The organism is Colwellia sp. 6M3 (genome assembly GCF_014077595.1).
Lineage (GTDB): Bacteria > Pseudomonadota > Gammaproteobacteria > Enterobacterales > Alteromonadaceae > Cognaticolwellia.
Genome location: NZ_JACGWF010000023.1, coordinates 1 through 52803, shown reverse-complemented (window position 1 = coordinate 52803; position 52803 = coordinate 1). Strand labels below are relative to the sequence as shown.

At 37.3% G+C, this 52803-nt stretch carries 54 protein-coding genes; 20 read left to right on the top strand and 34 right to left on the bottom strand.

Annotated features, from left to right (window positions below; all coding sequences use genetic code 11):
- Positions 1-307 precede the first annotated feature (307 nt).
- The 10 genes from H4J50_RS07325 to H4J50_RS07280 form a co-directional block, all read right to left on the bottom strand.
- A complete protein-coding gene (locus tag H4J50_RS07325) occupies positions 308-529 on the bottom strand; it encodes a hypothetical protein (RefSeq protein WP_182255393.1) in 222 nt (73 codons plus the stop codon).
- Positions 530-607: 78 nt separating this feature from the next.
- A complete protein-coding gene (locus H4J50_RS07320; RefSeq protein ID WP_182255391.1) occupies positions 608-1117 on the bottom strand; it encodes an inovirus-type Gp2 protein in 510 nt (169 codons plus the stop codon).
- A 247-nt stretch (positions 1118-1364) separates the two neighbouring features.
- Positions 1365-1595 carry an AlpA family transcriptional regulator gene (locus H4J50_RS07315; protein ID WP_182255389.1) on the bottom strand — a complete coding sequence of 77 codons (231 nt, stop codon included), beginning with the start codon at positions 1593-1595 and terminating at the stop codon, positions 1365-1367.
- Between the two features lie 10 nt (positions 1596-1605).
- Positions 1606-1839 (bottom strand): AlpA family phage regulatory protein, encoded by a 234-nt coding sequence (locus tag H4J50_RS07310; protein WP_182255387.1) that lies wholly within the window; start codon positions 1837-1839, stop codon positions 1606-1608.
- Positions 1840-1982: 143 nt separating this feature from the next.
- Positions 1983-3113: a DUF6387 family protein gene (locus H4J50_RS07305; RefSeq protein ID WP_182255386.1), complete on the bottom strand. Its 1131-nt coding sequence runs from the start codon at positions 3111-3113 to the stop codon at positions 1983-1985.
- Positions 3114-3131: 18 nt separating this feature from the next.
- On the bottom strand, positions 3132-4349 hold the full coding sequence (locus H4J50_RS07300) for a site-specific integrase (protein WP_182255384.1): 1218 nt from the start codon (positions 4347-4349) through the stop codon (positions 3132-3134).
- 159 nt (positions 4350-4508) lie between these two features.
- The gene (locus H4J50_RS07295; protein WP_182255382.1) at positions 4509-5372 is read right to left on the bottom strand and encodes a YicC/YloC family endoribonuclease; all 864 of its coding nucleotides are present in this window, start codon (positions 5370-5372) and stop codon (positions 4509-4511) included.
- A gap of 122 nt (positions 5373-5494) precedes the next feature.
- Positions 5495-7219 (bottom strand): GMC family oxidoreductase, encoded by a 1725-nt coding sequence (locus H4J50_RS07290; RefSeq protein ID WP_182255380.1) that lies wholly within the window; start codon positions 7217-7219, stop codon positions 5495-5497.
- Positions 7216-7992, bottom strand: coding sequence for a gluconate 2-dehydrogenase subunit 3 family protein (locus H4J50_RS07285; RefSeq protein ID WP_182255378.1), 777 nt, complete (start codon positions 7990-7992; stop codon positions 7216-7218). Before H4J50_RS07285 ends, H4J50_RS07290 begins: the two co-directional genes overlap by 4 nt.
- A complete protein-coding gene (locus H4J50_RS07280; protein ID WP_182255376.1) occupies positions 7970-8518 on the bottom strand; it encodes a thioredoxin family protein in 549 nt (182 codons plus the stop codon). The genes H4J50_RS07285 and H4J50_RS07280 overlap by 23 nt, the downstream gene beginning before the upstream one ends.
- Before the next feature lie 167 nt (positions 8519-8685).
- Between H4J50_RS07280 and rph the strand changes: the two genes are divergently transcribed.
- Positions 8686-9399, top strand: a complete 714-nt coding sequence (rph, locus tag H4J50_RS07275) for a ribonuclease PH (RefSeq protein WP_108454601.1) — start codon at positions 8686-8688, stop codon at positions 9397-9399.
- 18 nt (positions 9400-9417) lie between these two features.
- Positions 9418-10059 (top strand): orotate phosphoribosyltransferase, encoded by a 642-nt coding sequence (gene pyrE, locus H4J50_RS07270; RefSeq protein ID WP_182255374.1) that lies wholly within the window; start codon positions 9418-9420, stop codon positions 10057-10059.
- A gap of 73 nt (positions 10060-10132) precedes the next feature.
- Here the strand turns inward: pyrE and H4J50_RS07265 are convergent, their stop codons facing one another.
- The 3 genes from H4J50_RS07265 to bioH all read right to left on the bottom strand — a co-directional run bounded on the left by H4J50_RS07265 (position 10133) and on the right by bioH (position 12280).
- Positions 10133-11116: a putative metalloprotease CJM1_0395 family protein gene (locus H4J50_RS07265; RefSeq protein ID WP_182255372.1), complete on the bottom strand. Its 984-nt coding sequence runs from the start codon at positions 11114-11116 to the stop codon at positions 10133-10135.
- A 5-nt stretch (positions 11117-11121) separates the two neighbouring features.
- Positions 11122-11421 carry a hypothetical protein gene (locus H4J50_RS07260; protein ID WP_108454595.1) on the bottom strand — a complete coding sequence of 100 codons (300 nt, stop codon included), beginning with the start codon at positions 11419-11421 and terminating at the stop codon, positions 11122-11124.
- 67 nt (positions 11422-11488) lie between these two features.
- Complete coding sequence (bioH, locus tag H4J50_RS07255) at positions 11489-12280, bottom strand: pimeloyl-ACP methyl ester esterase BioH (protein WP_182255370.1); 792 nt, start codon at positions 12278-12280, stop codon at positions 11489-11491.
- A 66-nt stretch (positions 12281-12346) separates the two neighbouring features.
- On the opposite strand from bioH, the gene H4J50_RS07250 reads away from it, so the two are divergent.
- The gene (locus H4J50_RS07250; protein ID WP_182255368.1) at positions 12347-13114 is read left to right on the top strand and encodes a ComF family protein; all 768 of its coding nucleotides are present in this window, start codon (positions 12347-12349) and stop codon (positions 13112-13114) included.
- 7 nt (positions 13115-13121) lie between these two features.
- Here the strand turns inward: H4J50_RS07250 and H4J50_RS07245 are convergent, their stop codons facing one another.
- Positions 13122-15674 carry a M14 family zinc carboxypeptidase gene (locus tag H4J50_RS07245; protein WP_182255366.1) on the bottom strand — a complete coding sequence of 851 codons (2553 nt, stop codon included), beginning with the start codon at positions 15672-15674 and terminating at the stop codon, positions 13122-13124.
- Positions 15675-15925: 251 nt separating this feature from the next.
- Here H4J50_RS07245 and nfuA point away from each other — a divergent pair, with 251 nt between their 5' ends.
- Positions 15926-16504, top strand: a complete 579-nt coding sequence (nfuA, locus tag H4J50_RS07240) for a Fe-S biogenesis protein NfuA (protein ID WP_108457693.1) — start codon at positions 15926-15928, stop codon at positions 16502-16504.
- Between the two features lie 22 nt (positions 16505-16526).
- Complete coding sequence (locus H4J50_RS07235; RefSeq protein ID WP_182255364.1) at positions 16527-16763, top strand: hypothetical protein; 237 nt, start codon at positions 16527-16529, stop codon at positions 16761-16763.
- 25 nt (positions 16764-16788) lie between these two features.
- On the opposite strand, the gene H4J50_RS07230 is transcribed toward H4J50_RS07235, so the two are convergent.
- Positions 16789-18120 carry an MATE family efflux transporter gene (locus H4J50_RS07230; RefSeq protein WP_259366191.1) on the bottom strand — a complete coding sequence of 444 codons (1332 nt, stop codon included), beginning with the start codon at positions 18118-18120 and terminating at the stop codon, positions 16789-16791.
- A 98-nt stretch (positions 18121-18218) separates the two neighbouring features.
- Between H4J50_RS07230 and H4J50_RS07225 the strand changes: the two genes are divergently transcribed.
- The gene (locus H4J50_RS07225; protein ID WP_182255362.1) at positions 18219-19268 is read left to right on the top strand and encodes a polysaccharide deacetylase family protein; all 1050 of its coding nucleotides are present in this window, start codon (positions 18219-18221) and stop codon (positions 19266-19268) included.
- Positions 19269-19386: 118 nt separating this feature from the next.
- On the opposite strand, the gene H4J50_RS07220 is transcribed toward H4J50_RS07225, so the two are convergent.
- From H4J50_RS07220 to H4J50_RS07200, 5 genes are all read right to left on the bottom strand, one after another.
- Positions 19387-20058, bottom strand: a complete 672-nt coding sequence (locus H4J50_RS07220; protein WP_182255360.1) for an SCO family protein — start codon at positions 20056-20058, stop codon at positions 19387-19389.
- On the bottom strand, positions 20058-20975 hold the full coding sequence (cyoE, locus tag H4J50_RS07215; protein ID WP_108454588.1) for a heme o synthase: 918 nt from the start codon (positions 20973-20975) through the stop codon (positions 20058-20060). Before cyoE ends, H4J50_RS07220 begins: the two co-directional genes overlap by 1 nt.
- 9 nt (positions 20976-20984) lie before the next feature.
- Positions 20985-21968, bottom strand: a complete 984-nt coding sequence (locus H4J50_RS07210; protein ID WP_182255401.1) for a heme A synthase — start codon at positions 21966-21968, stop codon at positions 20985-20987.
- Positions 21969-21993: 25 nt separating this feature from the next.
- Positions 21994-22554 (bottom strand): hypothetical protein, encoded by a 561-nt coding sequence (locus H4J50_RS07205; protein ID WP_108454587.1) that lies wholly within the window; start codon positions 22552-22554, stop codon positions 21994-21996.
- Between the two features lie 75 nt (positions 22555-22629).
- Complete coding sequence (locus H4J50_RS07200; protein WP_182255358.1) at positions 22630-23373, bottom strand: SURF1 family protein; 744 nt, start codon at positions 23371-23373, stop codon at positions 22630-22632.
- A 51-nt stretch (positions 23374-23424) separates the two neighbouring features.
- On the opposite strand from H4J50_RS07200, the gene H4J50_RS07195 reads away from it, so the two are divergent.
- Positions 23425-23634 (top strand): DUF2909 domain-containing protein, encoded by a 210-nt coding sequence (locus H4J50_RS07195; RefSeq protein WP_108454585.1) that lies wholly within the window; start codon positions 23425-23427, stop codon positions 23632-23634.
- 71 nt (positions 23635-23705) lie between these two features.
- Here H4J50_RS07195 and H4J50_RS07190 read toward each other — a convergent pair whose 3' ends face one another.
- From H4J50_RS07190 to lexA, 5 genes are all read right to left on the bottom strand, one after another.
- Positions 23706-24590, bottom strand: coding sequence for a cytochrome c oxidase subunit 3 (locus tag H4J50_RS07190; RefSeq protein WP_108454584.1), 885 nt, complete (start codon positions 24588-24590; stop codon positions 23706-23708).
- Between the two features lie 30 nt (positions 24591-24620).
- A complete protein-coding gene (locus H4J50_RS07185; protein ID WP_108454583.1) occupies positions 24621-25205 on the bottom strand; it encodes a cytochrome c oxidase assembly protein in 585 nt (194 codons plus the stop codon).
- Between the two features lie 11 nt (positions 25206-25216).
- Positions 25217-26821: a cytochrome c oxidase subunit I gene (gene ctaD / locus H4J50_RS07180; RefSeq protein ID WP_108454582.1), complete on the bottom strand. Its 1605-nt coding sequence runs from the start codon at positions 26819-26821 to the stop codon at positions 25217-25219.
- A 12-nt stretch (positions 26822-26833) separates the two neighbouring features.
- Positions 26834-28330, bottom strand: a complete 1497-nt coding sequence (coxB, locus tag H4J50_RS07175; RefSeq protein ID WP_182255399.1) for a cytochrome c oxidase subunit II — start codon at positions 28328-28330, stop codon at positions 26834-26836.
- Between the two features lie 590 nt (positions 28331-28920).
- Positions 28921-29535, bottom strand: coding sequence for a transcriptional repressor LexA (lexA, locus tag H4J50_RS07170; protein ID WP_182255356.1), 615 nt, complete (start codon positions 29533-29535; stop codon positions 28921-28923).
- Between the two features lie 269 nt (positions 29536-29804).
- On the opposite strand from lexA, the gene H4J50_RS07165 reads away from it, so the two are divergent.
- Entirely contained in the window at positions 29805-30170 is a 366-nt protein-coding gene (locus tag H4J50_RS07165) for a cupin domain-containing protein (RefSeq protein WP_182255355.1), read from the top strand.
- 290 nt (positions 30171-30460) lie between these two features.
- Entirely contained in the window at positions 30461-31360 is a 900-nt protein-coding gene (oxyR, locus tag H4J50_RS07160) for a DNA-binding transcriptional regulator OxyR (RefSeq protein ID WP_182255354.1), read from the top strand.
- A 147-nt stretch (positions 31361-31507) separates the two neighbouring features.
- Here oxyR and ahpF read toward each other — a convergent pair whose 3' ends face one another.
- The 3 genes from ahpF to H4J50_RS07145 form a co-directional block, all read right to left on the bottom strand.
- A complete protein-coding gene (ahpF, locus tag H4J50_RS07155) occupies positions 31508-33106 on the bottom strand; it encodes an alkyl hydroperoxide reductase subunit F (protein WP_182255353.1) in 1599 nt (532 codons plus the stop codon).
- 113 nt (positions 33107-33219) lie between these two features.
- Entirely contained in the window at positions 33220-33789 is a 570-nt protein-coding gene (ahpC, locus tag H4J50_RS07150) for an alkyl hydroperoxide reductase subunit C (RefSeq protein WP_182255352.1), read from the bottom strand.
- A gap of 673 nt (positions 33790-34462) precedes the next feature.
- Positions 34463-34879, bottom strand: a complete 417-nt coding sequence (locus tag H4J50_RS07145) for a hypothetical protein (RefSeq protein WP_108454577.1) — start codon at positions 34877-34879, stop codon at positions 34463-34465.
- 280 nt (positions 34880-35159) lie between these two features.
- On the opposite strand from H4J50_RS07145, the gene H4J50_RS07140 reads away from it, so the two are divergent.
- Both H4J50_RS07140 and H4J50_RS07135 read left to right on the top strand, forming a co-directional pair.
- Positions 35160-36011, top strand: coding sequence for a PepSY domain-containing protein (locus tag H4J50_RS07140; RefSeq protein ID WP_259366190.1), 852 nt, complete (start codon positions 35160-35162; stop codon positions 36009-36011).
- A complete protein-coding gene (locus tag H4J50_RS07135; RefSeq protein ID WP_220466123.1) occupies positions 36008-36724 on the top strand; it encodes a PepSY domain-containing protein in 717 nt (238 codons plus the stop codon). Before H4J50_RS07140 ends, H4J50_RS07135 begins: the two co-directional genes overlap by 4 nt.
- A gap of 93 nt (positions 36725-36817) precedes the next feature.
- Here H4J50_RS07135 and H4J50_RS07130 read toward each other — a convergent pair whose 3' ends face one another.
- From H4J50_RS07130 to H4J50_RS07120, 3 genes are read right to left on the bottom strand one after another with little or no spacing between them, the layout of a single operon-like run.
- On the bottom strand, positions 36818-37528 hold the full coding sequence (locus H4J50_RS07130) for a TonB family protein (RefSeq protein WP_182255351.1): 711 nt from the start codon (positions 37526-37528) through the stop codon (positions 36818-36820).
- Positions 37525-38091 carry a sigma-70 family RNA polymerase sigma factor gene (locus H4J50_RS07125; RefSeq protein ID WP_182255350.1) on the bottom strand — a complete coding sequence of 189 codons (567 nt, stop codon included), beginning with the start codon at positions 38089-38091 and terminating at the stop codon, positions 37525-37527. Before H4J50_RS07125 ends, H4J50_RS07130 begins: the two co-directional genes overlap by 4 nt.
- A gap of 9 nt (positions 38092-38100) precedes the next feature.
- Positions 38101-38709, bottom strand: a complete 609-nt coding sequence (locus H4J50_RS07120; RefSeq protein ID WP_182255349.1) for an energy transducer TonB — start codon at positions 38707-38709, stop codon at positions 38101-38103.
- A gap of 301 nt (positions 38710-39010) precedes the next feature.
- Here H4J50_RS07120 and H4J50_RS07115 point away from each other — a divergent pair, with 301 nt between their 5' ends.
- From H4J50_RS07115 to H4J50_RS07100, 4 genes are all read left to right on the top strand, one after another.
- Positions 39011-39910, top strand: a complete 900-nt coding sequence (locus tag H4J50_RS07115; RefSeq protein ID WP_182255347.1) for an endonuclease/exonuclease/phosphatase family protein — start codon at positions 39011-39013, stop codon at positions 39908-39910.
- A 114-nt stretch (positions 39911-40024) separates the two neighbouring features.
- Entirely contained in the window at positions 40025-40681 is a 657-nt protein-coding gene (locus tag H4J50_RS07110) for an alpha/beta fold hydrolase (RefSeq protein ID WP_310733257.1), read from the top strand.
- Between the two features lie 119 nt (positions 40682-40800).
- Positions 40801-42441 carry a methyl-accepting chemotaxis protein gene (locus H4J50_RS07105; RefSeq protein ID WP_182255345.1) on the top strand — a complete coding sequence of 547 codons (1641 nt, stop codon included), beginning with the start codon at positions 40801-40803 and terminating at the stop codon, positions 42439-42441.
- A gap of 278 nt (positions 42442-42719) precedes the next feature.
- The gene (locus tag H4J50_RS07100; protein ID WP_108454572.1) at positions 42720-43061 is read left to right on the top strand and encodes a hypothetical protein; all 342 of its coding nucleotides are present in this window, start codon (positions 42720-42722) and stop codon (positions 43059-43061) included.
- A 120-nt stretch (positions 43062-43181) separates the two neighbouring features.
- Here the strand turns inward: H4J50_RS07100 and H4J50_RS07095 are convergent, their stop codons facing one another.
- From H4J50_RS07095 to H4J50_RS07085, 3 genes are all read right to left on the bottom strand, one after another.
- Positions 43182-43709: a hypothetical protein gene (locus tag H4J50_RS07095; protein ID WP_182255343.1), complete on the bottom strand. Its 528-nt coding sequence runs from the start codon at positions 43707-43709 to the stop codon at positions 43182-43184.
- 150 nt (positions 43710-43859) lie between these two features.
- A complete protein-coding gene (locus tag H4J50_RS19850; protein ID WP_182255341.1) occupies positions 43860-44906 on the bottom strand; it encodes a CNNM domain-containing protein in 1047 nt (348 codons plus the stop codon).
- Between the two features lie 457 nt (positions 44907-45363).
- Positions 45364-46599, bottom strand: coding sequence for a TMEM143 family protein (locus H4J50_RS07085; protein ID WP_108454570.1), 1236 nt, complete (start codon positions 46597-46599; stop codon positions 45364-45366).
- Positions 46600-46881: 282 nt separating this feature from the next.
- On the opposite strand from H4J50_RS07085, the gene H4J50_RS07080 reads away from it, so the two are divergent.
- The 5 genes from H4J50_RS07080 to H4J50_RS07060 all read left to right on the top strand — a co-directional run.
- On the top strand, positions 46882-47601 hold the full coding sequence (locus H4J50_RS07080) for a cytochrome b/b6 domain-containing protein (protein WP_182255339.1): 720 nt from the start codon (positions 46882-46884) through the stop codon (positions 47599-47601).
- 328 nt (positions 47602-47929) lie between these two features.
- The gene (locus H4J50_RS07075) at positions 47930-49621 is read left to right on the top strand and encodes a DUF5666 domain-containing protein (RefSeq protein ID WP_182255337.1); all 1692 of its coding nucleotides are present in this window, start codon (positions 47930-47932) and stop codon (positions 49619-49621) included.
- A 506-nt stretch (positions 49622-50127) separates the two neighbouring features.
- Positions 50128-50892, top strand: a complete 765-nt coding sequence (locus tag H4J50_RS07070; protein ID WP_182255335.1) for a transporter substrate-binding domain-containing protein — start codon at positions 50128-50130, stop codon at positions 50890-50892.
- Between the two features lie 119 nt (positions 50893-51011).
- Complete coding sequence (locus tag H4J50_RS07065; RefSeq protein WP_182255333.1) at positions 51012-51944, top strand: bifunctional diguanylate cyclase/phosphodiesterase; 933 nt, start codon at positions 51012-51014, stop codon at positions 51942-51944.
- A gap of 674 nt (positions 51945-52618) precedes the next feature.
- On the top strand, positions 52619-52803 hold a 185-nt coding region (locus H4J50_RS07060; protein WP_182255331.1), incomplete at its 3' end, for a hypothetical protein.

Below are 52803 nucleotides of genomic sequence, written 5' to 3'. Positions count from 1 at the left end.
ATTATTGTTACTTCTTTGATTATTTCTTGATTGTGTATTTTTTGATTTAAATCGCAAATTTTATATGTAATTACATTGGTATTTTTAGCCTTGTTCAAACTTATTATTTTTTAATAGGTGCTGTTTACTGAATAAAAAATAAAATCAACCTATTGATTAATAAGGATTAAATAAAGTCACTCTAGAAGAGCATTACTTAAAAGTGCGAATTCGCACTTTATTAAACTGCGAAAACAGTGACTTTATAGCTATAAATTCGCAGTTTTATTAAAAAGTAAATAACCTATTGGCTACTGTCGCTAAAGGACTAAAGTGAAATTTTCTCTCTACCTTTAATTCCGTGCTTATATGTAAAAATTTGCAGCTCTCTAGTACTTAATTGACTAGCTAATAAAGCAATAGCTTCGATTGTAATTGAGCGATTTAAATATCTCTCCCATGGTTCAACCATCCGTTTTCCTAGCTTCTCTAGTAAGGCCTCGGTTTCATCCGATAAGGTGACAGTGTATTGCTTTTTAATTCGTGGCATTTTTGTTTTCCTATAATTGTATTTAAGTGTTAGTTGTTTGAATTATTAAGGAGCTGTTAAGCAGTTAATCTATTGACTCTATAAATCTTTTAACCTACTCGTTCCATAATCACTTACTCCACGTGGACGATTTCCTTTAGATTCATTTTTAGCTAAATAACTCAGACGATAAATCACCCTTTGCATTGATTTGCTATCGTCGCGTTTAATCATGTAACCATTGTTCTTTGGATAATAAGGGCTGAAGTGGTTCAATGAATCACAGACAGAATCTATAATTTTTCCAAAGCCAAATGATTTCCAAGTTTTATGCCCATTTAAAAAGAGCACATAATGATAATGTGAAGTCTCTGCTGATTCTGTTTGCTCTCTAACCCACACATAGCCAATATCACATTTGTATTTTTTACTTAACCTCCGGTTGAGCCTATCTCTAAATTTACTAATCATTTTGTTGTTATAAGTTTCAAGGCAGAAGCGTAAATCAAAGCGTATGGCAAATACCTTTGAGTACCGTCTTAACATTTGAAATAGTTGATCAAATATTTTGACCATTATTTTTTTATTTCTCCCTTCTTTAAATGACATCACTTGCCAAATATTCTCTTCATAGATAAAGGGCTCTGTGCGAAAAAAACAAGCCATAATATTAGTAATAACCTGCGTCAAAGTTCATTGATAAATACCAACGCCACTTATTTATAGTAGGACTTAGCTGATTTTTAATTAAATTTATAAGGTGTAAAATCGACATTATTGCTTCATCTTATTTCATGTTGTTTCATCTGAGGATATAAAAAAAGGTAAGCATGTTACCTTTTAAACATTGATGCGATTAAACTCTATTTAGCCAATCTTCGTAATCCCTTTGAGCCCAGCCGATAGTCCGGTTGTTATAAATAATCGGCTTAATAAAAGTTCCATTTCTTGACCAACGGTAAAGCGTTACTCGGCTGACATTGAGCAGCCTTATCATTTCATCAATTCGAATGATACGGTCTACTGGTTGTCTTTCAGAAACAACATTGCAATTGTGTTCTTTGGATTTATTTGATGTGAAAAGCATGAATAACTCCTTAAACAGTATGAAGTGATTCGACAAATTTAAGGAGTTCACTCAAGCGCCAGCCGACAGAATGAGAAGATAGCCTAACGCGTTTTGGAAATTGATTTTTTCTTTCGAGCTGGAAACACTGAGAGCGACTTATCGCGGTGATTTTTTCTCGCTCAGCTTCTTTGACTATTCGATCATAGATAGGTGCTAAACCGATAGTTTCACGTAACAGTATTGCTGGGTTTGGTTTGTTCATGCTGTATCCACTTAGGTTGGTTTGAGTTAGTTAAGTGAATAGTAGAGATGATATGCGGGTGTAAACATTGCCAAATCCAAATTCGATTTAGCAATGTTTTGATGATGCATTTTTTAGTAATGAGAGTGTACCAATACATATTATTACTTATATAATCCGATAATATTTTTTACTTTTTGATCTCTAAAGTCAGGATTGCTACGTAAATATATTTGGGAGATATTAATGTTTTGGTAATTTAAGTATTCAGTGAAATATTTTTTATGTAATTGATTTAAAAAATAGTATTCACTTTGGCTGCCGTTAAATAATATTTTATTAAATACAGGGAAAGAAAGCTTTTTAATAATGTTAATAGAATGTTCAAACTGAAAGCTCTCAGGTACATATAAACCACTCTCATACATTTCACGTAGTGGGTCATTATCTTTAACATGTTTATAAATGGTCCATATTCTTAAATCTAAATAAGGGATTATTTTTTGCCTAATAATATTTTTAAAATATAACTCGGCTTTTCCAGAGTTAACTCTACTAGGCTCCTTAATGTTAAAAACTTTTCTAGATTCTTTTAGTACATCAGAAAACATGCTAATTAGTTCTGTATCAGTGTAACCCTCTAAATTTAATCTTAGTAAAAGGTCGTCGCGTGTAACATCAGAACCATGGAATACTGCCGTATAAGGATTACAGGCTTTACACTTGTTAGGCATAGAAGGAAGGTCATATGACTGTTTAAGTTTATGTTGTTCTACGTAGCTTTGGCAACACTGACAAAGTGACTTGAAATTAATGTAGCTATCATTTTCTTGATAAAATTCTGATTCAACCTCTTCCGCAAACAATTGAAAGCATTCATCACATAAGTTTTCTGTGAACCCTTTACCAAAAACAGACGATGCTTTAACAATGTATTCAGGCTCTTCATCAGTCAATTCAGTTACAGTGGCATAATGTCGTAATTCACAATCAGTAAGTGCTGAAATACCAGGAAGTTCAGTAAGACATTTACAGTTATCTTTCTTAAGTTCCGATTTAGAGGTAACCCTTACTATGGGCTTGCCTGAGATAATCCCCTGCCATTCATCAGTATTTGGAAATATATGAAAAGTATCTTCGGGATCTTCTTCTATGGTTGAATAAAACTGTATTCGAAATAATAACTGATCTAGCAATTGCTGAAGTGTTAAATCGAGTAAACAATCATAGTTTTTTAATTTAAACCAATCGAGTTGCTCTAATATTTCTAAATCTTTTTTCTTTATGGTTCTCATAAGTTCACTATTAATATATTAAGAGTTTATTATTGGCTCAAGGTAATCGGCTATTTTTGTATGCGCTTCTAGCCTTTCATCTAAATAATCATAACGATCATAGATCCCTTCAACGCCTTTTAATTTATGATTTAGGCATCGTTCTGAAACGTGACCATCCACCTTTTGAGAAGATGCTAAACTCTTAAATGTGCGTCGTAAATCATGTGGAGAAAATGGCTTGATGTCGCCCATTAAATTAGTGGGTTGTATTTTACGCCCAGCTTCATGACCAAACATTGATGAAATAGCTCTATTTAGTGTATCGTCGCCCATATGTGGCTTTTTAGAGACTCGACGCGCAGGGAATACATAATCAGAACCACATGATCTTATTTTTAACTCGTTTAGCCACTCAATGATTTGGCGTGGCAGTGGAATTGTTATCGGCGCGCCTGTCTTACTTCTACCTTCGGGCAAATGCCATAGGGCTTTATCTATTTCAAATTCATCCCATTTAGCACAGCAAAGCTCACTTTTTCGTACGCCTAAAGTAATAAGTAATGCACAGGCTAAATAATTATCACGATTAAACTTTCCTATATTTTGTTTAAACATCTGAAATACATGTTTAATTTCATCTATTGTTAAGCATCTATCTCTGCTTTTTTCAACTCCGCCAGCATCTGTAACAGTAAAAGCGCTGGCGGGATTATGATCGATTAATCCTAATTTAATTCCATGGCGAAATAATTGTTTGAGATACATTAAAGTATCATTAGCAATCGTTGGCCTGGCATCAGATATGCTCTGAATAATTTCACGGATTTTAAGGGGTTTTACTTGATCAATAGGAATATTACCAATAAATGGTTTTACATCCTTTGTATAAACTCGTTTTGGTATGTTTGGATGCTTAAGTCGTTTCGCTATGTCGTTCTCAAACCAATCTTCAAATAAATCATCCACCAACTTAATCGATTGCTCTTTAATTCGTTGTCGAGTTATAAGTGGATCAGTACCTAAATTTATTTCACGTTTTTTAATGGCAACATCGGCTTTAGCATCAGCGAGTGATAAATCAGGATACTTCCCTAAAGTGATTTCTTTTCTCTTTCCATAAGCCGTATAACGAAGCATCCAATAAGGTGTCGCTGAATTTCTCACCACTAAATATAAACCATCGCCAATGGGATGGCGCTTTGGTTCACCTTTTATAAAGCTTTGAATTTGTTTAGCTGTTATTGATTTTGACATTTGCCCACCATATAGGTTTTTACGAATTTATTTGCTCACCACTTTGCCCACCGACAATAATACAACTTACACAAACAAATGAAAACAACTAGAAACAAAAAAGCCCCGATAAACGAGGCTTTATGTACTTGTCAGTACGTGAGCGAATATATCAATACGTTATTCAATATTCTGGATCTGCTCGCGCATTTGCTCAATCAATACCTTTAACTCTACCGCTGAATTAGTGATGTCAGCATTAATAGATTTAGAGCCTAAAGTATTCGCTTCGCGATTAAACTCTTGCATCATAAAGTCTAAACGTCGGCCTTGTGCGCCGCCCTTTTTCAAGATGCTGCGGGTTTCTTTTACGTGGCTAAATAGACGGTCAATTTCTTCATCAACATCCATTTTTTGCGCGAGTAATACTAGCTCTTGCTCTACGCGTGAAGATTCTAGTTCGATGTTAGCATCTGCAAATTTGTCGGTAATGCGTTTGCGTTGCCATGCAATGATTTCTGGCATATGGCCTTTAACAATTTCGGCTTGCTCGACAATGCCGTCTAAGCGTTGTTCGATAAGCACTTTCATGTTGGTACCTTCATCTGCTCGGGCAACAATAAAGTCTTCTAGTGCTTGATCAAAACCGGCAAGAATTTCAGCTTGAATGGCATTCATGTCTGACTCTTCGGCTTCCATTACGCCAGGCCAGCGCATGATTTCAAGCGGGTTAATTTGGCTATTCAATGTTTGCTCATTGATCCAATTGGCATGTTTTAACAAATTTTCAGCAAGCGCTGTATTCATTGATAAATTGCTTTTTTCACCCGGATTAGCGTTAAATCGTAAATTACACTCTACTTTTCCGCGGTTTAGTTGTTTACGAAATCTTTCACGTAAAACTGGCTCTATGCTTCTGAATTGTTCAGGTAAGCGAAAGTAAGTTTCAAGGAAACGTTGATTCACACTGCGAATTTCCCAAACTGCATTGCCCCAGTCGCCTTTAATTTCATGACGAGAGAATGCTGTCATACTATGGATCATAGAATTGCCTAAAGAGTTAAAGTTAACATTGAGGTGAATTATGCCCTAGCTGATACTTGGTATCTAGTTTAATAGGGATAAGTAAGCAAGATTATGCCTTAATAACCTTGCTGTTTACTGCCTTAAGCATTGGCTTTTTGCCAACGCGATTTAATATGATCAGCCACACGAAATGAGTTGGCATATATAGTAAACGTGTACGGCACACTGCCACCTGTTGGCATAAATGAAGCATCGGTAACAAATAGGTTTTCAACTTCATGGGTTTCGCAATTTTTATTCAACACTGAGGTTTTAGGATCATGTCCAAAACGACAACCACCTGCCATTAAGTTGGATGCGGGTGCACTGCTAATCGATGATGAAATGTTTGTTGCGCCCATTTCGCTTAGCAGTTTTTCCGCTTTTTCAGCTAAGTATTCACCTACATCTAAATCATGGTTATGCGCGCCAATACGTATTTTAGCCACTTGGTCGCCCCACTTGTCGGTAACGTCTTCATCTAAATCAACAAAACAATTGTCGTTGGGTAGCCAATCGTTAAACACTTCAAAACGCAGTGTTTTATAAGTTGTAAATTCAGCTTTCATGCTTTGCTTTAGTTCTTCGCCCCAAATTAACTGTTCGCTACCTTGGTTTTCGTCGTATTGCCATTTTGTGCTTTGCGCACGTGATATTGGATTTTGATAAAACAAGAAATCGATCGTGCCACCTTTGGCTTTGCCGTTGCGATTAATACCATTAAAGGCTTTATCGTCAATTTGATACCAATCTTGTAAGGCGCGGTTTATAAAGGGTCCTACTTGCGTTAGTTGTGCCTTTTTTTCTGCCGTTAAGTCTTTATAGAAAAAATCACCTCGGCCAGTACCACCACCGCTAAAGATTAAATTTTTTCCTACATTCCCAGAATTATTTGCTAGACCATTAGGGAACTTTTCACCTTTTGATGCCAGTAATAAGCGAGAGGTTTCTACCGCTTGGCAAGCCACCACGTAATATTTGGCTTGAACCACTTTTTCCCGCCCTGCTTTGTCATAATAATGCACGCCAGATATTTCACCTTTGCTATCGGTAGCAATTTTATAAACTTTTGCATGTGGTGTAATGGTGCAATTACCCGTAGCAACCGCATGATTTAATAATGCCGCCCTACCACTGCCTTTTGCGCCTGACGAACAACCGTAGCTACTGCAATAACCTGAATACTCACAGCTATTTCTGCCCATTGCAGGTTGCGAAAGTATTGCTCGTGGTACAGGTACAGCATGATAGCCAATGTTTTTTGCACCCTCATCTATCCACGAAGAAATTGCATGTTCAGCAACAGGAGGATAAGGAAAGTCAGTGGAGCGAGGTTCTTGATGTGGATGTTTTGTCACTCGGCCTGATACGCCAACAACTTTTTCTACTAGTGCATAATAAGGCTCTAGTTCATCATAACTCAACGGCCAATCTTCAACATTAGCCCCTTCAATTGCGCCAAATGCTGTTTTTAAATGGAAATCTATCGGTTTTAAACGATGAAAATAGCCACTCATAAAGTTTGATGAACCGCCAACTACGGTACCATTCCAAAAGCTCCAACCCGACTCACTGGTTGCTTCACCTTGCCAGTAACTTTCGCCAGCGTCATTTTCATATTCTTCTTCAATGACATGCTGTTCATCTTCAAGTTTGGGGTTGTAAACATCACGCAAGCTAATGGCTAATTCATCTTTGTAGAATTCTTTTTCGGTTAACCAAGCACCTTTTTCTAGCACTAAAACTTTTGCGCCTGCATTGGCTAAGGTATAAGCCACGGGTGATGCGCCGGCGCCACTGCCTACGATACAAATATCATATTTCATGCTTTTTTAGTTCCTATTTGCGAGCGAATATATTGCTGGTGACTCACCACTTGTGTGCTTGATTTACTTGTTTTAGCAACCAGGTCCGCCTTGTTATTAACAATAGGCTGTTGACCCGGTAACTCGTAATATCGCTTACCTGCAGGTGGTAGCGGAAAACCTGCTTGGTGATCTAACCATTGCCAGCCTATACCGTTCGGGTTACCACCGTAACTTGGCGGTGAAAGCATCGCTTCAAAAATATAACTCACTAAATTACTTAGCCAATTTTCACCCGCTCGTGAGTTACTTATTGCTCGCAATGTTTTTTCTTTTTCTGCCAGTGTCAACGCTACAAAGTTTTTCTGTAATTGGCTTTGACTAAAACCATTTAGCCAACCAACGCCTTTGTAGATAAATTCTATTTCGGCATTATCTGTGGGTTGTTGATGCACAACATTATATAAATATTGCGTTACTTGAATTTCATTTGCACTTGGCCCGGTTGGTGAGTCTGGCAACAAATGCGCGAGCACGGCATCAAGGGTTAACCAAGGATCAGTTTGTAAAACTTTTGCTAATTGCTCGTTGGCTAAAGCAGACCAAGCTTTTAATGGCATAGCAGCCACCATAGTTGCGCCTGCAGCAGACTTTAATGCACTGCGTCGTGACACTTTTTTTTGTAGCCATGTTGGCGTTCTAAAACCTTCATCAAAAAATGACGTTACTTGCGATATGGTTTTGCTAGCCACTTTTTTTCGGACTATATTTTTAGCTGTTTTTATTGGTGTCATGTACATTTTCCTTATTATTTTTTACCTGCCACTTTGCTAAAAAACTCAGCCAGTATGTTTCAGAATATTCCAATTTATCAAGCAACTCTGCGGTATCTTTTGATAGTAACATTTGCCCTGTGCTGGTTGAAACATACATATGAGGATAGCCTTGCACGGGCGGTAACGACTTCATGAAGGCTTCGTTTTCGTTACTGTCGCTCACACTCACTTTAAGTAATACATAATTATTATGTAAAGCTTGGTAAATTTTCGGATGCTTTTCTAAAAAGGCATCCATTTTATGACACCAAGTACACCAGTTACCGCCGATTTCGATTAATACATTTCGATTAGTTTGCTGCGCTAAGGTAATGGCCGCTTGTGCATCTTTAAATGGGTCGCGTTTATCGTCATACACCTTACTAAAAAGAGGTAATTCATTTTCTAATTCAATAGAAACTATACGCGCAGACTCTTGCGCACTTGATAAGTTAGTAAACAATACACTAGATAAAATCAATACAAAAAACAGCTGAAATTTCATAATTACTCTCAATTTCGTTAACGGGCAAAGGCAGCTAACAACAAACACATAATAGTATGACCTTAGTTTAATTAACTATATTTCAAAATACTTGTCAGGTCATTATGTCAAATTGCCATCCGAACGATTATAATGCGCAGCAATTATATTACGATAGGAAATTCAACATGCGTCCAAGCGGCAGAACTTTAGGGCAAATTCGCCCAGTAACTATTACTCGTCAATTTACAGCTCATGCAGAAGGCTCCGTGCTTATTGAATTTGGTGATACCAAAGTTATTTGTACTGCAACAGTTGAAACTGGCGTTCCACGTTTTCTTAAAGGCCAAGGTAAAGGCTGGATAACTGCCGAGTACGGCATGTTACCTCGCTCAACTCACACCCGTATGCGACGCGAAGCGGCTAATGGCAAACAAAGTGGTCGTACATTAGAAATTTCTCGATTAATTGCTCGCTCTTTACGTGCTGCGGTTGATTTAGTCGCTTTAGGCGAAAACACAATTACGGTTGATTGTGATGTTATTCAAGCTGACGGTGGCACACGTACTGCTTCAATTACTGGCGCTTGTGTAGCCTTAGTTGATGCGTTAAATCATATGCGAGCTAAAGGTATTATCAACAACAACCCTCTTAAGCACATGATTGCTGCTGTTTCTGTTGGTATGTATAAAGGCGAAGCCGTGTCTGATTTAGATTATGTTGAAGATTCAGCTGCCGATACAGACATGAATGTTGTAATGACAGAAACAGGTAAGCTAATTGAAGTGCAAGGCACCGCCGAAGAAGAGCCATTTAGCTTCGACGAAATGCAAGAAATGCTGGCACTAGCCAAAAACAGTATTAACGAACTGTTTGATATACAAAAAGCCGCTTTAAACTAAGCTATTTAGGAGTTAATAATGAAAGATTATCAACGCGAATTTATTGAGTTTGCCTTAGCTAAACAAGTATTACGTTTTGGCGAGTTTACATTAAAATCAGGCAGAACGAGCCCTTACTTTTTTAATGCAGGCTTATTCAATACCGGTCGTGACTTAGCTCGTTTAGGACGTTTTTACGCAGCAGCACTACAAGATTCAAAAATTGAATATAACTTGTTATTTGGCCCTGCTTACAAAGGCATACCGATTGCCACCACCACAGCAGTGGCACTTGCAGACAGTTATGATATAGATATGCCTTATTGCTTTAATCGTAAAGAAGCTAAAAAGCACGGTGAAGGCGGCAGTTTGGTTGGCTCTGCACTTGAAGGCAAAGTGATGTTGGTTGATGACGTGATCACCGCAGGTACTGCTATTCGTGAATCAATGGAAATTATTCAAGCACATGGCGCTGAATTATCAGGTGTACTTATCGCCTTAGATAGACAAGAAAAAGGTCAAGCTGAACTTTCTGCAATTCAAGAAGTAGAACGCGACTTTCATACTAAAGTCATTTCTATCGTGACCTTAGCAGACGTGATCAGTTACTTAGAAGAACAACCTGGCATGGTTGATAGCTTAGTCAGTATTAGAAAATATCGTGAAGACTACGGTATTTAGTTTGTAAGTTGCCTTACAACTCGATCGAAAAGCCTGCAATTTGCAGGCTTTGGGTTTTGTACAAACTTTTAGATTAGGCGATTAATTCAAACTGATAGCTTGGTGACTTGTCGTAAGCTTGATTGATATTTGAATAAAATTGTTCAATTCGACCCGCTCTTTGATCAACGGCTAAAGGCCGACTTGGCGCAATTGTTTCTTGTGCCGATAAGGTCTGCTCTATTTGTCGATCAAAAGCTTTACTACTTTCATTATTTGCAAAGCTCTCATCACTTTGCAGTATGCTTTTGTCACGGAATAAATCACCGTCTTTATATTCTTCTTCTGTATTTTCAGCATTGGCATTCGCATTAACTAGTTCTGCTTGCGCCTCTAAAATAATACTCGCTGCTGAGGCTGCTACTCGAATATCTTGTGAAGATGGGTCAGTTGGCGCTAAAGCCGCCGCCTGAACTTTATTCATTTTAGCGATCGTTTCTTTAGGTTCGCCAGCAATCGGCGTTAAGTCTACTGAGACCTCACCTTCAACAGCGTACTTTTTACCATTGGGACCCGTTTCATATGAGTAGTTCGGCGCGCCAGTGAACGCACCACCTACTGATGCATGAGCCCTTTCATGATTACGTACTTCTTTATCGCGACTTTCTAAACTGCGAATAACTTCTTTTTCTGCTACTACTTCTGCATCAGACTTTTGAGAGTTGCTTGTAGAGTCTCGACCTTGTTTTGAATCTGCAGAGTTTTCACCATCTTTTTGTTCAGAATCTTGGCCTGAACTTTCATTGTTTCCAGCGTTACGGCCTGAACCATTGCCAATAACATCGTTAGCAAGTTCTGCTTGCTTGCGTAAACTAGCAAAATCTACTTGTTGATTATTTTGCGCAGGTGTACGACCCCGCTCTTTATCTGAAGCAACCCCTTTTTCCGCGGCTGATTGGCTCGATGGCTCGGGCCGTGTGATGATTTCTCTTTGTTGATTATCACGGCGCAAGCTATCAGTCTGCAGGTTTACAGCAGTTTGTACGGGAACTTGATTGCTTTGTGGTGTGATATTCATAGTGGCTAAACGCGAACGTCCAATAAAGTCCCTAGGTTTTCATCAGCTGACTCTATAACGTTAGCAGACGCTTTAGCTTGAAATTCTGCCACACGTAATTCAACCACTGATTGTGTAAGGCTTACTGTGTTGTTTGAAAGCTGAGGAGATGTATCTGAAATTTGATTACTACTTTGCCCACCTATACCATATGTTTCAGGTGTTATACCTACGTTGGTGGCTATATTTTCAGCAGCTTCATAGGCACTTTCAGTGGCTTTTTGAAAGCCTTGAAGGCCAGTATTAAAAGCGGATTGAATTTCCATAAAACTCTCCTAAATTATTACACTTGCTTACCTGTTTAATTATTGACCAAAAAAGCCAAAAAGTAAACTATGTATTTTTAGTGAAATTTTGGGCTATCCAATTCTTTAATACCACTAGAAACTCGCTTTGATGGGATATGAATGGCGCATGTGAAGCTTGTTCAAATATATAACTTTGACTATTAGGTACAATTTCATCAACTTTACTTATGACTTGCTTAGGCACTAAACTATCAAGTTTTCCGTAAAGCCTTAAAAATGGCTTATCAATAGATTGTATCTGCTCAGACAAATTTGATGTCTCTAATAAACTTAATGAATCGTCTAACACCTGTCTACTAGGTTGAGCATACTGCATAACTAGATCACGAATTGTTTTAATGTCTTGGCGTATATGTGGGCTGCCCATGGCTTGAATTTTCAAAAAATTGCTAATGGTTTTTGTCGTGTCTTGAGCTAATTGCTGGTGAAACAATGCCAATACGCTCGCTTTAATACCAGGCCAATTATCACGTTCAACAAACTGAGGAGAACTTGCAACAGTAACTAACCCTAATAATAACTTAGGGTGTGAAATGGCTATTTGACTAGCAATTAACCCACCTAACGACCAACCAATATAAATAGCAGGTTTCCCAACCGCCAGAGTAATCAGTTCAGCTATTTCAACTAAAGAATATTCAGCCAGTTGCACCGAATTATTTGTAGCAAAACCCGGAAGATCAACGGTAATAACTTCAAAATCAGTCTGCAAATGCGCTAAGCAAGGCTGCCAAACAGCAGAGTTAAGGCCCCAACCATGAATAAACACTAGCGGAGTTCCTTGTCCTGTACTCGCAATTTTTAATTTTTGTGTCATGCTTTTTGTCATGCTTAGTGAACTCGATAACGGGTAGGCGCATAGTTTAACCAATGGATGCTAAAAATGGAATTTGGCAATACCGACAACAACAAAATATTATTAAATTTACAACGATTATTAAGCCAGCGTTTTAGCGCTTTTAGGCTAAAAATAAGCAGTTGCATTTTATGTGGTAACGCTTGCCAACATCACCCCTTACTTTGTCAGTTTTGCCAAGCAGATTTACCTTATTTTAATTATCAGCTTCTGCCTTATGACTTACTTTCTTGGCCTGCGGTGACAAAACTGATACCAAAAAATAATTTTGATCACCTTATTGCCATTGCTCCCTATGTTTGGCCATTAGATACTTGGATTACTCAGTTAAAATATCAACATAAAACCGAGCTGGCTGAATTATTAAGCTACCTATTAATTGACCATTGGCATAACTACCTTGAGATTGAAAAAGCCAATATTACCCCCGACAACACCTTAGTGTTATCGGTACCATTACATTTAAAAAAGTGGCAAACCCGTGGTTTTAATCAAGCACATCTGATAGCGCGCAAGTTTTCAAAAGCTTTTGATTACCCTTATCAAGCCAATGTAGTGATTCGTGAAAAGTGTACTGAAAATCAGGTAGGAAAATCTGGTTTAGATCGCCGCAAAAACTTAAAAAACGCTTTCGGTTTATATTTAGGTAAAGGAGAGAGTTTACCGAAAAATATCATTTTAATAGATGACGTAGTGACCACAGGAACAACCGCTAATGAGATCTGTAAATTGCTGAAAAACAAAGGAGTGCAAAGTATTACACTGCTCTGTATTAGTTTAGCCATTCCGAACTAGCTTGGCTTTACTCTGCTAAGGTTGCGCTAAACGCTTTGGCAAAAAACAAGCTGTTTGCCACTATCTTCATACTGCCTAAAAAGTAACCTCTAAAAACTAAGTCGTCGGTACTTGCAATAACTCGCCCTTTTCCAACGTTATGAGCAACGAGTGTTGGGTTATTTGCTAAACGATTAACCAAGTTCTGATCTGAATAGCCACTGAGTAAAGGCGTTTTGCTATATTTTGCTACGCTAATGAAGGGTTTTGCTGTTTGCTCCATAATAATGGTGCTGTTACGAAATACGGGTAATTCACTTTGTTGGTAACCGTAAGCAAGTGGATGACTAATATCTAACTCGGCTTTAAATATAGCACCGGCAATGCGCTTTCTTGCAGAGAGTTTTTCTTTATCACCATAGGTTAACTTATCGGTATCAAACAGTTGGTCGATATGATTTTTGCTGACAAAATCAATTTTGAGTATCTCATTAGTTGATAACCATTGAGCAGCACTTTTTTGGCCAAAAATTACGCCACCATTAGCCACCCATGATGCAAACTTTCCCACTACCTGAGTACTTAAAGCCTTATATTTCCCATCCACCATAATAATATGACTGTATTCGGCTAAATCAATGGCACTTAATCTTTGCATTTCGACTACCGTTACTGGTATTTCAAGCAAGCTATCAAGGTAATAAAGCATTTCTCCTGCTTCATATTGTGAAACGCCTTTGCCTCCCACTAATAATACTTTAGGTGCTGATACTGGACGAAAAGAGCTACTGCCTATATCAATACCTTTCGCCGTTAACCCCGTATCTAAAGCGTTCAGCGGTATTTGGCTTTGCGCCGCTAAGTCAGTCAAAATACTCTGCCAGTTTTCAACTTGTTGAATGCCAGCAGGTACAATAATAGTGCCTTGATTAAACGATTTAACTTTGCCATTTACTGTCGCTGAAAAGTCTTTAGTAGCGACCTTTGCTGTAATGTTGGCGTTAGTAATTTTGTTTAATAATTTAGGTGCTAAAAAGTCATACCACTCAAATGCATAAGCGTAAGCTAATTCACTTACTTCAGTTGCTTTTGCCTCGCTAGGCTGCCAAGATTTTTCTTGTGTTTTTAAGCCCCAAGTACTACTAACTTGATCAAACTTGATATTCATTGCCAGTGGTAATGTCCAGCCTGAAACATCATAAAAAGTATTATCTTCAAAGTTTTGTTGTTGATTAAACAAAGCCTTGATTACGCGATATTGTGGCTGCTCTAACGGAATATAATAACTCTGCTCAGCAATGTATGTTAGCTCATGACGCTTATAATCTTGCTTAAGCGGATAAACCTTAATTTGATGTTGTTGTAACTTACTTAAGAAAGCTTGTAACCGATAATGGTCACTTGTTTCGGTAAAAATATAACCGTTAAAACTTTCATCACTGGCTTGTTTTTCAGCTAATTTAAAAAAGTCTCGACGATAATCTTTAAATTTAGCTTGGTTTTTCCACGCACCTTCAATAGTCGATAACGATGTTAATACATGATTTTGAATACCGTATTCAAAGGTTAATAAACCATTAACCGTTTGTTGTTGAAAACCACGACTACTGGCTTGTTCAAACAACACACCAATGCCGCCATTGATATCAGGATAAGTTGAGCCTTTTCCGTAATAGAAATCATCGAAGCTTTCTTCGCTGTAATATAAGCGTTCTTTTTTATCGAGCGCTTTGGCATGATAAGTTGCTAACAACTGTGTTAATTCGGTATTTTTTTCCGGTGTTAAAGGGTGGGTTCGTGTTGGAATGCCAGGCTGAAAAAAATAACTCCCGTTCGCGCCCATTTCATGAAAATCACCCAACACATTCGGTTGATATTGATGAAAATAAGGTAAGCGATTTTGGCTTTCTTTTTGCGATAAAAGCAACCAATCTCGGTTTAAGTCAAAACCAAAATGATTGGTTCGGCCAGTACGCCAATTTTGATGATGTTCAATATGGTTTGGATCAGGGTTCTCGGCGATCCCACGATGTGTGGTTACCCAATTAACAAATCTGTCCATGCCGTCTGGGTTAAGACTTGGCTCTATAACGATAATAGTGTCGTTGAGCATATCGGCAACAGCTTTATCTTGTGAGGCAGCTAAATGATATGCAACCACCATGGCGGCATTAGTACCACTGATTTCATCGCCATGCACACTATAGCCTAGCCAGACCACAATGGGATCTTTAGATGACGCTGCTATATTTGAGCGTCTTGCTAGAATTTCATCAATATTATTAAGATTATAGGGGCTAGAAATCGTCAGCAAAACTTGTGAACGAAATTGCGTGGTTCGACCCATCTCCTCAATATTAACTCGATCAGAAGCTACTGCCACTTTTTGTAAATAACTCAATACTTGGTCATGACGAGGGTGACGTTCACCGATACCAAAACCTAAAGTAGACTCTGGCGTAGGTATTTTCTGATTATAAACACTATCACTGGGTAAATAAGTACTCACATTCGCACTGAATACAGCAAACGAGGTACTTAATAAAAAAAATATGACAATTCGACAACACGATAAGAACATAAAGGCTTTCCTTAATTGATTACTGATAAAATAACAAAATTATGCCTTTTGAACTAGTTATCTTCATATAATTAATCGTTTATCTACTAGCTTTATCCCTTTTCAGATTAGGAGTATATAAATTATGCCATCTAGGACTAGCGCCAAACGGCTGAGAAGAGTAAAATGGTGATACTTGAGTAAAATAGTCGGGTATTGAAAACTCAATCCCTGTAAAAAGTTCCACCCAGTAGTGAGAGTAAAATAGTATGATGGTTAACATTTCAGAAACTGCACAAGAACATTTTGTAAAACTACTTTCTGGTCAAGCAGAAGGTACGAGTATCCGCGTGTTTGTTGTAAACCCGGGCACAGCAAGCGCAGAATGTGGTGTATCGTACTGTCCAGCTGACGCTGTAGAAGCTGACGATATTGAACTAAAATTTGAGCATTTTTCAGCTTATATCGATGCCGATAGTAAATTATTTTTAGAAGAAGCTGAAATTGATTTTACCACAGATCAAATGGGCTCTCAGTTAACACTAAAAGCGCCAAATGCTAAATTGCGTAAAGTGGGTGATGACGCTCCTTTATTCGAACGTGTTGATTACTTTTTAAAAGCTGAAGTAAATCCACAACTTGCTGGCCATGGCGGCGAATGTACTTTAATGGAAATTACCGAAGACGGCTATGCGGTATTACAATTTGGCGGCGGCTGTAATGGTTGTGCTCAAATTGATGTTACGGTAAAAGACGGCATTGAAAAGCAATTAATCGACATGATGGGCGATGAAATTAAAGGTGTTAAAGATATGACTGAACACGAACGTGGTGAACATTCATATTACTAATCACATTTAGTATTCGTTAGTAATGTCATTATTAGAAAAGCTAGGCCAAGACCCTCAACGCAGCATGCAGCGTTTTCTCAGAGGACTTGGCCTTTTTATTATTGGTGCCTGCTTTATTTTTTTAGGGCTTTACCAAAGTCATATTTGGCAAATAATAGGCATTGTGATCTTAGCTATCGGTTGTCTGCTGGCTATTTACGGCTACCTCGGGTTATTTGCTAATCGTTTGTATCACATTTTTAATCGCACTAAACCTTAGATAAAACCATAAGCATGCAGACTCATTAAAAAGCATGTTTATTTCGTTGATAGTGCCAAGCTAACGTTACTCCACGCGCTAGCATAAAGACAGAAAATGCAGCCCACAATCCGTGATTACCATAATCTTCTAATAACCACCATACCGGAAAGAAACAACCAAAAGTAGCAATTAACATGCTGTTTCTCATAATATGTGCTTGCATTAATCCCACATACACACCGTCGTATAAATAACACCAACAAGCGAGTATGGGCAGCGCTACAATCCAGAATAAATGCTGTTGTGCATAATCAACAACCTCGGTTATATTTGAAATGGTTGTAATAAAATAATTACCCGCTAGATAAAACATTAAGCTATAAGCCAGAGCAAAGATGCCGGTCCAACATAGTGCGATATTCACGCTGACAAACATATTTTTTTGGTTATTTTCACCTTTTGCTTTACCCACCATAACTTCGGCAGCATTCGCGATACCGTCTAAACCGAACGATATTAATAACAAAAAGTTCATCAATATCGCATTGGCCGCAATGACATCATCACCTAGTCGTGCACCTTGAAAAGTCATAAATACAAAGCAAACTTCTAAGCATAAAGTACGAATTAATATATCTCGATTAAGCTTAAAATAGCTAAGTAATGCCGAGCGCTCTAACACCGCCTCAAAAAGTTGCTGTGCATTGGTAAACAAGCCAATAAATTTGTGCTGAAAGTTTTTAAATACAAAAATTAACCCTATAATTAAGCCACTGTATTCTGAAATTAAGGTCGCCAATGCCACACCTTTAACTTGCCATTCAAAACCAATAACAAACAGTAGATCTAAGCCTAAATTAATTAAATTTGTCGTAATAACTAACCACATCACCGCTTTCGCTTGGTGATTGCCAAGTAGCCAGCCCATAATGACTAAATTCGCCAATGCCGCAGGCAAGCCCCATACACGCACTTCACTATATTCTCGAGCATAAAACTGAACTTGCTCAGAGCCTCCAGCGAGTGAAAGTGCTATATCTAGATAAACACCTTGCAGCAGAATAACCACCAAGCCAACGGTGAAAGCAACAATGATACCCCGGAGTAATATTAAGCAGTTTGATTGATCATTTTGTTGACCAAACGCTTGTGCCGACAAGCCCGTTGTCGACATTCTCAAAAAACCACAAAGCCAAGTAATGACCGTAATAATCATCGCCCCGACCGTACTTCCACCCAAATAATAAGCATGAGATAAGTGCCCGATAACTGCAGTATCAACCAAGCCTAATAAAGGTGCGGTTATATTTGATAAAATCATCGGTAAAGCGAGTACGAACAATTGCTTATGCCGATCTAAATCATTGAATTTCAAAAAAGCTGACCTTTATTGTGAATTGGGCTGTATAAAGTGTTAAAAAAAAGCTATTTTACGCCTGTCTTTAATTTCCCATATTTTGCAGGAAGATTACCATGAAATACCGTCTCTTGGCAGCGTTGTGCTTTTGCATACATTTCACCAGTTTTGCTACTGTTATTTTACAATATCATCATGTTAGTGAAGACACTCCAGCTAGCACTAGCATTACCCCCGAACAATTTTCAAAACATATGCAATATCTTCAAGACAATAACTTTAAAGTAATTGCCTTATCCACCTTAATGGACGCTATTAAGCAGCAACAAGCTTTACCCGATAAAACGGTTGTGATCACCTTTGATGATGCTTATATCAACATTTTAACCAATGGTAAGCCAATTTTAGACAAGCACAACTTTCCTTTTACCATCTTTATCAACCCAGGAATGGTAGGACAGAACACTTCACATTTTCTGTCATGGCAACAATTAAAAGTGATGGCTGATGACGGTGTAATTATTGCCAATCATGGCATGCACCATGATTCGTTAGCCCGAACGCCAGATGGAATGACCACCCAAGCTTGGTTAGCAAAAAATACGAAAACGTTATTGCGTGCTGAAGAAATGATTGAAGCAGAAACTGGCCAGAGTTGGCGCTACTTTGCCTATCCTTATGGTGAGTTCAGTCCAGAAGTTCAACAATGGGTACGTGATAATAACTTTGTTGCATTTTCACAGCAATCTGGGGCTGTTAGTTTGAATACTGACGTGACCAGTATTCCGCGATTTCCTGCTTCCCAACCCTACGACCAACTTTCAAGCCTGCGAGATAAGCTAGACTCATTACCTTTTAACATTCAGCTTAAAGGCGACAATCTACAAACCATCTTTGAGCAAGGTCAATCTTCTTCACTAACCGTTAATGTGGAAGTTGATGACTTTGAACCTGATCAGCTACATTGTTATATTTCTGGCTTAGGCCGACAAAAAATTGAATGGCAAAACGACGAAAGCTTTACCATTAATTTTAGTGCGCCATTACAGCCAGGTCGTGTACGCTGTAATTGTACTGCACCGAGTATTAGTGAACCTGGTAGATATTATTGGTTTTCAAAACCTTGGTTTATTCTCAAAGAAAATCGAGAATGGTATCCGTTATAAATAAGACAGAATAAACTGTTAGTAGCGAAGTTATCAGCTCGGCATTTATGTGGAAAATAGTTTAAAAACTTCACCTCATAAATACCGAGTTTAATTTTGTTGTTGCTTTAAACTTAACTCAATATAACGCGACTATTTTTGCAAAATCACTTACAAGTTTATCACCTTCAATCACCGGCACTTCACCCAACGCTTGTTTTGGCTTAAAAATAGCTTCTACTTTGCCATCAGGATTAATTAATACTAATGATGCACTGTGATCAACTAAGTAGTTAGTTACTGTTGCTCCGTGGTTTTCTATGGCATCACTATTCAATTGCAGATCAACTTCAGTCTCAGTAATCGCATACATTAAACCTAAGTTTCTCGCGAATGGAAATAACGCCCCATGATCACCATGCAAAGCTTTAAATTCAGGATTAAAATAACCAATATAACTTGCAAGCTTTTCTTGCGTATCGCGTTTAGGGTCAACAGAAACTAGCAAAACTTGGTTGTTATTTGTTATCGCTTGTAAATCATCGTAGATAAAGTTCAGTTCTTGAAGTGTTGTTGGGCATACATCAGGGCAAGATGTATAACCAAAAAACACCCAATTCCACTTACCTTTTAGCGACTCGTTATTGAACTTTTCGCCAAGATGATCAGTTAACTCAAAGGTTTTTATATCTCGTGCTTGTTGGTAATGTAAAGCAAATTCAACAGGCGCTTTTTGGTTTAACTGACCAAATAACACGATACCCGCCGCAAGTGCACCTAATGCAACTATCAAGGTAACTATTTTGTTCATTAGCCGGTAACCGGTAATAAGTAGTGATCGAGTAAGAGAATAATAAATAATGCCATTAAATGCACAATAGAAAACTTAAAGGTATCCATGGCGGTTTCTTCATCAGCATGAAATTTTAATTTCCAAGCATATGCAAAAAACACTAAGTTTAAAACCACTGCACCAATTAAATATAACCAATTACTCATACCGACCAAATACGGTAATAAACCCACAACAAACAGCAATACCGTATACAGTAAAATTTGAGTTTTAGTGAAGTTTACTCCGTGAGTAACCGGCAGCATAGGAATGTTAACCTTGGCATATTCGTCTTTTCGATGAATAGCTAACGCCCAAAAATGTGGTGGTGTCCAAGTGAATATCAATAGTACTAATAATAGCGCATTGGGATGTACTTCATTGGTCATTGCTGTCCAACCCAATAAAGGGGGAATCGCTCCAGCTAAACCGCCAATGGTTATATTTTGAGGTGTAGCACGCTTTAAATACATAGTATAAATAAAGCTATAACCTACAAGACCTGAGAAGGTTAACCAAGCAGTAAGCGGGTTGACTAACGCATATAAAACGATAAAGCCTACCACGGCTAAACTGATCGCGAAGATGGTGGCGCTGCGTGCAGTAAGCCTGCCGTTTGGTAATGGTCGATTATAAGTTCGCCCCATCACTTTATCTATACGTTCATCTACAATGTGATTAATGGCGGCGGCGGCTGAAGACAAAAAGCCAATGCCTATCATGGATGGCACTAAAACCTGCCAAGGAATAACGCCAGGCACAGATAAACACATGCCCACTAAAGCCGTTAACACTAACAATGCCACTACGCGTGGTTTTGTTATTTCATAATAATCACGCCAAATGGGCGTACTAGGTGCGCTATGACTCGCTTCTACCGTGTTGCTTTGACTCATATTATGCCCCTAAATTTTCCGTTTTAAACTGTATGTCATAGTAATTAATGACATCATTAACATGGCAGCAACCACGTTGTGACTTACCGCTACACTTAACGGTAATGAAAACCAAACATTACTTATCCCTAAGCCAACTTGTACGCTAAGAATAAAACCTAAACTCAATGATGCATTTCTAAAAAATGGTGACTGAGCTTTACGGTATATACTGATAGCAAACCATAATAAATAAAGCGTTGTTACTATAGCACCAATGCGATGCATCACATGAATGGTTAAACGCGACGCATGATCTAAATGACCAAATTCGTAACTATCTTTCTCAGGCGGTATTAGATCTAACGCATGTTCAAAATTTAGCTGATCCATCCAACCAGCTTGACAAATAGGCAGTTCGGTACAAGTTAGCGCGGCGTAGTTTGACGATGTCCAACCACCCAGACTAATTTGCCCAATTAAAATAATAATACCTAACACACCAAACTTAGCATATTTTTTTAAAGCAACATCACCGCCGGGTACTCGATAATCTCCCAAACGCAAATACAGTAAAAACAATAAGCATAAAGTGGTAAAGCCCCCGAGCAGATGCCCCATGACAACCACAGGCATTAACATCATGGTGACGGTCCACATGCCTAGTGCGGCTTGAAAGATCACCACCAACAAAATTAAAATAGGCAAACCCACGGGGCCACCATGAGCTCGACGTTTAATCGACAAAAAAGCAATAATTAGAATTAAAAAACCTAAGGCGCCAGCAAAGTAACGATGAATCATTTCGTTCCAAGCTTTGTGATGCTCTACTGGGCGATCAGGGAATGCTTTTTCAGCAGCCAAAATTTGTTCACTTGTTTTTGGCACGTCAATAAAACCGTAACAGCCTGGCCAATCAGGGCAACCAAGTCCGGCGTGAGTTAATCGAGTATAAGCACCTAAACTCACCACAACTATGGCTAATAAAATGCTAACAAAAACGAGTTTTTTAATATCCGATGAGCTTTGTGTTCTCATATTAGCCAATCCTTGAATATTTTAACAACTTCTTAAAGTCGGCTAATATTGACTTACCAAAGTGCGGCAATTGCTCATGACTTTTTGGCGGTATATGGCTTAAAATGACATTGCCTAGTGGATCAACAATAAGCACTTGTGACTGGGTAATCTCAACTTTAGCTAATGCAGGCATAGCTTGAATGTGCCATTTCTTAATATTAATTTTTTCAGCTTGTGCTGGACTTAAATCTTGTTGGGTTAAAGCGATAGGTTTAACACGCGGCATTTCTTTACCAAGTGCTATATAGGTATTGTTGACGCTGACTAAAACTTTTTCACATTGTTCATCACATGTTGCTGGTAAGGTGTATAACATCAACCATTGGTGATCAAAATCGTCTACATTTAGCCCAAGTTTTGCCAAAGTCAGTTCATTATCAATTAACTGCCCTTGGTTGGTGACACCATAATTAAACCATTGTTGGTTTAGTGCTAATTTAGCTAGCACAATCGGGATAATAAATACCGCTAAGAGAATTAACATACTGCGGCGCGATTTATTTAACTCTGAAGAACTCATACAACTCAGCCTTTTATTCTTATTATTTGATTTCGGTATTTTCTACTCTACTTGCTCATTTTTATTTCAGATTATTTATGATGGATCTTTTTTACTCATTTTTATAGCGGCCCAAATCATTAAACTTATCCAAGCTAATGCCAAACTAAACCATTGAAAAGCATATCCTCGATGTTTTTCAGGTGGCATTACAATCGGCTGCCAATTTTTTTTATATCCTATAGACTCTTTTTTATCTAAGTAAACCACAAAGGGCAATAGTTTCTTGTTGATTAATTGCGAAAACTTATCGATTTCTATTTGTTGTACTCGCAGCGGCCAGTTTGAATCAGTGAAATTTTGCGCTTGTAATTGAATACCCACTTCAATTTCTCGAACATGACCTGTGATGGTATGTTGACCACTAACAGGTAATATCTCAGGTAATACACTTCGGTCAATCGAGCCTTGCACCCAACCTAAGTTAACTAAAATAGCAGCGCCGTTACTTTCAATAATTTGATATACCCGATAGCCTAAGCGCCCTTTATCAGGCTGGTTATCAAGCAGAAAAACTTTATCAGCATCAAAATTCCCACTGACCTCTATGGGTAAATCATTAATTCCGTCTTGCAAGCCTTTAAGCGCTAATATTTGCTCTAACGATAATGCGTTGCGTTGGCTTAACGTTTTAATTCGTTGTTGACGTTGCTCTTTTTCAAAAGCCCGTTCAATTTGCCAAAATCCGAGCTTGATTAATAACGAAAATACTAGCATGGTAAATATAACCATCGGCCAATTAAGTTGTTTTAACTTGTGCTGAATTAATACCAGATTCATAGACTACCGCATGTTCACTAACTAAAAACAGACTATAAAAGAGAGAATGTTGTGTTAATTAAAATTATTGTTGTCGGCTTATTAGCCTTTATGATTTACAACTTGTTTAGAGCATTATTTATCATGAATAAAAATGATTCCGACAAGCCACCTATGTCTAAATATATCGGCCGTAGAGTTATAACATCCGTCGTCATCATTTTATTGCTTGTTATCGGTATATTTACTGGGGTTATCACGCCTAATCCACGCCCCTTTTAAATAATGAAAGGTACGATATTGATAATATCGTACCTTCAATAACTTACTCAATTTTGTCGTTATTAAATACTTTAGATAATATAAACAAAAACAAACAGTATTACCCAAACTACATCAACAAAATGCCAATACCAACTTGCGGCTTGGAATGCAAAGTGGTTTTTCGGTGTAAAATGCCCCTTAAATACTCGAATTAACATCACTAACAACATGATGGTACCCAAGGTTACGTGCATACCATGAAAGCCGGTTAGCAAGTAAAAGGTATTACCGTAAATACCACTGTCTAAATACAGTTTCATTTCATCAGCATAGCCATGCGCATATTCTAGGCCTTGGCAAAACAGAAAAACAATACCTAAAACTACCGTTAAACCTAACCAAAACTTTAATAATCCACGTTTTTCTTGTTCTAATGAAACATGTGCAAAATGTGCAGTAATTGATGACGTTAACAATAAAATGGTGTTAATTAATGGTAAACCATACCAACCCATAGCGGTCGTTTCAGTGCCATCAGGTGTTTTTATTAACGGCCAAGTTGCGGTAAATTCAGGCCATAATATAGCGGCTGTTGCAGCATTATTGCCTGCACCGTCAAGCCAAGGCACAGAGAAAGTACGAGCATAAAGTAACGCACCAAAAAATGCCGCAAAAAACATGACTTCTGAAAAGATGAACCAACTCATACCTTGACGGAATGAATTATCCATTTGACGACTATATTTTCCAGCCATTGACTCGGTAATAACATTATTGAACCAGCCAAAAACCATATAAATAATCAATGCGACACCAGCCAGTAAAACCCAGCCACCGCCTGCATTTTCAGGATTATTTAAATTTGAGACATAATTGCCAGCACCCACGGCAATTAAAAACAGCGCTACAGCACCAATTATTGGCCATTTGCTTTGCGCTGGTACGTAATAACTTTCGTATTCTTTTGTCGTCATTGTTGTTCCCCTCATTTAAGTGCTAAGCACTTAAGAATCAACTGAGCTTGTAATATCGTATAAGGTGTAAGACAGGGTGATAGTAGATACGTCATCGGGTAAGTCTACATCAACATAAAATTGTAAACCCATTTCAACATCTTCACTGGCTTTTAACGGCTGATTATTAAAACAAAAGCACTCTATCTTTTGAAAATAAATCGCAGCCCGCCCTGGTGATACTGACGGCACAGCTTGGCCGATAATATCGTTTACAGACTCATTTTTTGCGTAAAATGTAACGACTTTACGCTCACCTGGGTGCACTTTCACTTCGTTAATCATTGGCTCAAACCGCCAAGGAATACCTTTAGCTGTTCGAGTCAAAAATTGCACGGTAATCGTACGTTCGGTATCTATCGATACAGCATCGTAACTTGCTGCCACGTTAGAGGTTTTTCCATTCAACCCAGTGATATCACAAAACACGTCATATAACGGTACCATCGCAAAACCAAAACCAAACATACCAAAAACGATTAACATCAGCTTTTTTACTGTTTTTTTCACTGACGCATCATGCGTTTTTGCTTGCGCTTGCTCTGACAACTTGTTTTGCGATTCACCGTTAGTCATTTTATTTCCAATTAATCAATTTTTGGTGGTGTTTCAAAAGTATGGTATGGCGCAGGGCTAGGCACTGTCCATTCCAATCCTTCTGCGCCATCCCAAGGTTTCGCAGGAGCTTTTTCTCCGCCTCTAATACACTTGATAACCAACACCAAGAAGATTAATTGCGAAATACCAAAAGCAAAACCACCAATACTGACCCACTTATTAAAATCTGCAAACTGCAAAGCGTAATCAGGAATACGGCGAGGCATGCCCGCTAATCCTAAAAAGTGCATTGGGAAGAACAATAAGTTAACTGAGATCAATGAACACCAAAAATGCCATTTACTTAAAGTGTCGTTGTACATGTAACCCGTCCATTTTGGTAACCAGTAGTATGCGCCAGCAAAAATAGAGAATAGCGCACCTGTAACCAATACATAATGGAAATGAGCAACAACAAAGTAAGTATCATGATATTGAAAATCCACTGGAGTCATCGCTAGCATCAAGCCAGAAAAACCACCAATAGTGAACAAAATCACGAAGGCAATAGAGAATAACATTGGCGTTTCAAAGCTAATTGAACCGCGCCACATAGTTGCAGCCCAGTTAAAGACCTTAACACCCGTAGGTACGGCAATTAACATGGTGCAATACATAAAGAATAATTCACCAAATAGCGGCATACCCGTGGTAAACATGTGATGCGCCCAAACGATAAACGATAAGAATGCAATTGATGCAGTCGCGTAAACCATTGAACTATAACCAAAGAGTTTTTTACGTGAAAATGCTGGAATGGTAGTAGATACAATACCAAAGGCTGGCAAAATCATGATGTAAACTTCAGGATGACCAAAGAACCAGAATATATGCTGGAACATTACAGGGTCACCACCACCGGCGGCATCAAAGAAGCTGGTGCCAAAGTAGGTATCGGTTAACACCATAGTGACGGTACCCGCGAGCACCGGCATTACCGCAATTAACAAGTAAGCTGTGATGAAAAATGTCCAAACAAATAATGGCATTTTCATGTAGGTCATACCTGGCGCACGCATATTCATAATGGTAACAACGATGTTGATCGCGCCCATAATTGAGGAGATCCCCATAATATGTACCGCAAATACAAACAGCGCCGTACTACCGTTACTGTATGTCGTTGATAATGGTGCGTAGAAAGTCCAACCAAAGTTAGGCGCGCCACTTTCTAAAAAGAAAGTCGACAATAAAATAGCGAAAGCAAATGGTAGTATCCAAAAGCTCCAGTTATTCAAGCGTGGCAATGCCATATCTGGCGCGCCAACCATCATAGGTAGCATCCAGTTAGCTAAACCAGTAAAGGCTGGCATTATTGCGCCGAAAACCATAATAAGACCGTGAACCGTGGTCATTTGGTTAAAGAAGTCAGGCTCAATTATTTGTAATCCTGGCTGAAATAGCTCAGCGCGGATAACCAACGCCATTACACCGCCAGTTAAGAACATAATAAATGAGAACCATAAGTACATCGAACCGATATCTTTATGGTTAGTGGTATATAACCAGCGTTTCAGGCCGGTCATTTTATGATCATGGTGCTCACCGTCATGTGAATCATGTTCGGATTGATCATTAATTACATCTGTAGTCATTATAACGCCTCCCTACTTCGCGCTAGCAGCAACATCTGCTGGCTGGACTAAATCACCGGTGTTGTTACCCCAAGCATTACGCTCATAAGTTACAACCGCAGCAATTTGCGTTTTAGTTAATTGGCCAGAAAATGCAGCCATTGCTGGATTTTTCTTGCTACCATTGAGAACCATGTCGATATGAACTGTTACGTCGCCCTTAGCAATTACACTATCTTTAAGTGCTGGAAATACTGGTGCCATACCAGCTCCACTCGCTTGATGACATGCAGCACATGCGGTCATGTAAACTTCTTCACCCATGGTCATTAATTCATCTTTGCTATAAACCTTGGCTAAATCTTCTTCAGGCATAATGTCGTCAATAACGTCAGTAACTTGCTCTGTTACATCTTCTACTACATCTTCAACAACATCTAAAATACCGGTACTTGCGGCGCCCGACACTGCTTTTACATCAGCAGCTTGCACAGCATCACCCGTATTGTTACCCCAAGCATTACGCTCGTAAGTAACGACTGCAGCAATTTCTTTTAAGCTTAATTGCTTGCCGTAACCTTGCATACCTGTACCAGCTTTACCGTTAAACACTATATCTATGTGCTCACTAGCTGGACCTGTTGTAGCAACAGCACTGCCTTTAAGGGCAGGAAATGCTGGAGGTAAACCTTGACCGCTAACTTGGTGACAAGCTGCACAATAAGCAGTGTAGGTTGTTTCACCGAGTTGCATTAGCTCTTCTAGAGGAACAGAAGCATTTAATGAAGCCGCTTCAGCTGCTGCTGCATTTGCCTTCAATTGTTTTTGATCATCAAGCCAAATTGCATAATCAGCTTCTGATTTAACTTCAACCACAATCGGCATAAAGCCGTGATCTTTACCACACAACTCAGCACATTGGCCGCGATAAATACCGGGTTCATCTACTTTCGTCCAAGCTTCATTAATAAAGCCAGGGTTAGCATCTTGTTTAACCGCAAATGCCGGTACCCACCAAGCGTGAATAACATCATCAGAAGTAATAACAAACCGTACTTTTTTATTGGTTGGAATAACTAAATGACGATCAACTTCTAACAGGTAGTTTTCACCTTTCTCTGCTGAAGTACCGTCTTGGTTTTCATACTGTTCGCGTGGAGTAGAAAGTACTGAATAGAATTCGATATCTTGATCGAAATACTTATAATGCCATTTCCACTGAGAACCAGTAACTTGAATCGTCAAATCCGCATCATCGTTATTTTCCATATCAATGAGCGTAATAGTGGCAGGAACAGCCATCGCGATTAGAATAACGACAGGAATTGCCGTCCAAAGAATTTCAACTTTTGTGCTTTCATGGAAGGTTGATGGTTTAAAGCCTTTTGATTTACGGTGAAAAACCATAGACCAAAACATGGCACCAAATACCACAACACCAATAGCAGTACAGATATAGAGTACCAGCATATGTAAATCATATACGTCTCTACTGACATCCGTAACGCCCTTGGTCAAATTCAGTGGCATATCTGCCCAAACCGAACTGGACAACAAGCCCCCTAGCAACAGCAAACCTAGGTTACGTCTCTTCACTCGACATCTCCTTCACCCTTTTGAGGCAAAACAACACAGATTCATCATGAAAGCTGACTGTTTTGCGCATACATTTATTATTATTTAAGTGACGCATTAACAGACAACCGTCAATTACGCCCTATTGTTATGTTTGTACGTTTTCTAGACTAGAATTACTTAAAACTTGATCGGGGTCAAATTAAAATTTCAAAAGCATGAAAAATAAAAACCAATAAATACAATAGAGTATTAACCCTAAACTAAGCGAAGCGTCCATTTTTAAAAGGGTATGTAGAATGTTTGTTTTTTGTTCTGAGATGTTTTTTTGTACTGAATAATAAATAATCAGCCACACAATGCGCTGTATAAAAAACCTGCATAAAGCCGATTTTACGAGCGAATAGCACAATAACTCAGTTTAAAAAAGTAAGTGGGATAATGTATGACCAAATATAAGCAAAAGCAGATTTAAACGCTTAGTTTAAATCTGCTTAATGTTACGGGAAATGAATAGAAAATAATTAAAGTAGATGAATAAGTGATTACATCCAATCGGCCGATCGAATTACACCCACTGCCAACCCTTCAATATTAAATTGTTGAGATGTTAAATCTACTTTAATAGGTGAAAAATCGTCGTTTTCAGCATGTAAATAAACCACATTGCCTTCACGTTTAAAGCGCTTAACCGTAACATCATCTTCAACACGAGCAACAATTACTTGGCCATTTTGTACATCTGTTGTTTGATGAACCGCTAATAGGTCACCATCAAAAATACCTATATTTTTCATACTTTCGCCGCTAACACGTAATAAATAATCAGCCGCAGGATGAAATAGACTGCCATCAATTTTATAGTGCTGCTCTACATGCTCTTGCGCTAAAATAGGCTCTCCTGCTGCAACTCGCCCTACAAGTGGTAATCCATCTTCTTGTATAAATTCTTCTGCAAGGCGAATACCGCGTGATGTACCGGGCAGCATTTCTATATAGCCCTTTTTAGCTAATGCTTTTAAATGCTCTTCTGCTGCATTGGCTGACTTAAAGCCAAAGTTAGTCGCAATTTCAGCTCGCGTTGGTGGCATACCTGTATCTGAAATTTTTTCTCTAATCAGATCAAATATCTGCTGTTGTCTTGGTGTTAAAGGGCGCATTTATATTCCTTAAGCGACTGAAGGTTAAGCCTGTATTTTTAAACAGTATTACTGTTATTGTATACAGGCTTAGAGTAAACGCAAGATCTTATTGTTCAATGAATAAGCGAGTAAGCTGATTTTAATGAAAGTTAGCGTTTTTTATTGTTTAAACATGCCATCGACAAATCAATTTTATCAATGATAAATAGATTAATTCAGGCATTGATGGTTTTAAGATTATTGAATAATGTAGTATTGCCATAGTGCTAAATTCCATCGGAGTAAAAATGCAATCTAAAGTCATTAATTTTAAAGATAAGTTTACTAAATTTTCCGACCATTGGTCCCCTCGTGTAATCGCTGAAATGAATGATTATCAATTTAAATTAGTTAAAGTTGAAGGTGAGTTTGTTTGGCATAACCACCCTGATACTGATGAGGTTTTTATTGTGATTGAAGGTGAGCTTAATATCGAATTACCAGATGGTGTTGTCACCCTATCCTCGGGCGAATTATTTGTAATACCTAAAGGTATTGAACATAAGCCCGTTGCTAATAAAGAATGTAAAATTATGATAATAGAGCCCAAAGGTGTCGTTAATACGGGTGATGAAACCACTAACCTCACCGCTCAAAATAACTTATGGGTATAATTTATCAGGCTGGTGATGAGTTTTTTAATGAGTGATTGAATTGAGTATCTTTGGGTTTTCAACAGGCAAGATAAAACTAATGATGGTGTTTAGTTGATTCAAAACGAACAAGCTCATTATAAGAATTAATATATTTTGCACTGAAAATTTACTTCTCTGCATTCACTCTTTTTAAGTAAATGGCTACAGCCCTTTGAGCTCATTACATATTTAGTGCAATGTAGCCAAAGCTATGTGCTTAAGTTAAAATCTATTAACTATTAAATTTCTTATTGCCATAGATTTTAACAATGATAAAAATACGAGATCTCGAATACTTAACAGCTATCGCGCAATACAAGCACTTTGGACATGCAGCAGAGGCTTGCTTTGTAAGCCAGCCTACCTTAAGTGGGCAAATTCAGAAGTTAGAACAACGACTTAAGTTAACGCTAATTGAGCGACAACCTCGTAACGTAATGCTAACGCCGGCAGGCGAAAAACTCGTTCAACAAGCCCAGCAAGTACTGAACGCAGCAAATAACTTTGAAGAAGCGGCTAAAGCTTTATTAGATCCCCTTTCGGGTGATTTGCACATAGGTTTAATTCCCACGCTAGCGCCTTATATACTGCCGCATATTATGCCGACCTTGAACAGTAACCTAACAAAAATAAACTTCTATCTTCATGAAAATAGAACCCAAGATTTATTACAACAGTTGGAAACAGGCAAGCTCGATATTTTAATTTTGCCTTGGCTACCAGAAATGGCACGTTTTGAACGATATGATTTATTTACTGAGCCTTTAGTCATGACAACGTCTGCATCACATCCACTCGCTAACAGATCTACTGTAACGTTTGATGATTTGCACAATCAAAAAATTCTTACTTTAGAAGATGGGCATTGTTTAAGAGACCAAGCTATGGGTTATTGTTTTAGTGCTGGGGCTGAAGAAGATCATAGTTTTCGAGCCACCAGCCTTGAAACTTTACGTTACATGGTGGCAAGTAATATGGGAATTACATTAATGCCGCAGCTTGCGACTATGAATTATGCACCACAAAAACATATACATTATATTCCGTTTCAACATCCACAGCCTATGCGCGAAATTGTATTACTTTGCCGAACTGGCTACGCAAGAATGGAGAGTGTTAGAGCCGTTGTGAGTCATATTAGCACTGCCGTAAAGGGCTTATTGGATTAATATTTTTATTTATAGGCTTTGCTTAATAATTTTATTTAACAATTTTTGAGCATAAGTTTTATGTGATCACTCGCTAGCTAAAAGCTAGACAACAAAAAACGCTATTGCTTATCACAATAGCGTTTTTATAACTAAAGCTACCCAAGTCTATGCGGCAACGTCGTTAATACCTTTATCTTCAAGTGGATTTGGTGTTCTTATTAAGTAATCAAATGCACCTAACGCAGCTGTTGCGCCACTTCCCATGGCAATAATAATTTGTTTAAAAGGTGTGTTAGTTACATCGCCAGCGGCATAAACACCTGCGAGATTAGTTTCACCCTTTTGATTAATAATAACTTCGCCACGCTCGGTTAAATCAACGCTACCTTTTAAAAATTGAGAATTAGGTACCAAACCAATTTGAACAAATATACCGGCAAGTTCTATGGTTTCTTGCACATTGGTGGCACGATTAAGGTAGTTTAGCCCAGTAACATGCTTGCCATTACCTAATACTTCCGTGGTTTGAGCATTAACAATGATGTCAATATTCGACATCGAACGTGCTTTATTTTGCAATATTGCATCAGCACGTAATTTACTATCAAACTCTAATACCGTTACGTGTTCAACAAGTCCGGCTAGATCAATTGCCGCCTCTATACCTGAATTTCCGCCGCCGATCACCGCAACTGATTTACCTTTGAACAAAGGACCATCACAATGAGGACAATAAGCCACGCCTTTACCACGATATTCCTGCTCGCCAGTTACGTTCATTTCTCTCCATCTTGCCCCTGTGGCAATTATGGTAGAACGTGTTTGTAAGGTGGCACCATTTTCTAGTTCCACAGTAATTAAGCCACCTTCAACATCGCTTTCAATAATGTTTTTCACTCGCTGATTATTCATAATATCAACATCGTAGTCGTTAACATGCGCCTCTAAACTCGCGACTAACTTTGGACCTTCAGTCGCACTGACTGATATAAAGTTCTCAATTGCCATAGTGTCTTGCACTTGGCCACCAAATTTATCGGCAACTATACCCGTGCGAATACCTTTACGTGCACTATATATTGCTGATGCTGCGCCTGCAGGTCCGCCACCAATCACTAATAAGTCAAAAGCTGCTTTATTGTTTATAGTTTTTGCCTGTCTCGCACCCGCATTGGTATCTACTTTATTTAAAATTTCGGCTACTGTCATTCGACCTTGTCCAAATGCTTTTCCATTTAGATATACGGCAGGAACCGATAAAATATCGCGCTTGTACACTTCTTCTTGGAATAAAGCGCCATCCACCATCACATGTTGAATTTGTGGATTAATTGCTGCCATCATATTCAAAGCTTGCACTACATCAGGACAATTTTGGCAGCTTAAAGAGATGTAGGTTTCAAAGCTATAGTTGCCTTCTAGTGCTGCCACTTGCTCAATAACCGCTTTATCAAGTTTTATTGGATGGCCGCCGCTGTGCAACAAGGCTAGTACTAATGAAGTGAATTCATGCCCCATAGGTACTCCGGCAAAACGCATTTCGCCGCCTGTTTTAACTGACTTTACTAACATTGATGGCACGCGTTCGTTACTTGCATCAGCTTCAACAACCGTTACTAATGCTGACATTTGTGCAATTTCTGCCACCAAGGCATTTAATTCTTTTGATTTTACGTCGTCACCTAAAAATACTGACAATTCAACAGCCGATGTTAAATTTTGCAAATAGGTTGTTAGTTGTTGCTTTAAGTTTGTATCTAACATGGTTATTCCTTCGAGAAAGATGATGAATAGGATTCAAGGTTCTTTAATTTTAATACTTGGGTGTAAACGTTGCCGCGATATACATTTTCAATCGCGGCAATATTTGTCTTAGTTTAAATTTTGCCTACTAAGTCTAAAGATGGTGTTAATGTTTCTGCACCTGGCTGCCAAGCTGCTGGACAAACTTCACCGTCATGGTCAGCTACATATTGTGCTGCTTGAATTTTACGTACTAATTCTTTTGCAGAACGACCTATACCTAAATCATGTATTTCAGCAATTTTTATTTCGCCTTCAGGGTTAACAACAAAGGTACCGCGAAGTGCTAAACCATCATCTTCGATCATGACACCAAAATTGCGAGTAATTTTACCCGTTGGGTCGCCGATCATTGGATATTGAATTTTACCAATGGTGTCTGAACTTCCGTGCCACGCTTTGTGTGTAAAGTGTGTATCAGTTGATACTGAGTAAACTTCAACGCCCATTTCTTGTAACTGTGCATAATGGTCAGCCATATCGCCTAACTCTGTAGGACATACAAAAGTAAAATCAGCAGGGTAGAAGAAAAATACTGCCCATTTACCTGCTACGTCAGCTTCTGACACTTCTACGAATTCGCCTTTACTAAATGCTGTTGCGTTAAATGGTTGAATAGTTGAATTGATAATTGATTGGTACATTTGTATCTCCACTTGTTTAAAAATATGAGTGCTTGTTAAGTTGGGAGAATGATACGTCGATATTTTAAATAGGAACAATCGTTTGAATTTATCATATTGATAGGTAAAACCTATGAGCATAGAAAAAGTTATAGGTGTGGCCGCGGTTAACGTTATATTTTATAGATTTGAAAGCATTAATAGTTCTCGGACATTACATTGAATAAAAGGTGTTGCTCAAAATGCTTTATGCCGATTAGATCAGATTGACTTAAAATTTAAACAAAAAAAACGCCCCTCAAATGAGGAGCGTATAATAAAAACATAAACACTAATAAAACAAAACCGAGGGGAGAATCTCTTATTAAGTCAGAGTAACTTAATTAAAATTAGTTCAATTAGGATAAAAATAAAATGTCATGCTTGTTTTAGATATAAGTGCTACACCCATGAAGAACTTTTTCGCTGGCAAAAAAAACGCCCCTCATGTGAGGAGCGTATAACAATATAAAAACACTAATATAAAACAACAATATAAAACACTAATAAAAACAAAATCGAGGGGAGAATCTCTTATTAAGTCAGAGCATCATATTCAGGTTTAGTTCAATTTTATTTTAAATTAATATAACTTAATTATAGTTTTTAGGTCTTTTATTGATTTTTGATGCATAAAAATTACATTGCCATAGCACTATATATGCACAAACCCCTGTCTATCGGCAATTAAGTTAAGTACTTTTGTAAGCTTTTTAGCCAGATACCCCGACAATAGCTTAGGTTGTTTTTCTATTAATACTAACTCTGTATCAGTAATAGCAACATGACAATCTAATACACGTTGTATTGAGCTGAGTAACACATCGTCAGCAAGTTTATCAACATCAGCTTTATCAATATTTTTGGCTAAATTATTAAGTTCGACAAAAGATACAAGATAAAAATTAATCGACAAAACATTCTCTTCTTCTCCATACCAATTTGCTGTCATTGTATGAAAATTTAATTGTGCTGATAACTTATTGCTAATAGATAATATATTTTTTATTTCGGCAGCTAGAGCATCACTTACGTTAATAGAAATGGGCAGAGCTTCATTCATAATATCCATGATGATTGTCACCTTTATGATAATGAGTGGGTAGGAAAATGATGAACACTACCGCTTTAATTTGATTTTTCTGGCAATGACAAAGTAACTATATCAATATCATAACTAACTTTCTAAACTATTCGCGGGTAGATTTAGCTGAATTTTTTGAAAAAAGCATATAAGCTACTCCGCTATTATGATTGGCTGTATTTTAAATATAGCTTGTGAAGAATTAGCTAAGTGATAGCGCTAGTATTGCAGCACAAATATTACAGATGAATGCTTATGAAAGTAATTCTTGGAGAACGGCACCATTAATACGAAAAACACTAACACTAAAGCCACCAGAAAAAAGCGTTTAAAGCTTTTTAATATCAGCCATAAAGTTCATCGGTGGTTAATGTTATTAATTGGCGCGCAATTTGTAATATGGTCGGTTACTGGCGCCTATATGGTGTTTTTTGATATCGACTATATTCACGGTAATAGTTTGGTCATATCTCATCAAAATAGCATAAAGCCTGAAAATTTAACCTACCCAACAGAAAAACTATTTCAGCAATACCCGAAAGCAAAAAATTTGAGTGTTGGCTTATTAGTTGACCGTGAAGTTTATCGCTTTAACATCGCCAAACAACAATATATTGTCGATGCTAAAACAGGCGAAACGTTATCACCTTTAAATCAATCCAGAGCAATGGCTATAGCCAAACATAACTATTCTGGCAATGACAACATTACTCATACAGTGCTAATTTCATCAAATCCATCATTTGGACTCAGTGCTCGACACTTACCGGTATGGGAGGTTGAATTTGATCACTTTACCTCGCCAACACTTTATATTTCAGCCAATAACGGTAAAGTTGTTAGCAAGCGTCACCAGTTTTGGTATCTATTTGATTGGATGTTCCGTTTTCATATTATGGATTATGGCGATGATGAAGATACCAGTAATTGGTTATTATTTTTTATAGCTTCTTTTGCACTGTTAGCTGCGCTAAGTGGCTTAATGCTGACATATTTTAAAGTCATTAAACCGATCATAAATTCCCGCAATAAGCGCGGTAATAAGCGCAAAAAAAATCAGCGATATAATCAGCTAGACAAGCAACGAGAGAATCAATTGCCAAATGGAGATAATCGATGATTATTTGGATAAGAAAAATCCATAAATGGGCTTCATTACTCATCGGTTTGCAAGTACTTATTTGGGTAATCAGTGGCTTAACATTTAATGTAATTGATCGTGAAAAAGCACGCGGTAATACTTATCGCCAAGCGATAGCAGCGCCATCAACAACAAACACAGACTTGTTGCCCGTTGAACGTATACTCAAAGCTTACCCTGAAACGATTGAACTTAATCAAGCCACTATTCTCTCACAACCTTATTACCTGCTAACTCAACAACAAGGTTTATATCGTCATTTCACCAATCGATACCATATTGTTAATGCCATCACGGGCCAACTCACAATAGTTGATAAACAGCTCGCAACAACGATTGCTCAAGCAAGTTATTCTGGACCTGGTAGCATTGGCTCAGTCAACTTAATCATCCCTCCGAATGAAGACTTCCTGAAGGATAAAAACCCAAGTTGGCAAATAAATTTTGATGATAACCTAGAGACCAGTGTTTACGTTGAACAAGGCTCAGGACGCATTATTGGCCACAGCAATAGCAACAAACGCTTTGCCGATTTTTTCTTTATGCTGCATTTTATGGATTATGGTAGCGCCGGTAACTTCAACACAATTCAAATTATTTTATTCGCTTTTGTCACACTGTGGCTAACGCTTTCGGGGTTACTATGGACGATACATTTGCTTCGCAAAGGCCAGTATCGTATAAAACGCTGACATAGCATGAATTTTCGCTAAACATTCATGCTATGTAGCCGGATAAACTCGAATAATTGAACAACAATGCCTATTTGCCACTAAACAAACCCGTTACTGTGGCAAATTAAATTCAAATTCAACTTCTCGTAGCTGGTCACTGCTGCTTTCTAAAGGGTAGCGCCATTGTGTTAATGCCTTTTTAGCTGAGCGTTCTAACACACGATCAACTTGCTTATTCAAGCTAGTAATATCGACTGCTTTACCTTCATTTGAAATGCGATATTGAAGCTTAACTGTACCAAATTTTCGCGCATGCAGCGCCGACTTAGGGTATTCGGGCATCACACGATGAATGGGTCTTATGTCAATTAACTGGGCGTTGATTTTTGGTACTTTAAGCGAATTTTTTAGTGCTTTTTGAACGGGTAATTGTGGCTTTAACAATACAATTTCATCTAGGCTAACATGACGGTTTTGTGAGTTTTTTGGTGATAAACTCGACGGTTGAGGAGGCAACTCCGGATTAACGATAGTTAAACCTTGCTCTTGAGATATAACTTCACCTAATTCAACGATGCGAACAGTATGCTGAATATATTGCTCACTAATGCCATGTACAGCTGGCTTTGAAAAATGGGTAACAATAGCCATTATGCCAAAAGACGCCGCACCTCCCATTAAAAATATAGCGACAACATGCCAAGGCGAGCGCTTTAACTTAATACCTTTGTCTAAATCTAGAGTAATATCGGTCACTTGGGTTTGATTTTTTCTTTGTTGATAAAGTCTCGAAAGCTCATTATCAAAATTATCGGTACTCATGATTGGCTTCCTAGCAAATGACTTAAATTATTGCGGGCATAGCGTAAACGGCTTTTAATTGTTTCAAAGCTATCATTGGTTAACGTTGATATGTCTGATACTGAAAAACCTTCTTGTTGAAAGATAAAAGCCTCCCTTTGTAAAAAGGGTAATTGCTCAAGAGCAGCATTAAATTGTGTTAATCTGTCAGCACTCTGTATTGATTTTTCAAGGTTTACCGTAAGCATTTTATTTTCATCTAACAACTGAATTTTCCACTTTTTTTGACGACGAAATTCATCAATTAAGCTATTGCGAGCAATGGTAAAAATCCAACTTTTCACATTGGTTTGTACGCTATTTTGTTGTTGAGTCTGCATCACCTTTAGCCATGTAGTTTGTACAATATCTTCCGCTATTTCTTTATTAGATTGGCTCAAGACATAGTGATATAGCGACAAATTAAATTGAGCAACCAGTAAAGAAAGGTATTTATTTTTACCGGTTGCCCTATAGTTTGTCAGTAACACTTCAGGACTAGCGTTTGGGTTATACCACCCCTTTATCATCGAAGGTAACTGCAAATTATTTCCCTAACTTTGTTGTTCCATATTAAACGTTAACTGCACGGTTAAACCTTGCTGAGTAACTGTTTCTCCAGCTTCTGACTTGGCCCGATACTTCCATTTTTTTAACGCTTGTTTAGCTGCTTGATTAAATACCCGCTTCGGTTCAGCGTCAATAACCTCAATATTGGTCACTCCACCTAGCGCGTTAATATCAAAACGTAATTTAACCCAACCTTCTATCCCCTCTCTGGCAGCACCCGTTGGATATTTAGGATTAATTCGCACAATAGGTCGAGCATCATTATCACGAGTATTATTACCTAATAGTAGGTTAGGCGCAGAGCTTGCGATTTTAATCCCTTGAGTATCGTAATGATAATCACCTATAACACTTGTTTCTACCACTGGTTCAAAAGTTTTTGGCATAGGTTTAGGTGTTGGGGGTGGATCATTCTTAAATACTGGCTTAATTTCAGCCGGGCGCTCGTCAGGTAATTGCGCCAATTCAACAATTAAATTAGGCACCACTTCAGGGGGTAATACCTGATCGTTACTTACTAAATATGCCATAAAAGCAAATAAACCAAAGGTAGTTGCTACCGCTAGAGTTGTAATCGTTATTATTTTTTTCATCGTTTTTCCTCAATATTTTATGACTAAAATTAATGTAAATTAAAGAGGTGTGTACACACGCAAAGCCAGCGGCCAACTCCTGACTTACTAGTAAAACGATGAACAAGAAGTAATGGGGTTAAATTAAATAAAATAAATTCAAAAGGTATAAAAATCAAGCGGACTGACGATTGGCTAAAAGCTAAGAATTCAATATTAATTAGCAATGTAAAATAATATTACAATTTTTTTAAACTGTTAATTTGAATTTGGTTAACCAACGGTTACTATAGCTGCCCAATGTATATTTTAGAATAATGACATGACAAAATTAATTAGCCTGTTTGCAGTAATACTAACTATTTTAAGCACGGCAACCTTTGCTGAAACGTTAAAAGTAGCCTCATGGAATATCGCCTGGTTAGGCTCTCATGAATATAATCAACGCAAAGATACCGATTATCAAAAATTAGCACGTTATGCACGTGAATTAGATGCTGATGTTATCGCATTGCAAGAAGTAGAAAGCGCAAAGTGGGCCGCAAAAGTATTTGGTGATGAATACGACTATTTTTTTACCACTAAAGATTGGGTTCAACGTGTTGGCGTTGCCGTAAGAAAAAGCAGTGGCTATAAAGCTACAGCGGTTGAGTATCGAGAACTTGATCAAGGTCTTGCACGCAGAGGCATGGACGTTACATTAACTAAGAACGGTAAAAGCGTACGCTTATTAGCTGTACATATGAAATCTGGCTGTTTTGATAAAGCATTAGATCAAACTAGCATTGCTAGCATGCCAAACACTAATGAAAAAGAAGTCTATGCAAAAACAGCCTGTGCTGAACTTGCTAAGCAAGCTATACCGTTAGAAGCTTGGGTTGACGCTCGCGCTAAAGAAGGCGTTCCATTTATCTTATTAGGTGATTTTAATCGTCGTTTTGTCAAAGATATTTCATTAAATTACAGCGAAATACAAGGTTTATGGCAAACCATTAATGACGAAGGCGCAGAGGCACTTTGGGCACCTACGATTAACGCAGAGTCAAAATGTTGGGGTGGTTATTACAAAGATTATATCGACCATATAATTTTTGATCCAAAAGCAAAAGCTCGTTATGTTGAAAATTCATTTGATCAGTTAGTATTCGAACAAAAATACACTCGTGAACTGAGTCAAACACTTAGCGACCATTGCCCTATTTCAATACAGTTAGCACTTTAAGCTATCTAACAAAACCAACATTATTGCTAATATTGGTTTTGTTAAATTTAAATTTTACCTCGGTTATGTAGCTACTTTTTGCTCAAGTTACTGACCATTAAGTTGGAACCACCAGTGAACGATAAAATTAATCCTGCGAATGAATGTGTAATTCTATTACATGGTTTAGCCCGTTCAGCGCATTCAATGGATAAAATGGCAGAGCGCCTAACAGAGCAAGGTTATAAAGTACTGAACATTGACTACCCTTCTCGCTCATATTCTATTGAATTACTGGCAGAAAAAACCATTTCAGATGCATTAACACAATGCCAAGGTATGTCTGTAAGTTTTGTAACTCATTCAATGGGCGGTATTTTAGTTCGTCAATTTTTAAGTAATCATACCGTTAAACACTTGAATAAAGTGGTGATGCTAGGCCCACCAAATAAGGGCACTGAAATTGTTGATAAGCTAGGAAATATACCTGGGTTTCACTTGGTCAATGGTGATGCTGGCATGCAGTTAGGTACTGGCGCATTGAGCGTGCCAAATCAATTAGGCAAAGCCAACTTTGATGTTGGCATAATCGCCGGCACACAAAGTATAAACTTAATACTATCATCTCTTATTCCTGATACTGATGATGGAAAAGTTTCAGTAGAAAGCACTAAAATTGACGGCATGAATGATCATATTGAAATGCCGACTACACATGTTTTTATGATGCGTAATGACGCGGTTATAGAGCAAGTTATTCATTACCTTCAACAAGGTAAGTTTGAACATTAGCAAACCCCACTGCATCTATAATAATTAACCTTAGATTAAAGTATAATTGCTATTGGCAACGGCAATTATTATCTTAAGACTATAATAAGGTATATATTTAATAATATGCGGTGAATAACATGTTTACATCTCGACATCTAACCACTTTATTAGCGTTAATAAGCTCCTGCTTAATCACGCTTCTAGTGTTCTCACTAGCTAAACTTACCGAGAGCATTAATTGGCAACTTGTTATTATACTAATAGCGACTTTTATTGTTTTTCTAACCTGTATAAATTTTGCTATTAAAAAAAGCTTAAAAGCACAACAACAAATGCTTATAGCAAGCTTAGAGTTAGATATTTCAGCAAACGACTCCCTGCAAAACACCCTTCTTGAACAAACAAATAAAACACGCCTTGCAGGGAAAAACATTGACAACAAAGCCAGTAAACTCGCAATTAACTCTGCTGAAGTAGGCTATTTTCTTGAACAACTCAGTAATGCTATTGAATTATCTAGTGAAGATGTTGAGCGCCTTGCAAGTTCAGCGCATCAAATGTCGGTTAGCATTAAAGTCATGAACGAAAACTCTATTATTGCATCGCAACAATCAAGCCAAGCAATGACCGAAGCTTCGGCAGGTTCAAAGCAGCTTAATGATAATGTCGAAGTCATTAATCAATTAAATGCTGACGTGAACAATGCGGCAGAGAAAATAAAATCACTGTCTCAAAGCGCTGCTGAAATTCAAAATATCACCAATGTTATCGATGGCATTTCTGGGCAAACTAACTTATTAGCTTTAAACGCAGCTATTGAAGCAGCTCGCGCTGGTGAACAAGGCCGAGGATTTGCTGTCGTGGCTGATGAGGTAAGAGCACTGGCTTCAAAAACGGCTGAAGCGACTGAAAAAATTGGTACCATGTTGAATCAAATTAACGAAGAAACCTCACAAACAACGCATGTTATGGCGCAAGTAGTGGAACAAAGTCATCGCATTGTAAAGAGCATGGGACCACTAGCGACTTCATTAAGCGATGTAAATCAACAAATGAAAGAGTCTTCTGACGCCAGCAATCATATTAGTACGGCACTTCAAGAACATAATACAACGAGTAATGAAATTTCTGTAGCGATCACAAATTTACATAATTTTTTAGTCAAAAAAAGTAAAGAAACTCACATCGTTTCAGATAAAGCTGCAGAACTTTGCCAGAGTACAGAATCAATATTTATTGAACTCGCTCAGTTTAAAACCGGCTCCCATATTGAAAAGTTTTGTCAGCAAGCTCAAATCGCTGCCCAACAAGTAGGAGAAATGTTTAGTGATAAAATTAAAGCTGAGGTGATCAGTCAGAAAGACCTATTTAATTTTAATTATCATGAAATTGCCGACACCTCTCCGCAAAAATATCACAGCAGTTTTGATCGCATAACCGACAAATACTTACCCGCTATTCAAGAGCCAATTTTACAAAACAATCCTGATATTATTTATGCAGGTGCCGTTGATATTAATGGTTATTTCCCTACTCATAATCTGTGCTTTTCCAAGCCATTAACGGGTAATATCACAACCGATACTATCAACAATCGTACTAAACGAATATTTGACGATAGTACCGGTATTCGTTGTGGTCAGCACACGAGTAGATTTCTATTACAAACTTACAAACGTGATACTGGAGAAGTAATGCATGATGTTTCAGCGCCCATTTATGTTAATGGTAAACACTGGGGCGGCTTTAGAATTGGCTTTACCGCTCAACTAGGTTAAAAATTAAAGCTAAGGATACTCGCAAAATATAACGCTAAACTTAGGTCTTAAAATAAACCTGAAGTTTAAAAATTTATTTACGCTTAGGGCAAAATAAATAATTTAGCAGAATAAATTATCGCAAGCACTTTGAGAATAAGCGCCGTAAGCTAATCAACGAAATGTCGATTGTGAAGTTATTATGAATGTTGAAAATTAACCATGTCAATGTGTTAAAAATTTAGTAAGGTGTCTGTGAGCTTTAGCAGTATTTAATGAATCTAGGTAGGGGAATCAAGATGAAATTATTTAAAGAATTAGTGCTATCAACCTTTGTTTTATCTGGTGTTTTTTCTAATATTTCAATAGCAAATGAAATGGAAATAACCGCAAAATCACAAAAAATCTCACCTGACAGTAAATTTCATACGTATACAGGCAACGTTAGAATAGCCTTTACTGACGGAAATTTATCAACTAAATCAAGCCAGGCATCTTTTCAAAATGGTCAAACTATCATGGAAGGTGATGTAGAAATTATTCTTAGCAATGCTATTGCTAAAACTGAGCGAGTTACCTTTATACCTTCGCAACAAGGTTTGATTGCAAAAATGGATAAAGTTACTTTTACCTATAAATAATCAACTTAAGTTCAATGCCGATAATTTATCCTAACTGATAAGCTAAATTTTTAAAGCCTCCACACAAGTTATATTAAATTCTGTGTGGAGGCTTTGTAATCTAGTTGTAGTGATAAATAATTATTGGTGTTCGACTAACGCCATCCTTAATTTATTTAGTGCATCTACGGCAAAACCTTGATCATAAAAATATAGTATTTCACCATTTTTATTTAACAATACCACACGGGTATTGGATGCATTTTCGTTACCAGTAAAAGCCTGGATTTTCTCACCATCGTCATAAATAGTTACCACACCTTGCCATAAAGGCTTTGGTATTCCAGCTCGCATGCCGTTATCAATAACCGTGCTAAACATTTCCGGAAATAACCCTTGAATAGTGGGCACTTCATAAACCTTCACTTGGGTTTCGGTAACATCTAAAGCGATCAACCAACGGTCAATATCAAATTGTGAATTCTGCTTATAACCAATCAACAATAACGTTAAGTCATCATTAAAATCACCAGGAATAGATACTGATTTTTTTTCTAGCGTGGTACCTACAACAGAGGGAAATATTTGTCCGGTTATATCTTTATTCGCATACTGAGTACTACAACCGGTAAGTAACAATAAAGCAAATATATAAATTTTTGTACGCATTTTAAAACTCCTTAATACATGAAGATTCATACGTATAAAATGTGCTTTGGGTTCACATTATTAATAAATAAACTTAATATTTTTAAATGGACATCTTATATTGCTATAACAGGCATTAAATACCGCTATTAAAGCGGCTTATTAGGTAACTTAATCATTATTGTTTTGCTTCACTTCTCTTAACCTTTCACGGTATTTATCGCGTGCAAGTGCCTGCATGTCGGTTACGGCATCGCTTTCATCAACAATTTCTCGCCCTAGCAGAGTTTCAATGGCATCTTCTAACGTAACTATGCCCGATGTTTGACCATACTCATCTTCTACAGAATAAATATGTATATGGTTTTTGATGAACATATCGAGTAATTGCTGAACGGGTAGTTTTTCAGATACCGCTGATAACGGAATAACAAATTTACTGATAGGCTGGTCACCGTGTCCACTACGCTCAGCTTCAAACAAGTCACCTTTAATGACTTTACCCGTAATATCATCAATGGTATTACCGTAAACAGGTATTCGAGTAAATTGTCGCGTTTGCTCATGATCAAGTGCGGCAGTTACGGTAGTATCTTGGTGCAACATGTGTACGACGGTTCTTGGTGTAAAAACGTCTCCTGTGCGCAACTCACGTAAATTAAGGATATTCGATAAATATTCGTTTTCTTGTGAAAACAAACTACCGTCCTTATAGCTTAGCGACGCTAAAGCGATAATTTCTTCTCGTGTGATTTCGCTTTCTTTACCTTGCTTGAACGAACGGGTGAGCCGAGTTGACAGCCAAACCAGTGGATAAACTATTCTGACCAACCAAGAAATTACATAAGCAGAAGGTATGGCTAAATTGCGCCAAAAAGTAGCACCTAAGGTCTTAGGAATAATTTCTGAAAAATACAAAATAACCAATGTCAGTAATACGGCAATTAAGGTTTCCCATTTCTCTCCAAATATACCAATAGCCTGCGCACCAACGCCTGCCGCACCCATGGTATGAGCAAAGGTATTAAGAATTAAAATACTAGCAAGAGACTCTTCTAATCGCGCTTTGACTTTTGCTAATACCGCACCGTTTTTCGGTTTTTTATTTTGCAATTGCTCAACAAAGCTAGGCGTTATTGATAATAGTACGGCTTCGAGTACTGAGCACAAAAAAGATACGCCAATGGCAACTGCTAAATAAATAAAAAGTAACGTCACTTATTCAATCCAACTCTATTAATTATGTATATCACTTATAAATAGCATATCACAATGTAAGAAAATCGGGTGAACGCACTGCTTAGGTTGTAGGTAATATTTTGAAGATTAAGGTAATTAATTGTACAAAATAGCTAAAGATTATTTTCCACTTCATATCAGATTTCTAAAACCTAACTAATTGTAATCAAAACCAAAATATTTATGGCCCTTTTTACTGACACTGTTTTAAGGGATTTAAAAAAAGAAGCAGGCTTCATGCAAAGTTACTTACTAGCAAAGTTAAACAACTACTAATCGTTTTACATCAATTATAGATTGATATTAATGTTGTATAAACTTTTGAAGCTTAAGATGTTTTCCACAGGTGTTAATTGAACGGCATTGTATTTTCAGCAACACCTAAAGCTCGATTAATAAGGTTTTATAATGAATGAAAAGGAATAAAGCACTAACACTAAGCATAATTAAAAATATTATCCCAATGTGTGTCTAATATTATTTTAGCTTCGTCTAAAGCAATAGCCTGGTAAACATTATTATTTAGCTCAACTAACTCCATTCGCTCAAGCTTACTTAAGGCATCAACAATTTCAAAATCAAGCTCACATTGATACTTTACTTTAAACCAATATTCTATTTTTTCGTCTAAGGCTTCAGCAGTTAAACCGTCTTTATTGTTCAGTAAAAAGCTATAAGCTAAAATGGCCTCTTTAAAATCTTCTTCTTCTGCAGCGTCAATCAAGGTATGAAAAACACCCGCGTTATTATCAAGGTTTTTAAAATACAGGTTGTCAGAAAGCGCTTTCATAAATTTAATTTTTCTATTTTTAAATTTACTCCATTCTTTAAAAATAAAACCAGCAAATACCCCTAAGCCAATCGCAAAAGAGATAAAGTGTTGTTGAGTCATTTCTACTGCTTCTTCGCGCCAACCTATCCAAAAGCCCATTAATGCTGCCAGCAATAAAATGGATGCGCCAAGTTTAGTCACTAACACTACAGCACCACCTACTACTGCCGAAGCACCGATAAAGGCCTTATCAATGGGGCGCATACGTACTTCGCTGTTCGGAAATAGCATTTCTAGATCGGCTTTAGGAACATTCTGAAAAAGTTTCACTATGGTTGAACCGGGCTCAAAACCAAACAGGGTCTTTTTCTTGGCGTCAAAATGAGCTTTATCTTTGAAGGTTATAAATATTGCTACGCGATCATAGTTAGTAAAGTTAATCGTTTGTTTTCGCAGGCCAAATAATGAAGTAATAGTTTCAGTTAATTGCGACTCGCCTCGTCGGTAAAAAACAACTTGTTCGAAGTCATCAAATTCAACCTCTAATCTAACTTTAAATAACGATTCTTCTGTTAAAGCATCTTGTAAGTCTTGCTCAGTAATTTTTTCAAAGTTGGCGGCATTTAAAACACTGGCAAAGTTATTAGCAAAACTTGCCTGACAATCCGCTTTTTGCTCTGTTGTATAAGGGTCAAGCTGCTTAGTATCTGCATTAGGATCAAATGGCGCATAGTCGTTCTTTAACGACTCTAAGGTTTGATGATATTCAACATGCAGCGAATTCGATAGCAAATCAGAAAACTGCCGAAACGATAATTCTGAATCATCTAATTGAAGCTCTCGTAAGCACATTTCAATAATGTCTTGTTTTCTATAAGGTATAAACCGATCGGCAGCCATAGCACAATATCATTTAATGTCAGATAGTTAGAGTGTAAGGTAATTTGTTTTATATTGGAATGTGAATATGTAATGCTAACTATTCGACCTAAAAGCAAAAATGGTTGATTAATAAATTTGGCTGACCATACGGTTAACTGGCCAATTAAAACAATTTTTTAATTATATAGAACAACTTAACGCGTAAAAACAATTTTTTTTACAGCCCCAGTAAGTTACATTTTAGCCCAAAGCCACGCTATAATATCAATATAATGAACCTATTCGATAGCAGGAGTTGAAATGCAAATAACTAAAGAGCAAGTTTTCGTTTGGAGTCGAAATATTAGGCTTTTTCATTGGATTAATGTTGTTGCTATTCTCTTACTCATTGCGCTTGGTTCGATGATTCTACATAGTAAAACATTTGGTATTGCCGGCGATGGAAAAGTCTTATTAAAAACAATCCATGTGCTTGTAGGTTACGTGTTTGCGTGTAATTTAATATTTCGTTTAATTATTGGTTTTGTTGGTAAAGGTTATGAGCGTTGGCATAAAACCCTGCCCTTTAACAGTGGCTTTAAAGCTGAATTTACTGAATTTAAAGCAGGTAAAAAACAAGCATACAAAGGACATAATCCTGCGGGTAAGTTAATGGTATTAGCTTTACTTGCAACAATGACTGCACAAATGATTTCTGGCCTTGTTATTGCGGGTACTGATATTTATTATCCACCTTTTGGCCACTATTTTGCTGAAAGCATCGCTATTGATAAAGATAATTTAGCCGCAATACAGCCTTATTCCAAAGAGAACGTTGATGAGGTCGCTTATCAAGCGATGAGAGATATCAGAAACCCTTTTATCACTGCACATGTTTATGTTTTTTACTGTCTGTTATTTCTGATTCCACTGCATATCATTGGCGTAGTTATCGCAGAAAGGCGAGAAAAAAGTGCCCTAGTATCCGCCATGGTCAATGGTTATAAATATCTGCCAAAAAATAATACTGATGAGCATTAGTTTAATAAAACTTACATGAATACGTAAACAAACCTAGGCAGTACAAAAAGTATGCTCCTCTTGTTTATTTTAATAGCTATATTTTGTGTTTCTTGATAAAGTTTTTTTGCATTGATAAATTGTTTTACACACTAACCGATCATCGGATGGAATATAAAACAATCGTAGGTATTGATTTTTAATCAATACCTATTTTCTAGAAGAAAGTCTATCATGTTGTTTATAATGGATAAAACACTCATACCATAGTCATCTTCCTAAGTTAAATTATCAATCTAACTAAAACTAATAATAGTTTATATATGATTAATTTTCTGAGGATTTAAACATGTCAAATCAACTTATTTTATCATTAATAGCAGCTTCAGTATTAACCGCTTGTGGTGGTTCATCTACAAGTGCAACTGCGCCTGCAGATCCAACACCAGCGCCACCAAAACCAACGACAACGATAACGGCAACGACAGGTGTTATCACCGGTTTTGGCAGTGTATTTATCAATGGTGTTGAATATGAAACTGATGCAACCACCGTAACAACAGATGATAACGGTGGCGCAAGCGAATCAGATCTTCAGGTAGGTATGGTTGTAACGCTCAGTGGGGAAATAAACGAAGATGGCACAACCGGTAACGCCAATGCTATTCATTATGACGAACAATTAAAAGGCCCAATAGCTAGTATAGATTTATTCGCAAATACGATAACAATACTTGACCAAACCATAGTGTTTGACGATTTAACCAGTTTTGAAAACTTTCTATTAGCTGATCTTATACCGGGAGATATTCTCGAGATAAGTGGTTACTTTCATACCGATGGCACTTTATACGCCACACGAATAGAAAAAGAAACAGAACAAACACAGTTAAAAATTCAAGCTCGCATAACATTACTAGATAGCGTTAATAAAACATTCGAGCTAAATGGTTTAACTATCGATTATAGTTCAGCAATATTTAAAGACTTTCTTGAGGCTGACTTAGTAGATGGACAACAAGTTCGTGTTAAAGGTGAATATACAGCCTTAAATGCTGGTGTATTAGTGGTTAGCGAAGTAAAGCTTAAAGAAAAAAATGAAAATAATGAAGAAGGAGATAACCGACATGTAGAAGGTTTTATCACTGACTTTGAATCTTCAGGTAATTTTAAAGTAGATGGTATTGCCATTATTCTGGATGATAATACTGAGTTTAAATATGGCGACGCTAGCGCTTTAATGGCCAATGTACGAGTTAAAATTAAAGGTGAGTTCAACGCTGATGGTAGCTTGTTGGCGAAAAAAATACGTATTGAACAAAAGACAAATTTGAGTATTGAAGGCGCTATTGAAGCCATTAATTTAGACTTAAGCACAGTAACCGTGCTTGGTGTTGAATTTGAAATTAATAATCAAACCAAAATGAAAGATGAATCCGATAACGGCGAACGCTTCTTTGATTTGGCTGATGTAGCCATTGGTGAGTTTGTCGAACTCAAAGGTTTTGTTGATAGCGATGGCAAAAATATTGCCACTAAAATGCAACGTGAAAATGAAGATGAAAACGCTGAAGTAGAACTAAAAGGTCATGTAAGTAATATTTTAAACTTTAGCTTTAGCCTTGTTGGTGTAACGGTTATTACCGACGCAAACACCGAGTTTGAAGGGAAAAATGGCGACGACGTAAACCAAGAGGTATTTTTTGAACAACTTGAAAATAATATGCAAGTCGAGGTAAAAGGCCAACTGATAGATGGTGTTTTTGTCGCCCTGTCCGTTGAAATTGAAGAAAAGGACGATGATGATAATGATAGTAACCGTACAGAGTTTAAAGGAATTGTTGAAGCGATAAATGAGGGCACTCTGGTTGTTTCAGGTCATCAAGTTTTAGTAGGTCAAACAACAATATTTAAAATCGATGACGTACGGGTTGCAGCTGAACAGTTTTGGTCTTCAATCTCAATTGATACTCAACTGAAAATTAAAGGCACTTTAGATCAACAAGGCGTTATTACCGCGAACTATATTGAGCTTGAATAACACCTATCGCGTCGTTAATAACTGTCACAACTTAACCTAAAGTTGTTATAAGAGTAGTGTTAGCCGTTTTGATTAAGTTCATAAGTACTTATCGAAACGGCTAACAAAATGCCAGAAGTACAAACTTCGATGGCAAAATTTAAACCTTTGAAAAATACATCGTCTATACCTTAACTTATACTTGTTACTCCCAACTCCGCACAAAAAAGACTTTCGCATGATACGGCTTAAAATATGACCATGAACATACGACTTATTAGACTAGAATAATTTGTTATGAGTAAGCTTTAGGATTAGCAATTGGGGCACTTAAAAGGTAATTGAGTGTGCTTTATTAGTCATAATACAAACCCGTTATCAACTTATGAATGCCGCATTTTAGCTGACAATTAAAATTTGACACACCTCAAAAGTAAGTACTATCTTTATAAGATTATGACCGATTATTAAATAAATTTTATGATTGTTATTAGCTATAACATTGAGTAAATAAGGAATACTTCCTCATGTTTTTTAACAAGTTTATAAAATTAAGCATACTACTCGTACTATTCTCGACGTTCAGCCAAAGTACTTTGGCGAAAAAGTTCTACGTGTGTTCTGCGTATCTATCTGGGCCTTTCGTTACCGACGAAAACGATCGTTTAGCTTTGCTCTATACTTTTACAGACTTCTTAAATAAAAAAGCACAGTACAAATATAGCTTTGAGGTTTTAGTATTACCCCGTTCTCGTTTGTTATTAGAGCTAAAATTGACCGATCATTGTATTGTGCCTTTTGTATCCTATAAATGGTTTGATCCCAGTAAGCAGCTGTACTATTGGAGTCAGCCGCTACTAAATGACGCTAATATCATATTATCTTCTCAGGATAAAAAATTAGAAAGCATTGCAAAAGAACGAGTAGCAGGTATGAGCACTAGCCAAGTGATAGGTTTTTTCGATGATCAAATAGACGCATTAATCAAAGACAACACAGTAAGTGCATTCAATAGCTTATCGCTAGAAAACAGTGTCGGCATGGTTGCACGTAAACGAATTGACTTTATTGTCTCAGGGGAAATTCCGGTGCAATATTTAATCCATAAACATCAGATTCAAGACAAGGTTTACTTTAGTAAAAACACAACCTCCACATTTGAACGTTCAGTGTTACTGCCAAAATCAAATCCGCAATTAATTGAATTTGTAGAGCAGCAAATAGGTGTTTTAAAATCATCATCCGAATGGCAACAAGCACTAGCGCAGTTTGGCATTAACGATAATAAGTAACGCGCTTAGGAATATCTCAACTAATATAAATAATAGAATCAAAAATTAAAAAAGTTATCATTTAACTTATATAATTTCATTTAAAAATGGCTTAATGTATCAATAGAGTACATCTGAAAATGACAAAGCTGATCGATAGTCCAGACAATGCACTAGCACTAAAACTACTGCGTTCAGAAAAAATATTCTCAACCCTGTTTCAATTATCACCTGTTGGTATGGCAGTAGTTGATGCCAACACAGGCAAGTTCCTGGAAGTAAACGATTCCATTTTAAAATCTACAGGTTACGCAAAACAGGAATTTATTAATTTAAGCTACTGGGATATTACGCCAAGAGAATATGAAGCGCAGGAACAACAGCAACTTAAAGACTTGGAAGCCACTGGACGTTTTGGTCCAAATCAAAAAGAATATATACGAAAAGATGGTACAAAATATCCGATCAGTATCAGTGGTGTTGCATTAACAGATATTGATGGTAAGCAAGTTGTTTTAGGTATTATTGAAGATATTACTAAACAAAAAGCATATGAACATAAATTAGAACATTTCGCCTTATATGACCCTTTAACTAATTTACCCAACCGCCGTCTATTATCAGAAAACTTGCAGAAATCGTTAGCTCAATGTAAACGAGACAGAAAGTTACTCGCCTTACTTATGCTTGATTTAGACAAGTTCAAACCTGTAAATGATACCTTTGGACATTGTATAGGTGATAAATTATTAATAGAGATTGCACAACGTATTAAAGGTATTGTTCACCGAGAAGTTGACACGGTTGCACGCCTAGGTGGTGATGAGTTTGTTATAATACTTCCTCAGATAAGCCAAACTGAAGATGCCATCAAACTTGCAGAAAAGATTTGCAACGCACTTAATCAGCCATTCTGTATTGAAAAAAATAACATCACCATTTCAGCAAGTATTGGAATAGCGATGTTTCCAGCACATGGTAACAACGAAAAAACGCTAATGAAGAACGCAGATAGCGCCATGTATAAAGCCAAAAACAATCCTGAATATAGTTTCATGTTATTTGAAGATTAATCAGGGTAGTAATGAAAACCCTGAGTCGTTTATCATCGCTTTTTAGTTTATTTAAATTAAGAGCCTCAAAAAAACACCCACTTCGTTCCAAAATAAAATCATCCTCTACTCGTTGGTTAGTACGCTTATAAATTTAAACGTATCAATGACCCCTTCTGTGGATTAGCTGCCTATCAGCAGTGGTTAGAAATTAATGACTATTACGTAATACACCTTAATCTCATTGCTAATGTCCAGTAACATAAAACAGTTATGTGGATCTTCAAATAAAGTAAAAATTCTTGTTCGATAGTTTTAAGGGCTATAGCTAGATAAGGATAAATCAGTTTAAACTTTCACATCAAAAATCATGAGAAAACTATAACAATCGTCACAAACCACCAAAAATAAAGACAAGTAAGTGCGCAAAGCAGACCTTTACTTCAGTCACGCTTATGACAGGAGATCCGACAAAGCGGACGTTAGAATTTTGTTAGAATTTACGACAACATCTAGCCATAAGCTGATATTAACCTTTCGTGAAACTAAGAGCCTATTAAGGACAAAAATTCACTACAAACCTATAGGGCCGGTTTAGGCTCTGAACTGTCGTTAGCAACTCACAAGCTTATGATAAAAATTATTATGTAAGTGTAGAAGATGCAACGCATTATATAAATGCGGAGCTAAAGAACATGAGGAATACCGGTGTATTTAAAGTATGTGAGCTGGTGGATATACCCTATGAAATATTAGATGCAGAGTATTTATTGTTTGAAGAAGATAATGAAAAGCTGATCAAAATAAAAGATATAGATAAAATTTTGCTCAGCATTATTGAGACTCAAAAAAAAGGGTTTAATGTGAAGCACTTCAATAT

Bases quoted from the DNA above. Each gene is read 5' to 3' on its own strand.
- H4J50_RS07325 (WP_182255393.1), bottom strand. From the start codon at position 529: ATGCCACGAATTAAAAAGCAATACACTGTCACCTTATCGGATGAAACC.
- H4J50_RS07320 (WP_182255391.1), bottom strand. From the start codon at position 1,117: ATGTCATTTAAAGAAGGGAGAAATAAAAAAATAATGGTCAAAATATTT.
- H4J50_RS07315 (WP_182255389.1), bottom strand. From the start codon at position 1,595: ATGCTTTTCACATCAAATAAATCCAAAGAACACAATTGCAATGTTGTT.
- H4J50_RS07310 (WP_182255387.1), bottom strand. From the start codon at position 1,839: ATGAACAAACCAAACCCAGCAATACTGTTACGTGAAACTATCGGTTTA.
- H4J50_RS07305 (WP_182255386.1), bottom strand. From the start codon at position 3,113: ATGAGAACCATAAAGAAAAAAGATTTAGAAATATTAGAGCAACTCGAT.
- H4J50_RS07300 (WP_182255384.1), bottom strand. From the start codon at position 4,349: ATGTCAAAATCAATAACAGCTAAACAAATTCAAAGCTTTATAAAAGGT.
- H4J50_RS07295 (WP_182255382.1), bottom strand. From the start codon at position 5,372: ATGATCCATAGTATGACAGCATTCTCTCGTCATGAAATTAAAGGCGAC.
- H4J50_RS07290 (WP_182255380.1), bottom strand. From the start codon at position 7,219: ATGAAATATGATATTTGTATCGTAGGCAGTGGCGCCGGCGCATCACCC.
- H4J50_RS07285 (WP_182255378.1), bottom strand. From the start codon at position 7,992: ATGACACCAATAAAAACAGCTAAAAATATAGTCCGAAAAAAAGTGGCT.
- H4J50_RS07280 (WP_182255376.1), bottom strand. From the start codon at position 8,518: ATGAAATTTCAGCTGTTTTTTGTATTGATTTTATCTAGTGTATTGTTT.
- rph (WP_108454601.1), top strand. From the start codon at position 8,686: ATGCGTCCAAGCGGCAGAACTTTAGGGCAAATTCGCCCAGTAACTATT.
- pyrE (WP_182255374.1), top strand. From the start codon at position 9,418: ATGAAAGATTATCAACGCGAATTTATTGAGTTTGCCTTAGCTAAACAA.
- H4J50_RS07265 (WP_182255372.1), bottom strand. From the start codon at position 11,116: ATGAATATCACACCACAAAGCAATCAAGTTCCCGTACAAACTGCTGTA.
- H4J50_RS07260 (WP_108454595.1), bottom strand. From the start codon at position 11,421: ATGGAAATTCAATCCGCTTTTAATACTGGCCTTCAAGGCTTTCAAAAA.
- bioH (WP_182255370.1), bottom strand. From the start codon at position 12,280: ATGACACAAAAATTAAAAATTGCGAGTACAGGACAAGGAACTCCGCTA.
- H4J50_RS07250 (WP_182255368.1), top strand. From the start codon at position 12,347: ATGGAATTTGGCAATACCGACAACAACAAAATATTATTAAATTTACAA.
- H4J50_RS07245 (WP_182255366.1), bottom strand. From the start codon at position 15,674: ATGTTCTTATCGTGTTGTCGAATTGTCATATTTTTTTTATTAAGTACC.
- nfuA (WP_108457693.1), top strand. From the start codon at position 15,926: ATGGTTAACATTTCAGAAACTGCACAAGAACATTTTGTAAAACTACTT.
- H4J50_RS07235 (WP_182255364.1), top strand. From the start codon at position 16,527: ATGTCATTATTAGAAAAGCTAGGCCAAGACCCTCAACGCAGCATGCAG.
- H4J50_RS07225 (WP_182255362.1), top strand. From the start codon at position 18,219: ATGAAATACCGTCTCTTGGCAGCGTTGTGCTTTTGCATACATTTCACC.
- H4J50_RS07220 (WP_182255360.1), bottom strand. From the start codon at position 20,058: ATGAACAAAATAGTTACCTTGATAGTTGCATTAGGTGCACTTGCGGCG.
- cyoE (WP_108454588.1), bottom strand. From the start codon at position 20,975: ATGAGTCAAAGCAACACGGTAGAAGCGAGTCATAGCGCACCTAGTACG.
- H4J50_RS07205 (WP_108454587.1), bottom strand. From the start codon at position 22,554: ATGAGTTCTTCAGAGTTAAATAAATCGCGCCGCAGTATGTTAATTCTC.
- H4J50_RS07200 (WP_182255358.1), bottom strand. From the start codon at position 23,373: ATGAATCTGGTATTAATTCAGCACAAGTTAAAACAACTTAATTGGCCG.
- H4J50_RS07190 (WP_108454584.1), bottom strand. From the start codon at position 24,590: ATGACGACAAAAGAATACGAAAGTTATTACGTACCAGCGCAAAGCAAA.
- H4J50_RS07185 (WP_108454583.1), bottom strand. From the start codon at position 25,205: ATGACTAACGGTGAATCGCAAAACAAGTTGTCAGAGCAAGCGCAAGCA.
- ctaD (WP_108454582.1), bottom strand. From the start codon at position 26,821: ATGACTACAGATGTAATTAATGATCAATCCGAACATGATTCACATGAC.
- coxB (WP_182255399.1), bottom strand. From the start codon at position 28,330: ATGCCACTGAATTTGACCAAGGGCGTTACGGATGTCAGTAGAGACGTA.
- lexA (WP_182255356.1), bottom strand. From the start codon at position 29,535: ATGCGCCCTTTAACACCAAGACAACAGCAGATATTTGATCTGATTAGA.
- H4J50_RS07165 (WP_182255355.1), top strand. From the start codon at position 29,805: ATGCAATCTAAAGTCATTAATTTTAAAGATAAGTTTACTAAATTTTCC.
- oxyR (WP_182255354.1), top strand. From the start codon at position 30,461: ATGATAAAAATACGAGATCTCGAATACTTAACAGCTATCGCGCAATAC.
- ahpF (WP_182255353.1), bottom strand. From the start codon at position 33,106: ATGTTAGATACAAACTTAAAGCAACAACTAACAACCTATTTGCAAAAT.
- ahpC (WP_182255352.1), bottom strand. From the start codon at position 33,789: ATGTACCAATCAATTATCAATTCAACTATTCAACCATTTAACGCAACA.
- H4J50_RS07145 (WP_108454577.1), bottom strand. From the start codon at position 34,879: ATGGATATTATGAATGAAGCTCTGCCCATTTCTATTAACGTAAGTGAT.
- H4J50_RS07135 (WP_220466123.1), top strand. From the start codon at position 36,008: ATGATTATTTGGATAAGAAAAATCCATAAATGGGCTTCATTACTCATC.
- H4J50_RS07130 (WP_182255351.1), bottom strand. From the start codon at position 37,528: ATGAGTACCGATAATTTTGATAATGAGCTTTCGAGACTTTATCAACAA.
- H4J50_RS07120 (WP_182255349.1), bottom strand. From the start codon at position 38,709: ATGAAAAAAATAATAACGATTACAACTCTAGCGGTAGCAACTACCTTT.
- H4J50_RS07115 (WP_182255347.1), top strand. From the start codon at position 39,011: ATGACAAAATTAATTAGCCTGTTTGCAGTAATACTAACTATTTTAAGC.
- H4J50_RS07105 (WP_182255345.1), top strand. From the start codon at position 40,801: ATGTTTACATCTCGACATCTAACCACTTTATTAGCGTTAATAAGCTCC.
- H4J50_RS07100 (WP_108454572.1), top strand. From the start codon at position 42,720: ATGAAATTATTTAAAGAATTAGTGCTATCAACCTTTGTTTTATCTGGT.
- H4J50_RS07095 (WP_182255343.1), bottom strand. From the start codon at position 43,709: ATGCGTACAAAAATTTATATATTTGCTTTATTGTTACTTACCGGTTGT.
- H4J50_RS07085 (WP_108454570.1), bottom strand. From the start codon at position 46,599: ATGGCTGCCGATCGGTTTATACCTTATAGAAAACAAGACATTATTGAA.
- H4J50_RS07080 (WP_182255339.1), top strand. From the start codon at position 46,882: ATGCAAATAACTAAAGAGCAAGTTTTCGTTTGGAGTCGAAATATTAGG.
- H4J50_RS07075 (WP_182255337.1), top strand. From the start codon at position 47,930: ATGTCAAATCAACTTATTTTATCATTAATAGCAGCTTCAGTATTAACC.
- H4J50_RS07070 (WP_182255335.1), top strand. From the start codon at position 50,128: ATGTTTTTTAACAAGTTTATAAAATTAAGCATACTACTCGTACTATTC.
- H4J50_RS07065 (WP_182255333.1), top strand. From the start codon at position 51,012: ATGACAAAGCTGATCGATAGTCCAGACAATGCACTAGCACTAAAACTA.